44 protein-coding genes are annotated in these 56,127 nt (G+C 45.5%); 29 read left to right on the forward strand and 15 right to left on the reverse strand.

What is annotated here, in order from left to right; all coding sequences use genetic code 11:
• Positions 1-392 precede the first annotated feature (392 nt).
• Together QUA50_RS02990 and QUA50_RS02995 are read right to left on the reverse strand one after the other, a co-directional pair.
• Positions 393-2,261, reverse strand: a complete 1,869-nt coding sequence (locus QUA50_RS02990; protein WP_333259146.1) for a tetratricopeptide repeat protein — start codon at positions 2,259-2,261, stop codon at positions 393-395.
• A 72-nt stretch (positions 2,262-2,333) separates the two neighbouring features.
• Positions 2,334-3,107: a Uma2 family endonuclease gene (locus QUA50_RS02995; RefSeq protein ID WP_333259143.1), complete on the reverse strand. Its 774-nt coding sequence runs from the start codon at positions 3,105-3,107 to the stop codon at positions 2,334-2,336.
• A gap of 202 nt (positions 3,108-3,309) precedes the next feature.
• Between QUA50_RS02995 and QUA50_RS03000 the strand changes: the two genes are divergently transcribed.
• The 13 genes from QUA50_RS03000 (at position 3,310) to QUA50_RS03060 (ending at position 20,975) form a co-directional block, all read left to right on the forward strand.
• Positions 3,310-4,122: an ABC transporter ATP-binding protein gene (locus QUA50_RS03000; protein ID WP_333259140.1), complete on the forward strand. Its 813-nt coding sequence runs from the start codon at positions 3,310-3,312 to the stop codon at positions 4,120-4,122.
• A gap of 211 nt (positions 4,123-4,333) precedes the next feature.
• Positions 4,334-5,071, forward strand: a complete 738-nt coding sequence (locus tag QUA50_RS03005; RefSeq protein ID WP_333259460.1) for an ABC transporter ATP-binding protein — start codon at positions 4,334-4,336, stop codon at positions 5,069-5,071.
• On the forward strand, positions 5,068-5,928 hold the full coding sequence (locus QUA50_RS03010; RefSeq protein ID WP_333259137.1) for an EamA family transporter: 861 nt from the start codon (positions 5,068-5,070) through the stop codon (positions 5,926-5,928). Before QUA50_RS03005 ends, QUA50_RS03010 begins: the two co-directional genes overlap by 4 nt.
• Before the next feature lie 306 nt (positions 5,929-6,234).
• Positions 6,235-10,131: a cobaltochelatase subunit CobN gene (gene cobN / locus QUA50_RS03015; protein ID WP_333259134.1), complete on the forward strand. Its 3,897-nt coding sequence runs from the start codon at positions 6,235-6,237 to the stop codon at positions 10,129-10,131.
• An 85-nt stretch (positions 10,132-10,216) separates the two neighbouring features.
• Positions 10,217-11,953, forward strand: coding sequence for a hypothetical protein (locus QUA50_RS03020; protein WP_333259131.1), 1,737 nt, complete (start codon positions 10,217-10,219; stop codon positions 11,951-11,953).
• A 403-nt stretch (positions 11,954-12,356) separates the two neighbouring features.
• Positions 12,357-13,277: an NAD(+) kinase gene (locus QUA50_RS03025; RefSeq protein ID WP_333259128.1), complete on the forward strand. Its 921-nt coding sequence runs from the start codon at positions 12,357-12,359 to the stop codon at positions 13,275-13,277.
• A gap of 362 nt (positions 13,278-13,639) precedes the next feature.
• Entirely contained in the window at positions 13,640-14,125 is a 486-nt protein-coding gene (locus QUA50_RS03030; protein WP_333259125.1) for a hypothetical protein, read from the forward strand.
• A gap of 169 nt (positions 14,126-14,294) precedes the next feature.
• Positions 14,295-16,271 carry a carbamoyltransferase gene (locus tag QUA50_RS03035; RefSeq protein ID WP_333259122.1) on the forward strand — a complete coding sequence of 659 codons (1,977 nt, stop codon included), beginning with the start codon at positions 14,295-14,297 and terminating at the stop codon, positions 16,269-16,271.
• A 217-nt stretch (positions 16,272-16,488) separates the two neighbouring features.
• Entirely contained in the window at positions 16,489-16,896 is a 408-nt protein-coding gene (locus QUA50_RS03040; RefSeq protein WP_333259119.1) for an SxtJ family membrane protein, read from the forward strand.
• Complete coding sequence (locus QUA50_RS03045) at positions 16,897-17,061, forward strand: DUF5989 family protein (protein WP_190657062.1); 165 nt, start codon at positions 16,897-16,899, stop codon at positions 17,059-17,061.
• A 4-nt stretch (positions 17,062-17,065) separates the two neighbouring features.
• Entirely contained in the window at positions 17,066-18,298 is a 1,233-nt protein-coding gene (locus tag QUA50_RS03050; protein WP_333259116.1) for an SGNH/GDSL hydrolase family protein, read from the forward strand.
• A gap of 13 nt (positions 18,299-18,311) precedes the next feature.
• On the forward strand, positions 18,312-19,637 hold the full coding sequence (locus tag QUA50_RS03055) for a hypothetical protein (RefSeq protein WP_333259113.1): 1,326 nt from the start codon (positions 18,312-18,314) through the stop codon (positions 19,635-19,637).
• A gap of 6 nt (positions 19,638-19,643) precedes the next feature.
• Positions 19,644-20,975 (forward strand): hypothetical protein, encoded by a 1,332-nt coding sequence (locus QUA50_RS03060; RefSeq protein ID WP_333259110.1) that lies wholly within the window; start codon positions 19,644-19,646, stop codon positions 20,973-20,975.
• Between the two features lie 432 nt (positions 20,976-21,407).
• Here the strand turns inward: QUA50_RS03060 and QUA50_RS03065 are convergent, their stop codons facing one another.
• Complete coding sequence (locus tag QUA50_RS03065; RefSeq protein WP_333259107.1) at positions 21,408-22,745, reverse strand: hemolysin family protein; 1,338 nt, start codon at positions 22,743-22,745, stop codon at positions 21,408-21,410.
• Between the two features lie 560 nt (positions 22,746-23,305).
• Here QUA50_RS03065 and mfd point away from each other — a divergent pair.
• Both mfd and QUA50_RS03075 read left to right on the forward strand, forming a co-directional pair.
• The gene (gene mfd / locus QUA50_RS03070; RefSeq protein ID WP_333259104.1) at positions 23,306-26,878 is read left to right on the forward strand and encodes a transcription-repair coupling factor; all 3,573 of its coding nucleotides are present in this window, start codon (positions 23,306-23,308) and stop codon (positions 26,876-26,878) included.
• 120 nt (positions 26,879-26,998) lie between these two features.
• Positions 26,999-27,664 carry an S-layer homology domain-containing protein gene (locus QUA50_RS03075; protein ID WP_333259101.1) on the forward strand — a complete coding sequence of 222 codons (666 nt, stop codon included), beginning with the start codon at positions 26,999-27,001 and terminating at the stop codon, positions 27,662-27,664.
• 17 nt (positions 27,665-27,681) lie between these two features.
• Here QUA50_RS03075 and QUA50_RS03080 read toward each other — a convergent pair whose 3' ends face one another.
• From QUA50_RS03080 to gyrB, 5 genes are all read right to left on the reverse strand, one after another.
• The gene (locus QUA50_RS03080) at positions 27,682-27,942 is read right to left on the reverse strand and encodes a transposase (RefSeq protein WP_445243133.1); all 261 of its coding nucleotides are present in this window, start codon (positions 27,940-27,942) and stop codon (positions 27,682-27,684) included.
• Positions 27,938-28,246: a transposase gene (locus QUA50_RS03085; protein WP_333145493.1), complete on the reverse strand. Its 309-nt coding sequence runs from the start codon at positions 28,244-28,246 to the stop codon at positions 27,938-27,940. The genes QUA50_RS03080 and QUA50_RS03085 overlap by 5 nt, the downstream gene beginning before the upstream one ends.
• The gene (locus QUA50_RS03090; protein ID WP_333259098.1) at positions 28,243-28,629 is read right to left on the reverse strand and encodes an IS630 transposase-related protein; all 387 of its coding nucleotides are present in this window, start codon (positions 28,627-28,629) and stop codon (positions 28,243-28,245) included. Before QUA50_RS03090 ends, QUA50_RS03085 begins: the two co-directional genes overlap by 4 nt.
• A 316-nt stretch (positions 28,630-28,945) precedes the next feature.
• Complete coding sequence (locus QUA50_RS03095) at positions 28,946-29,662, reverse strand: heme oxygenase (biliverdin-producing) (protein WP_333259095.1); 717 nt, start codon at positions 29,660-29,662, stop codon at positions 28,946-28,948.
• 245 nt (positions 29,663-29,907) lie between these two features.
• Entirely contained in the window at positions 29,908-33,153 is a 3,246-nt protein-coding gene (gene gyrB / locus QUA50_RS03100; protein ID WP_333259092.1) for a DNA topoisomerase (ATP-hydrolyzing) subunit B, read from the reverse strand.
• 257 nt (positions 33,154-33,410) lie between these two features.
• Here gyrB and miaA point away from each other — a divergent pair, with 257 nt between their 5' ends.
• Positions 33,411-34,304 (forward strand): tRNA (adenosine(37)-N6)-dimethylallyltransferase MiaA, encoded by an 894-nt coding sequence (miaA, locus tag QUA50_RS03105; protein ID WP_333259089.1) that lies wholly within the window; start codon positions 33,411-33,413, stop codon positions 34,302-34,304.
• A 67-nt stretch (positions 34,305-34,371) separates the two neighbouring features.
• Here the strand turns inward: miaA and QUA50_RS03110 are convergent, their stop codons facing one another.
• Positions 34,372-34,509 (reverse strand): hypothetical protein, encoded by a 138-nt coding sequence (locus QUA50_RS03110; RefSeq protein WP_333298765.1) that lies wholly within the window; start codon positions 34,507-34,509, stop codon positions 34,372-34,374.
• Positions 34,510-34,646: 137 nt separating this feature from the next.
• Positions 34,647-35,630 (reverse strand): protein-methionine-sulfoxide reductase catalytic subunit MsrP, encoded by a 984-nt coding sequence (gene msrP, locus QUA50_RS03115; RefSeq protein ID WP_333259086.1) that lies wholly within the window; start codon positions 35,628-35,630, stop codon positions 34,647-34,649.
• A 500-nt stretch (positions 35,631-36,130) separates the two neighbouring features.
• Between msrP and QUA50_RS03120 the strand changes: the two genes are divergently transcribed.
• The 4 genes from QUA50_RS03120 (at position 36,131) to QUA50_RS03135 (ending at position 40,543) form a co-directional block, all read left to right on the forward strand.
• Positions 36,131-38,176 carry a serine/threonine-protein kinase gene (locus QUA50_RS03120; protein ID WP_333259084.1) on the forward strand — a complete coding sequence of 682 codons (2,046 nt, stop codon included), beginning with the start codon at positions 36,131-36,133 and terminating at the stop codon, positions 38,174-38,176.
• A 388-nt stretch (positions 38,177-38,564) separates the two neighbouring features.
• Positions 38,565-39,134: a tetratricopeptide repeat protein gene (locus tag QUA50_RS03125; protein WP_333259081.1), complete on the forward strand. Its 570-nt coding sequence runs from the start codon at positions 38,565-38,567 to the stop codon at positions 39,132-39,134.
• A gap of 55 nt (positions 39,135-39,189) precedes the next feature.
• Positions 39,190-40,107 (forward strand): hypothetical protein, encoded by a 918-nt coding sequence (locus tag QUA50_RS03130; protein WP_333259079.1) that lies wholly within the window; start codon positions 39,190-39,192, stop codon positions 40,105-40,107.
• Between the two features lie 142 nt (positions 40,108-40,249).
• On the forward strand, positions 40,250-40,543 hold the full coding sequence (locus tag QUA50_RS03135; RefSeq protein ID WP_333259076.1) for a DUF3288 family protein: 294 nt from the start codon (positions 40,250-40,252) through the stop codon (positions 40,541-40,543).
• 86 nt (positions 40,544-40,629) lie between these two features.
• On the opposite strand, the gene secA is transcribed toward QUA50_RS03135, so the two are convergent.
• Together secA and QUA50_RS03145 are read right to left on the reverse strand one after the other, a co-directional pair.
• Positions 40,630-43,446, reverse strand: a complete 2,817-nt coding sequence (gene secA, locus QUA50_RS03140) for a preprotein translocase subunit SecA (protein WP_333259074.1) — start codon at positions 43,444-43,446, stop codon at positions 40,630-40,632.
• Positions 43,447-43,701: 255 nt separating this feature from the next.
• The gene (locus QUA50_RS03145; protein WP_333259070.1) at positions 43,702-44,232 is read right to left on the reverse strand and encodes a LuxR C-terminal-related transcriptional regulator; all 531 of its coding nucleotides are present in this window, start codon (positions 44,230-44,232) and stop codon (positions 43,702-43,704) included.
• Positions 44,233-44,610: 378 nt separating this feature from the next.
• Between QUA50_RS03145 and QUA50_RS03150 the strand changes: the two genes are divergently transcribed.
• The 5 genes from QUA50_RS03150 (at position 44,611) to QUA50_RS03170 (ending at position 49,618) form a co-directional block, all read left to right on the forward strand.
• The gene (locus tag QUA50_RS03150) at positions 44,611-46,542 is read left to right on the forward strand and encodes a dynamin family protein (protein WP_333259067.1); all 1,932 of its coding nucleotides are present in this window, start codon (positions 44,611-44,613) and stop codon (positions 46,540-46,542) included.
• Positions 46,543-46,614: 72 nt separating this feature from the next.
• Positions 46,615-48,603: a dynamin family protein gene (locus tag QUA50_RS03155; protein WP_333259064.1), complete on the forward strand. Its 1,989-nt coding sequence runs from the start codon at positions 46,615-46,617 to the stop codon at positions 48,601-48,603.
• 229 nt (positions 48,604-48,832) lie between these two features.
• Complete coding sequence (locus tag QUA50_RS03160; protein ID WP_333248520.1) at positions 48,833-49,048, forward strand: hypothetical protein; 216 nt, start codon at positions 48,833-48,835, stop codon at positions 49,046-49,048.
• Positions 49,045-49,221, forward strand: coding sequence for a hypothetical protein (locus QUA50_RS03165; RefSeq protein ID WP_333248518.1), 177 nt, complete (start codon positions 49,045-49,047; stop codon positions 49,219-49,221). The genes QUA50_RS03160 and QUA50_RS03165 overlap by 4 nt, the downstream gene beginning before the upstream one ends.
• A gap of 10 nt (positions 49,222-49,231) precedes the next feature.
• Complete coding sequence (locus QUA50_RS03170) at positions 49,232-49,618, forward strand: hypothetical protein (protein WP_333259062.1); 387 nt, start codon at positions 49,232-49,234, stop codon at positions 49,616-49,618.
• A 236-nt stretch (positions 49,619-49,854) separates the two neighbouring features.
• Here QUA50_RS03170 and QUA50_RS03175 read toward each other — a convergent pair whose 3' ends face one another.
• Positions 49,855-50,793, reverse strand: a complete 939-nt coding sequence (locus QUA50_RS03175) for a ribonuclease Z (RefSeq protein WP_333259060.1) — start codon at positions 50,791-50,793, stop codon at positions 49,855-49,857.
• A gap of 270 nt (positions 50,794-51,063) precedes the next feature.
• Here QUA50_RS03175 and QUA50_RS03180 point away from each other — a divergent pair, with 270 nt between their 5' ends.
• Both QUA50_RS03180 and QUA50_RS03185 read left to right on the forward strand, forming a co-directional pair.
• Entirely contained in the window at positions 51,064-52,239 is a 1,176-nt protein-coding gene (locus QUA50_RS03180) for a SpoIID/LytB domain-containing protein (RefSeq protein ID WP_333259056.1), read from the forward strand.
• A 304-nt stretch (positions 52,240-52,543) separates the two neighbouring features.
• The gene (locus QUA50_RS03185; protein WP_333259054.1) at positions 52,544-52,786 is read left to right on the forward strand and encodes a hypothetical protein; all 243 of its coding nucleotides are present in this window, start codon (positions 52,544-52,546) and stop codon (positions 52,784-52,786) included.
• A gap of 193 nt (positions 52,787-52,979) precedes the next feature.
• On the opposite strand, the gene QUA50_RS03190 is transcribed toward QUA50_RS03185, so the two are convergent.
• Together QUA50_RS03190 and QUA50_RS03195 are read right to left on the reverse strand one after the other, a co-directional pair.
• The gene (locus tag QUA50_RS03190) at positions 52,980-54,296 is read right to left on the reverse strand and encodes a hypothetical protein (RefSeq protein WP_333259052.1); all 1,317 of its coding nucleotides are present in this window, start codon (positions 54,294-54,296) and stop codon (positions 52,980-52,982) included.
• A gap of 259 nt (positions 54,297-54,555) precedes the next feature.
• The gene (locus QUA50_RS03195; RefSeq protein ID WP_333298764.1) at positions 54,556-54,744 is read right to left on the reverse strand and encodes a hypothetical protein; all 189 of its coding nucleotides are present in this window, start codon (positions 54,742-54,744) and stop codon (positions 54,556-54,558) included.
• Between the two features lie 189 nt (positions 54,745-54,933).
• On the opposite strand from QUA50_RS03195, the gene QUA50_RS03200 reads away from it, so the two are divergent.
• Positions 54,934-55,455 (forward strand): photosystem I assembly protein Ycf3, encoded by a 522-nt coding sequence (locus QUA50_RS03200; protein ID WP_333039118.1) that lies wholly within the window; start codon positions 54,934-54,936, stop codon positions 55,453-55,455.
• Between the two features lie 159 nt (positions 55,456-55,614).
• On the forward strand, positions 55,615-55,896 hold the full coding sequence (gene gatC, locus QUA50_RS03205) for an Asp-tRNA(Asn)/Glu-tRNA(Gln) amidotransferase subunit GatC (RefSeq protein WP_006635952.1): 282 nt from the start codon (positions 55,615-55,617) through the stop codon (positions 55,894-55,896).
• The last annotated feature ends 231 nt before the right edge of the window (positions 55,897-56,127 follow it).

Consider the following 56,127-nt stretch of genomic DNA (forward strand, 5'->3'; position numbering starts at 1 on the left):
AAAAATTCAATACAGGCAAGATGCCTGTTCCACAAAAATTCAATACAGGCAAGATGCCTGTTCCACAAAAATTCAATACAGGCAAGATGCCTGTTCCACAAAAATTCAATTTTCTTGTGGGGAGCAGGGGTTGGGCAGGAGATCCCGCCCATGAAATACTAATTGATAATGGTGATTTTCGGCGAGTTAGAACTTACACATTAAACCTCTGTCAGCAAGAGGCTTTCCGGCCTGTTCCACAACAAAGAGTTATATCATGTCCGGTCGATTCCCTCCGCTTCGCTTCGCCCGAAATCAGGTAGGGGCGGGTTCAACAACAATATCTGCCAATAATTGACAATCTCAAAAACCCGCCCCGCCGGGATATTATGGTTAATCGATCGGACATAATATTAAATAGATTGCTGGTATTTTTCCAGCAACTCCGGGATGTAATCGTAGCCATCAACACCGATCGCCGGAATGATATTCGCTCGACTTTTCGCCAAAGCTTGTTTAAAAGATTCCGCCCCCATTTGACCCCGCAAAATTGTTAGCAAACCAGCCGATTGACGCCACTCCATAGCACCAATTTGCTCCAAAGTATACATTCCCAAACTGCCTGCAAATATCGCTTTTTCTAGTGAGTTGATTCTGTAATAAGCTTGAGCCAAGTAAGCCAAATTCAGACCTTGCAAATATAAATCCCCTGAAAATTGAGCCGCTTGCCAACCTTTGAGCAAATATTCGATCGCACCTTCAGCATTTTCCAGGGCAATTTTAGCAATACCGAGACTGCTGGAACAAAAAGCTTGACTCTGCCTGTCTCCCAATTTTTCCGATAGCAACAAACCTTGTTCCAAATAACCGATCGCACTCTCGTAAACCTCCGGTTCCACCTCCTCCAACTGCCGCGCTTGAAACACTTCGCTGTAACCCAAATTAGCCAGGGCATTTGCCTCGCCTTGCCTTTCTCCCGTTTGTCTGGCCATAATTAAAGCCCGCTGGCTGTAATTAATCGCTTCCTGATAATTTTTTTGAGCAACATAGTTGCGGCTGATGTGATTGAGATTGGCAACTTCGCAAGCTTTGTCTCCTTCGGTACGGGCAATTTCCAGCGCTTGTTTGTGCAGCAAGATCGATCGCTCGTAGGCCCCAGCCGCCTGCATCGAATAACCCAAAAGCGTCAGAATCCGAGCTTTTGCTTGAGTGCCTTCAACTCGCCGCAGCGGTTCGTCTAAATAATCCAAAGTATGCCGCAGGGCTTTACCATCAAACGAAGCAAAAATTCCTCCGTAAAGCGGAAAGTATTCTCGCTGAGAAAAAGCGCGCAAAATTTGCAAAGTTACTTGAAAACAACCATTTGCCAACTGTTCGCCGCTCTTGGTCGAATTATTAAACCCACTAGCTAGCTGACTCCAAATTACCGCAAAAGTAATGTAAGTAGAAATTGAAGCTTTTGTTGACACTTTGGAATCGTAAACTTGCTTGTCAAACCATGTCGCCAGCGCCCGCTGCAAGCACTGCAAAATAATCGCCACTTCCACCACTGTGCCTAAATCTAAATTCGATTGCTGGGCTGCGAATTGAACTACAGATTCACCTAGCGCAATAGTATTCAAAAGAGCCTGGGTAAAGGGACTGTTAACTTTTTTTGCCCAAAAAGCCCAAGGCCCGTTTTGTTCGGGACTACCGGCAAATCCTAGCTGCTGCGGCTGATAAATCCAGCCCACAAGTTCCGGTTCCAACCGCTGCCAAGATTCTAAACCTTTGGCGATGCCGGCGGTTATTTGCTGCAAATCTTGTTCGGTTTCGGGATTAGAAGTTTGCAGCATTTGTTGGTGCAGAGATTTAGCCAATTGCTGCAATTGAGCGAGAGTCAGCGGATGTTCTTTATTCGGATCGATTACTTGCAATAATGCCAGGAGGCGAGCGTTAGATTCGGCACTAACTATTTGTTGAATAGAGGACGCAATTTCGCGATCGACGCGGTTATCTTTCTGCCAGCGTTCCCATTCTCCTTGGATGGTTTTGAGAGCTCTGAGGCTGCGATTTGCCTTTGCTTGTTTGATTTCGTCTTTTTCATTTCTGAGCTGATTTTCGGTGGCATCGAGGCGTTCGCCGAAACAGCGTTCAAAGATTTCACCGGTACCGGTGCTAATGTCTTGCACCAGCATTTGATAAACTTGTTCTTTGGAGCGAATTTGACCTTTGAGGGTGATTTCGACAATTTTGTCGATTAGTGCTAGGTAGCGATCGCGCAGTGAGGTAGAGTCTGGCATAATTTATTTTTAGTTAATAAGTTTTTATGGACAGCGCTTGCAGCTTGCACCATTTCATGCTGCTATTTAATTTTACAGCTCCTCTGGATTAATGCCCATCGATCTGAGGCGATCGGCTAATCGATTTGCTCGCTGACTTTCTAATTCAGCCCGCTGACTTTCTAATTCAGCTCGCTGCCTTTCAAACTCCTCTGGAGTCAGAACCCAATCGCCACTGGCATCGTACCAACGCAGCCACAATCTCGAACAACCTTGATAACAACCTTCCCACAAACCTATACCTAATTCTAATTCCGGTATCCAGAATCGGGGTTCGGTTAAAACTTGTTCGCGGTAACGATTGCCAACCAAACTAAATACTCTCAGTTGATTGTTGTACCGACTGAAAACAAAGTAGTAAGGAATCTGCAAAATCTGTTGGTAAACTCGCCACTTAGTAGGGGGTTTATTTCGTGCTTCTTCTGTGATTCCTAAATCATCCTCTTCAGTTCCAGGTGACAGCAGTTCTACTACTACCAAAGGACTGACATTTTCTTGCCACATCACGTAGCTGAGGCGCAATTCGTCACCTCGATAAAATCTCGGCACCCCCAATACGAGAAACCAATCAGGTCTTTTGTACCAATTGAGATGGCTAGAATCGTAGTAGAGATTGAGGTCTGTCGCTATAAATATTTGTTCTGGTGGATGGTTGGCGGGGCGGCAGGTTAAACGCAGCAGTTCGGGTTGAAACTCGTGAAATTCGTCAGGCAAACCGGGTTCCTCCGGGTCTTCACTGGGTAGATCGTACATCGTAGGGAGGACTTTTGTTTGCGAAGGCTGCGAATCCGGTACGTACATCGTCATAAGATTACCCAGGCGAGACGGCTTGAGGAGATTGAGGCGGCATGGCAATTGTAATATTATAGCGGTTTTCCGTTGAATCAGCTAGATGCCTAGTAATTAATCATGGATAATTGGTAATCAGTAAATGATTTTCAAACGGGAGGCTATTTATTAAAATACAAATGTGAGGCATAATTAGATTGCAGATTTTATCGAGTTTTTTGTGATTTCAGAAACTGTTACCATCTCAAAAAGCAATTCCATCTTAGAAGCACAAGGATTAACTCGCCGCTTTGGCGGTTTAATTGCTGTAAACGACGTATCTTTCACAGTTCAAAAACACGAGATTTTTGGATTGATCGGCCCTAACGGCGCTGGCAAGACTACTCTATTTAATGTAATGACTGGACTGATACCTGCCTCTAGCGGCACTCTGATTTATCAAAATGAAAATATTTCTAAACTGCGACCTTATCAAATTGCTAATAAAGGTATGGCCAGAACATTTCAAAATATTCGGTTGTTTGGGGAACTTTCTGCTGTGGAAAATGTGGCGATCGCCCGACACATCCACAGTCGATCGGGCAATCCAGTTTTATCGGTGCTGGCGGGGATTTTCGGCTTGCCAGCGTCTAACGCAATGGAACGCAAAACCCAGCGGAAAGCCTTAGAATTGTTGGATTTAGTCGGATTGGGCGATCGCGCGGGCGAACAAGCCAAAAACTTGCCATACGGCGACCAGAGGCGCTTAGAAATTGCCCGCGCTTTAGCCCTAGAACCGCAAATACTCTTGTTAGATGAACCGGCTGCGGGGATGAATCCCAATGAAAAGCATAAATTAAGCGAATTTATCCGAGAAGTGCGCCAACAATTCAATTTAACTGTAATATTGATCGAGCATCACGTACCGCTGGTTATGGGATTGTGCGATCGCATTGCCGTCTTGCATTTCGGTCAGCTTATTGCTTTGGGAGAACCTGCTGTTGTCAGGAATAACCAGGCGGTTATTGAGGCTTATTTGGGAGATGAAAAATAACTAAGGAAACCAGGCGATTGGAAATCGCGTTTACACAAACAATGTCCGCCTACGCGGACTAAGAATAATATTAAAAAATCACATATTGCACCCTTATTACACATTCTGTAGGGGCGGGTTCACCGACAATAATTGCCTAAAATAAACAATCTCATAAACCCGCCCCACCCAACAGTAAATCGCAATGTACCTCAAACTCAAAGTCAAAAAAATGCACGATAGCCAACCCAAAACCTCTCAAAATATCCTCTTAGAACTGAATAATATTTGTGTGAATTACGGCGGAATTAAAGCTTTACAAAATATCAATTTAATTATCAATGCAGGCGAGATTGTCAGTCTCATCGGCGCCAACGGTGCGGGCAAAAGTACCACACTCAGGGCTATTTCCAAAATAGTTAATCTGCGACAAGGACAAATTATTTATAGCGGGCGCGACATTAGCCGTCGCCTCCCTCACGAAGTCGTGAAATTGGGAATCGCCCACAGTCCAGAAGGGCGGCGGGTTTTGGCGCAGCAAACGGTGTTGGCTAACTTAGAATTGGGGGCCTATATTCGATCGGACTCGGCGGCAGTAAAAGCCGATTTAGAGCGCCAATTTGAGATATTTCCGCGCTTAGCAGAAAGACGCCGCCAGCTAGCAGGAACCCTCAGCGGCGGGGAACAGCAAATGCTGGCGATCGCCCGCGCGCTGATGTCGCGCCCGAAACTGCTATTATTAGACGAGCCTAGTTTAGGCTTAGCACCTGCGATCGTCAAAGAGATTTTCGCAATTATTCAAAACCTCCGTTCCACAGGCGTTACAATCCTCTTAGTCGAACAAAACGCCAATTTAGCACTGCAAATTGCCGATCGGGGTTACGTGCTAGAAGCTGGTAATATTACCCTCACAGGTATTGGAACGGATTTGCTAAACGACGAGCGAGTCAGGAGCGCATATTTAGGTTGACTTGGTTAATTTTTGGAATTTTGACCGCTTTCTTTGAAGCCGTCAAAGACGTTTTTGGCAAACAAAACCTCAAAAAAAGTGACGAATATGTTGTAGCTTGGTCTCTCTCATTTTTTTCAGTCATCTGTTTGATTCCCTGGGTATTTTATACAGGAATTCCGCCATTAAATTCTCAATTTTGGCTCGCCCTATTAATCGGAGGTAGCATCAACGCTATCACAGCCCTCCTCTACATCAAAGCCATCAAACTATCAGATTTATCCCTGACACTACCGCTGGTAGCTTTGACACCATTATTCATGTTGGTAACTTCACCGTTAATTGTCGGTGAATATCCAAAACTTTTTGATTATATTGGCATTTTACTAATCGTAGCAGGCTCTTATTTATTAAATATAAAAGAGAAATCTAAAGGATATTTAGCCCCATTCAAAGCACTGCTGGACGAACCAGGGCCAAAATTGATGTTAATCGTCGCATTTCTCTGGAGTATCACCTCAAATTTTGACAAAATAGGAGTGAAAAATTCATACCCTATTTTTTGGATCTTCTCTTTGTTTGGTACAATGAGTGTCTTGCTACTGCCAGTTTTATTGCACAAAACCCCAAATCCATGGCAAAAAATTATCAAACAATTACCAATGCTAGCTGCTATGGGGTTTTTCAATGCTATTGCAGTGCTTTTTCAAATGCAAGCTTTGACATTAACTTTGGTAGTGCAAGTGATTGCGATTAAGCGTACTAGCGTGTTAATGGGTGTATTGTTCGGTCATTTCATTTTTAAGGAAAAAGATATTCAACAAAGATTATTAGGAGCCGGAATCATGATTTTGGGAGTTTTATTTATCAGTTTATAGGTTGAGATTTCCGGGACTTTGACGCTCATTCTCCCCCCGAATGTAGGGGCGGTGCGCCCTCTCTCGGTTGGGCGGGGATGTCTGGGTGGGAAACACCCCCTAGCTTTATTTATGGATCGCGAATTAAATAACTTACAATTTTAATTGTTATTGTGGGATGGGCGTCCCGCCCGTCTTTAAAAGACGGGCGGGACGCCCATCCCACAAACTTGTGGAAGTTATTTAATTCTCATTCCTATGTATAAGTCATGCTATAGTAAAGGCGATCGCACTTTCTCTCACTATTTATTAAAATAAAAAAAATTAATGCACAAAATAGCCGCCACGCCAGGAGGTTGGAACCCTCAAGCAGAAGGAGTAATTTTTATTCAGCAAACCCCCGCACCAATAGTATTTATTAGTGCTGCTGACACCGACATTCAAACACTCGCAGCCGCCGCCTCCAAAATGCCGGCAGAATTCCCCAAAGTACGCGCAGTCAACCTGCTTCAGTTGCAGCAACAGCTAACAATTGATACTTATGCCGAGGAAGTTTTAGAACGCGCAGAGGTCATAATCTTAAGACTGTTAGGAGGGCGTTCTTATTGGTCTTACGGGTTAGAAATTCTGCGAGATACGGTGCAGAAAACTAACGCATCACTGATTGTAATGCCGGGAGAAGACAGTCCAGATCCAGATTTAATCAGCCATTCCAATGTATCGCTATCAGCAGTAAATCAACTGTGGCGCTACTTTACAGAAGGCGGAGTCCAAAACTTTGTTAACGCACTCAAATTTGCCGCCGATACTTGCCTGAAAACTGCTTATAATTCACCGCTACCTCAAACAGTTTCCCGCGTCGGAATTTACGAATGGACAAATCTTGTGGGGCAGGCATCTTGCCTGCCCTTACAAGATAGCAGGCAAGATGCCTGCTCCACAATACAAAATGATGCCTGCTCCACAATACAAAATAAGTTACCAGATAATTTATTAAATTTACCAACTCTAGCTAAAGTCGGAATTTTATTTTATCGCGCTCATTATTTATCAGGAAACTTAGCACCAATTGATGCACTTTGTCAAGCTCTAGCAGAGCGAAACTTAGTACCGATTCCCGTGTTTGTATCTTCTTTACGGGAACCAGATTTGCAAGTAGAATTGCTGGAATATTTCCAACCAAAAGACTCCGAACCAATTCAATTACTCATCAACACCACAAGTTTTGCTGTCTCCGGTTTCAGCAGTCAAGAACCGGAACAAAACAGCTTAAAATCCTTAGACGTTCCCGTATTGCAAGCAATCTTCAGCGGCGGCGGTTTGGAACTGTGGGAAACTGAATTACAGGGACTTTCGCCCCGCGATGTGGCGATGAATGTAGCATTGCCAGAAGTAGACGGAAAAATCATTACTAGGGCTGTTTCTTTTAAAGCGGTACAGACTTGGAACAGCGAATTAGAAACAGATGTAGTAGGCTATGTAGCAGCGGGCGATCGCATTTCATTTGTAGCAGATTTAACCGCAAATTGGGTGCGACTCAAACAAACCCCAGCCGCCAACAGACGCATCGCCATAATTCTCGCAAATTACCCCACCCGCAACGCCCGCTTAGCCAACGGCGTCGGCTTAGATACGCCCGCTAGCTGTGTCGAAATCCTCAAAGCTATGCAGCAAGCTGGCTATCAAATTGAAAACATCCCCGCTAGCGGCAACGAGTTAATTGAACTGTTAACTTCTGGCGTGACAAATGACCCGGAAGGACGCGAATTGCGGCCTGTTCATCAATCATTGGATTTGGCAGAATATGAAGAATATTTTGCTAGTTTGCCACAGCAAGTACAGGATGGGATTTGTAAAAGATGGGGGCTTCCGGGAAGCTGTACACATGATTTTATCAGTAACAAAACGTCTTTTCCGATTCCGGGGATTCAGTTTGGGAATGTATTTGTAGGAATTCAACCATCGCGGGGATATGAAATTGACCCCGCATTAAATTATCACGCACCGGATTTAGAACCTACTCACAATTATCTAGCTTACTATTACTGGCTGCGAGAAAAGTTGGGAATTGACGCTATAATTCATGCCGGAAAACACGGCAATTTAGAATGGCTTCCCGGTAAAAGTGTAGCATTGTCTAACAAATGTTATCCAGAAGTAGCATTAGGCGCGCTGCCGAATTTTTATCCCTTCATTGTCAACGATCCGGGGGAAGGTTCCCAAGCAAAAAGACGATCGCAAGCTGTGATTATCGACCACCTGACACCGCCGATGACTCGCGCCGAACTCTACGGGCCTTTGCAGCAGTTGGAAACCTTAATCGACGAGTATTGCGAAGCCCAAAGCTTAGATCCGTCCAGATTGCCCATGATTCGCGATCGCATTCTCGCCCTCACCAACAAAGAAAACTTAGATAAAGACTTAGGAATCCAACTAAATAAATCGGAATTTACAGAATTTATCACCCGCACAGACGGCTATCTTTGCGAACTCAAAGAATCCCAAATTCGCGACGGATTGCACATTTTCGGTCAGTGTCCCGAAGGCAGACAGTTGAGAGATTTGATAATTGCGATCGCCCGCCATCCCACCAACGCGCGATCGGGCATAACCCGCGCCCTAGCAGAAGACTCAGGCTACGATTTCGACCCCTTAACCTGCGATCCAACCTCGATAATTCAGCACCGCACAGCAGGCGATTTAACAGCAGAACTCGAACAAAAAGCCGCTGAATTAGTAGATAACTTAATCGAAAACATCCGCGTTTCTCCACATTTATCTGCGGTTTCCAATCCAGAAATAGGAGAAGCAACCCAACAAGAATTAAACTGGATAAACAACTATCTTTTACCATCACTCCTCCAAACAAACCAAGAAATTACCAACCTTTTGCGCGGACTAGATGGGCGGCACATACCCAGCGGCGCATCCGGCGCGCCCACTCGCGGCAGACCAGATGTATTGCCCACCGGTCGCAATTTTTACTCAGTAGATATCCGCGCCATTCCCACAGAAACCGCATGGAGAGTTGGCAGAGTTGCTGCTGAAACTTTAATCGAAAGATACACCCAAGAAAACGGCGAATATCCGAAAACTTTGGGTTTGTCAGTGTGGGGAACATCCACCATGCGGACGGGGGGAGACGACATCGCCGAAGCCTTGGCGCTGATAGGAGTTCAACCAGTTTGGGATGGCCCTTCGCGCCGGGTTGTAGATTTTGAAATCTTGCCAGTTTCTGTTTTGGGACGACCGCGCGTTGATGTTACTTTGCGAATTTCTGGCTTTTTCCGCGATGCTTTTTTTAATTTAATTGATTTGTTTGACAGTGCGGTAAAAGCTGTGGCAGATTTAGACGAATCGGCAGAAAATAACCCTTTAGCAGCACAAGTTAAGGAAGAGATTCTGTATTGGGAATCTACAGGTTTGAGTCAGGAAGAGGCGCAAGGGCGATCGCAATTTCGAGTCTTTGGCTCAAAACCAGGTGCTTACGGCGCTGGACTTCAAGGCATAATTGAAGCTCAAAACTGGACAGACGACAGCGATTTAGCAAAAGCTTACATTAATTGGAGCAGTTACGCCTATACCTCCTCTAGTTCCTCAAATTTGCCGGGAGATTTAGCAGGAGTTAAACAGAGTGAATGGGGATGTTCTGCACCCGAAGCATTTGAAAAACGCCTCGGCCAAATGCAAATAGTTCTGCAAAACCAAGACAACCGCGAACACGACATCCTCGACTCGGATGATTATTATCAATTCCAAGGGGGAATGACCGCTGCAATTCGCAATTTGCAAGGCAAAAATCCTGAAACCTATTTCGGAGATAACTCAATTCCAGAAAATCCGAAAGTGCGGCAACTGCGGGAAGAAATTGCGCGGGTTTATCGCAGCAGGGCTGTGAATCCCAAATGGATAGAAGGTGCGATGCGCCACGGTTATAAAGGTGCGTTTGAAATTGCAGCAACTGTTGATTTTTTGTTTGCTTACGATGCTACGGCAAATTGTGTAGAGGATTTTATGTATGAAGGAATCGCAGAGGCTTACATTTTTGATGAGAAAGTGCAGGCATTTATTCAAGAAAACAATCCTTGGGCACTGCGAGATATGGCGGAAAGATTGCTAGAAGCTCGTCAGCGGGGGTTGTGGCAGAGTGCGAACCAGGATACATTGGATAAATTGAGGTCGATCGCCCTGCAAGCCGAAGCAGTCCTCGAATCCCATACATAAATACTCAAAACGTCACCATCGCGGCAGCAGACTAATGGCCGCTTGCGGTAATATCTAGTAATGTTTCGCGATCGCTGAAAGCTTTATGATTCGCCGCTACATTGCTAGCATCAGCACCAGCATCCTCAAACGTACCTGCGCCGCAGCCGCTGTATTAGCCGTAACTTTGGGATGTTCGTCAACGAAGCCGCCCAACACCGCAGCGCCATCGGGTTCGATCGACGAATCCGCCGTCCTAGCGCAGGCACCAACATCTCTGTTAGCTCAAAACCGCAACAAAACCAGAAAATCCCTCAGCCTTCCCTCTTGCGCGCAAAACGACGCCTTCACGGAGTCAATTAACTTTGCCACCCAAGCTTCTAATTTGGCTCAATCAGCCAATTCAAAACAAGACTGGGACGAAGTAGCCGCCCTGTGGGTGCAGGCCGTCGCCTGGATGCAAGCGGTTCCCCCCGGCAGTCCCAGACGGGCATTTGCGGAGAAAAAAGTGGTGGAGTACATGAGAAACCTGGTTTATTCCCAGCAGCAAGCTAGCGCAACCCGATCGCAAGCCAGTAGAGTCAGCTTCAGCAGCGATTTACTCAACGAACAACTCGAACTTTACCTATCCTACGTTGCCACAGTCGGCCCACCAGATGTTTTGATTGTCGGCAGTTCCCGCGCATTGCAGGGTGTCGATCCCAAACAGCTAAAACAATCTTTGGCCCAAAGAGGCCGCCCGGGCTTAAAAGTATTTAACTTTTCAGTCAACGGCGCAACTGCACAAGTAGTTGACTTTCAACTGCGGCGGCTTTTGAAGCCCGGTCATTTGCCTCAAATGATTATCTGGGCAGACGGCGTGCGGGCATTTAACAGCGGCCGGGACGATCGCACTTTTAATTCGATCGTCGATTCTGAAGGCAGCCAACTTTTAGCAGCAGGCATTCGCCCCCAACTGCCATCCGATGAGCCCAACGTGATTCCGGCGTGTTACAGATTCCCGCAGCCTTGCGCTAACAACAATTTCCGCAAAGCATTTACCTCTGTAGATCGACCTTTCAGGGGCGGGCAAGATACCCAACCCCTACTCCCCACAATCAAAACCCTCTCTAGTGGAACCGGCATCTTGCCCGTTGCTGATACCCAACCCCTACTCCCCCCAATCAAAACCCTCTCTAGTGGAACGGGCATCTTGCCCGTTGCTGACACTCAACCCCTACTCCCCACAATCAAAACCCTCTCTAGTGGAACGGGCATCTTGCCCGTTGCTGAGAATGCTGCAAGATATGAGTTAAAACCGATCGCAGCAGATGCAGCAACCCAAAAAGCAGAATTGATTCCAGTCTCGCGACGCACAACAGTAGCCATCAGACAACTCAACCAATTGGCAGATTCGATCGACTCCAACGGATTCATGGCGATGTCGGGCAAGTACAATCCCAACACTTATTATCGACAACGCGCTTACGTTTCAGGCCAATACGATCGCGACTACGAAAACTTCAACCTCGGAGGCAAACAAGCAGCAGCCTTTAATTCAGTTGTAGCATTTACTAAAGCTCGCAAAATTCCTCTAATTTTCGTCAATTTGCCCCTCACCGACGACTACCTAGACGGAACTCGCCTGCGGGCAGAACAGCAGTTTCGGCAGCGAATGCAGCAACTCTCGCGGCAAAAAGGCTTCGCTTTCCGCGACTTTTCGCAGCGGTGGCCTGGTCGCAATGACTATTTTGTTGACCCCAGCCACCTCAACCGCTTTGGGGCCAGCGCAGTTTCTAGCCTACTCGCGGCCGATTCCAGCATTATCTGGCCGCGGCCCAAATCCAGCCGCAGCGACGGGTAATACGATTTTAGATTTTAGATTTTAGATTTTAGATTCAAGAATTGGGAATTAAAGATGAGATAATGGAGGCGAGCTTTCCAAAAATTCGATTACTTTTTGCAACTGCTATAAACCAGAGGGAGAGTCGGCGATTCAGTCTAAAGTCTAATAATCTAACAATCAAAAATCCAAAATCTCAAATCTAAAATCGATGGAGGGGAGATGCCCTGTGGCATCGGAATAATATTTTTCCGACTACAGTGCGATCGTCCCGGTCGCGGCAATTCAGTCTAAAATCTAATCATCTAAAATCCCAAATCGAAAATCTCAAATCGATGTGGACTGCGATCGTCCCGGTCGCGGCAATTCAGTCTAAAATCTAAAAATCTAAAATCTAAAATCTAAAATCTAAAATCGATAGGTTGTGCAACTAAAACAAGTAATTATCGCCCACAAAGCCAGAGATACCCTCAGCCAGAGGTGGGCAGAACAATGTGCCCGCCAATTAGAAAGTCGCGGGTGTCAGGTTTTAATGGGGCCCAGTGGCCCGAAAGATAACCCGTATCCGGTGTTTTTAGCTTCTAGTAATACCCCAATTGATTTAGCGGTAGTTCTGGGCGGCGACGGTACTGCCCTAGCTGCGGCGCGGAATTTGGCGGCTGATGGCATCCCGATTTTGGCAGCGAATGTGGGGGGACATCTGGGTTTTTTAACCGAGTCTTTTGAGGATTTCCAAAAGACTGAGGAGATTTGGGACAGACTTGCGGAAGACAGGTATGCTGTGCAGACGCGGATGATGTTGCAGGCAACAGTTTTTGAGGGAAACAGAACCAATCTCGAACCCCAAAGCGATCGATTTTTGGCACTCAATGAAATGTGTGTCAAACCTGCTTCAGCCGATCGAATGCCGAGCTGTATTCTAGAAATGGAAGTTGACGGCGAAGTAGTCGATCAATATCAAGGCGACGGTTTAATTGTGGCAACTCCCACCGGTTCGACTTGCTACACTGCATCTGCCAACGGGCCGATTATGCACTCGGGAATGGAGGCGATCGCAGTTACTCCGATTTGCCCTTTGAGTTTATCCAGTCGGGCGATCGTCCTCCCGCCCGGTTCAGTCGTCAGCATTTGGCCTTTAGCAGATTACGAACTCAGTACCAAACTCTGGACTGACGGCATTTTAGGTACTGCCATTTGGCCGGGACAGCGCGTAGACGTGCGGAGGGCGGACTGCGAAGCCAAGTTTATCATTTTGCGGGAAAACTATTCTTATTACAACACTTTGAGGGAAAAACTTCACTGGGCAGGAGCCAGAATTCGGTACAGCAACAATCACCGCAATTAATCCGCATCATTCAATAGACATCGCAAGAATTGCCAGTCTTGAACAGGCAGGATGCCTGTTCCACAATAATAATTATTGAAGAGGTCTAATATCAAGCCGCATTAACCTGTAGGGGCGAGCAGGCGTGAAAAAACCTGTTAAATCATGTCCGGTCGATCGACCATAATATTCGGTCGGGGCGGGTTTATTGGATTTGGGATTTGTGTGAATATCACGGTGAACCCGCCCCTACAAGAATCACGATGATTGACCGGACATGATATTAAATCACTAACAATCTAGATACAAAAACCGCCCTCAGCCAACGCACAATTTCTGTACTCTGTTAAGATCGCTCAATATCTTGACAAACAGCCTGATCCATGCAGAGTTTCAAAAAATCAACCCGACCTTTCAACCCTCAAGATACATATCCCTGTCCCGTGTGCCGCACCGGTCAAATTTCTACCATGCCGCTGATGGACGCCCTAGCTTGCAACTTCTGCCAGCACATTTATACCGCAAGCGTTGAAAGACAATCCCTGCAAATGGCCGATCGCCAACCGCCCGTAACTTGGCACTGGAACGGCAAACAGTGGATAGGAGCCCACCTCGAAGGCGTAGAATTCGGATGGCCCTACTGGGCAGCAGCTATTGGTCTAATTTTCCTTCCCACTGCCTTGCTGGGACTTTCAGCTTACTATTTTCCCCCGGTTCCCGGCAGCAGGTTGTCGTGGCTGCCCCTAGCTTGGACGGGCTTAGCTTTTTTGTCCCATTTAGGCATCGTGCTGTGGTTGGTAGGTGAATTTTATCAATTCCCCGTGCTCACTTACTTCAGAGCTTGGGGGCGCAGGATTGGCCGGCGCTAGCTTAAATGCTCTCAAACAGCCGATCGTCCGAGGGCTGCCCACCGACATCGATCGAGGTAAAATTAGAGGAGATCGCAAAATTAAATTCCCAATCAGCACTGAAGCAGCTATAATCGTTAGCTATTCTAAATAGTCAAAAGCAAACGCATTGCGATTTGTGAGGAGAGCGATGAACATACTTGGAATCTCGGCGTACTATCACGACAGCGCCGCAGCCTTAATTCGCGACGGAGAAATTATAGCAGCAGCGCAGGAAGAAAGATTTTCCCGCAAAAAGCATGACGCCAGATTCCCTAAGAATGCGATCGCTTATTGCTTGAAAGAAGCGAACATAGATTTGCGGGAAGTCGATCGAATAGTTTTTTACGACAAACCTTTAGTCAAATTCGAGCGCCTTCTCGAAACCTATTTAGCCTACGCACCCCAAGGTTTTCGCTCTTTCCTAGCAGCCATGCCGATATGGCTCAAAGAAAAGCTTTACCTCAAAACCATGCTCAAAAGAGATTTGGCAGCAATAGCAAACTGCAAAACCAATAAACTGCCACCTCTGCTATTTACCGAACACCACCAATCCCACGCAGCATCGGCATTTTTCCCCAGCCCGTTTCAAAAAGCAGCCGTTTTGTGCCTCGACGGCGTGGGCGAGTGGGCAACAACCTCAGTTTGGTTGGGAGACGGGAACGAACTTACACCTCAGTGGGAAATCGATTTTCCCCACTCTTTGGGTTTGCTTTATTCAGCTTTCACCTATTACACCGGCTTCAAAGTCAACTCTGGCGAATACAAACTCATGGGTTTAGCACCTTACGGCGAACCCAAATATGTAGACAAAATTCTCAACTATTTAATTGACCTCAAAGATGACGGAACTTTCCGTTTGAACATGGATTATTTCAACTATACTGTTGGCTTAACCATGACAAACAAGAAGTTTGACGAACTGTTTGAAGGGCCGCCGCGTCAAGCTGAAGGAAAATTGACTCAGCGGGAAATGGATATTGCCGCTTCCATTCAAGTTGTTACCGAAGAAGTTGTTTTGCGGCTTTGCAGAACAGTTAAAAAAGAATTGGATGTCGATTATCTTTGTATGGCTGGCGGCGTTGCTCTCAACTGCGTTGCTAACGGCAGACTCTTGCGCGAAGGTATTTTCAAAGATATTTGGATTCAGCCGGCGGCTGGAGATGCGGGCGGTGCTTTGGGCGCGGCTTTGGCGATTTGGTATCAGTATTGCGAACAAACTCGCACTGTGAGCGCCAACTCGACAGCAAATAGTATAGAATCCCTCAAAACTGAACTGATCGCTGCAAACTCAGCGGTTGAGGAGAGGACTGAAGTTCTCACTGCAAACCAAGCGGTGGCAACTGTGGCGAAGTCTGTTGCTCATTTAACTTGTCACGACAAAATGAGGGGCTCTTATTTGGGGCCGAGGTTTACTGACGCAGAAATTCTCGAATATTTGGATGCTGTCAAAGCCAGCTATCACCGATTGGACGATGCCGAATTAATGCCGCAGTTGGCGGAAATTTTGGAACAGGGAAATGTGGTGGGATGGTTCCAGGGGCGGATGGAATTTGGGCCGCGGGCTTTGGGCGGTCGATCGATCGTGGGCGATCCCCGCAGTGCTAAAATGCAGTCCGTGATGAACCTGAAAATTAAATATCGGGAATCTTTTCGACCTTTTGCGCCGTCAATCTTAGCCGAGCGAGTTGCGGATTATTTCGAGATTGACCATTCTAGCCCTTATATGCTATTGGTAGCACCTGTCAAAGCCAGTCTCCGCATTCCGATGACTCCCGAACAAGAGCAGTTGTTTGGCATTGAAAAGCTCAACATTCCGCGATCGGAAATTCCGGCTGTCACCCACGTCGATTACTCGGCTCGCATCCAAACTGTTCACAAAGAAACCAATCCTCGCTACTATGACTTAATCAGCCATTTTGAAGAGCGATCGGGCTGTTCTATTGTGGTAAATACTTCTTTCAACGTCCGAGGCGAACCTATTGTTTGCACTCCAGAGGATGCTTACCGCTGTTTCATGCGAACCGAAATGGACTATCTGGTTTTGGAAAATTACTTGCTTCCCAAGTCCGAACAAATTCCTTGGAAACAAGATGATGCTTGGAAAAATGAATTTGAACTAGATTAAACCCGTAGCCCGCCAATCCGGCAGGGGTTTAAACCCCTGCCTCATAGAAGACAGTCGTTAAAACCGACTGTTAATTAGAATCGAAATTACGATAAATTTTAGTCCTCTTTGAGAGGACTTTAGCTATGAGACAGGGGTTAAAAACCCCTGTCGGAATCTCGGAACGATCGAGAAAAGTTCCTTAACCAACTGTCAACTGACAACAGTCAACTAACAAATGAGCGACGAAATTAAAAAACTCGACAAAAAAGGCCTGCGCGATTTCGGGCTGCTAATTGGCGGCTTAATTGGAGTGCTGTTCGGTTTAGCAGTACCTTTACTGCGGCGGCATTCTCTACCTTGGTGGCCTTGGGCAATCTGCGGAGTGATGGTGCTGCTAGCATTGGTGGCGCCGAAATCCCTGAATCCCGTTTATCACGCGTGGATGCGCTTTGGAATTATTCTTAACAAAATCGAAACGCCGATCGTCCTAGGGATAGTTTTTTACTTGATAGTTTGGCCGATGGGAGTTATTAAAAACTTGTTGGGCGAAGATGCCATGCGGCGAAAACTCAATCCGAAAATGGATACTTACCGCGTACCGAGTAAAGCAAGAACAAAAGTTAGTATGGAGCGTCCTTTTTAAGTGTTTGAAGCAACTTTAGACTTTCTCAAAGATTTGTGGGCGTTTATGAAAGAACGCCAAAAGTATTGGCTGTTGCCGCTCATTGTGACTTTAGTCTTTTTGGGAGCTTTGATTGTATTGAGTCAGGGTTCTGTGATTGCTCCATTTATTTACACGCTGTTTTGAAATAATGAGCAAGTTGAAAAATTTGGGTGTCAATTTGGGTTTGACACTCGGCGGTTTATTGATGGGGGTGGTAATTGGTGAAAGTGGATTGCGGGTGGCGAGGATTGAAGGCTATCCAAAAATAGGAGATTTCGTAGACTCGGCGCCAACTCGTTTTCACACTTCCGATCCGAATTTGGGCTGGAAGCTGAAACCTGGTGCGTCGGGGGAGTGGAATGAGGAAGGTGCGAGTTTGGTGCAGGTGAATAGCGAGGGTTTGCGCGATCGCGAACACACAAAAGCCAAACCTCCAAATACTTTGCGCGTTGCGGTTTTAGGCGATTCTTTCACCGAAGCAATTCACGTACCTGTAGAACAAACTTTCTGGTCGAAATTAGAAAGAAAGTTAGGCAACTGCGAAGCTGTTAAGGGACGCAAAAATGTTGAGGTAATGAATTTCGGGGTGCAGGGTTACGGTACTGCTCAAGAATTGATAATGCTGCGAGAAAAAGTGTGGGACTACAATCCTGATATTGTAGTTCTTGCATTTTTTATTGGTAATGATATAATTAACAATTCGCCGCAATTGGAATACGATCGCTACCGACCATTTTTTGCTTACGATGCTAGCGGCAAGTTAGTACCGGATATGTCTTTTCGCAATCTGGCGCCGATCGACCGCAACGAAAGAGCAGTTTCCTTTGTAGACCGAATGCCCAGTTTTATCGTCAACAATTCGCGCATTTTGCAAGTCATTAAAAAGGTAGACTTAGATCGGAAAAAGCGGGAGTTATCAGGGCATTTTACCACTTTAAGTACCCTAAACCTCAAGGAACCTCAGAATGCAGCTTGGGAAGAGGCTTGGAGGGTGACAGAGGGTTTGATTGTAACGATGCGGAATGAAGTTGTGCAGAAAAATGCTGATTTCTTAGTTGTGACGATCGGCGATCCGATGCAAGTTCGACCGGAGGCCGAGAGGCGAAAAAATTTTATGAGAAAGAACAGCATTCAGGATTTGTTTTATCCCGATAGGCGGCTGGAAAAATTGGGCGCGCGCGAGGGTTTTCGGGTACTGAATTTATCCGAACAGTTTCAAGGTTATACTGAAAAATATCAAGTCTGCGCCCACGGTTTTGATAATTCTGTACCCTGTGGAGGTCACTGGAATGAACTAGGACACCGGCTGGCTAGTATCCTGATTAACCGAAATTTGTGCGAAACATTGAAGCAGTCTCAAGTCCCCAACAAACAACCGTAATCAGTCAAATTTCATGAAAGATTCAACGGCGCTGAAAAAAGGCAAAAATATATTAACTATAATCGCGGCTAATTTGGCGATCGCCTTGATTTGTCTGGAAGCTTTATCGCTAGCTTTTTATTTTATAAACCAAAAGCAGTTTTTTTATACCCGAACTAAAACCAAAGAAAAAGTAGTAGAAGATATTGAAAGGGTCGGCATTAGACTTGATGAATCTATCGTAGAAAGACTGCACCCACTTTTTGGCTACGTACTCAAACAAGGTGCTTTCACTAATGAAAAATTAAAGTTAAAAGTCAACAAACACGGCTTTTTTTCACTTTACGAATATCCCTTTGTTAAAACGAATAAAAATCAAGTTATTGTGGGAGTTGTTGGCGGTTCAGTTGCGAATAATTTTGCAGTTTCTGAATACGTAAATCGCCGATTTTCCAACAAATTGAAGGCTTATCCAGAATTTGCAAACAAGGAAATTATTGTTTTAAATTTTGGCAACGGCGGCTACAAACAGCCCCAACAATTATTAATTTTAAATTACTTTCTGGCTTTGGGTCAAGAATTAGATTTAGTCATCAATATAGACGGTTTTAACGAAGTAGCACTGTCAAATTTAAACAACAAAGCCCAAGTAGAAATAGGAATGCCCAGCGTTCAGCACATACAGCCTCTGACTGGTTTAGCCAACAACAACTTGTCACCGGAAGCGATGAGTTCGATCGTGCAAATTAACGAAAACAAAAAACAGTTGAAAGCAGGTATCGACAAATTGCAAACTTGTCAACTTGCTTTGTGTCACGCTGTCACCTCGCTACAGGTGAAACAATTAGTCAACAATTACCAGCAAGCAGTTGTCAAGTACGATTCGCAAGTCAAACAATCGAACTCAGACACGGCAAATAGCGGTATAGTATACATTCCCAAAGCTGACTCTGTTTTGCGGGATGCCGCTGCTTTTGATAAAATGGCATCGGTGTGGTACGAATCGTCGATCGGGATGAATCAAATTTTATCAAGTAGAAAAATTAAGTATTTTCACTTTATCCAGCCCAACCAGTATTATCCCACTAAGCGAGCATTTACCGCCAAGGAAAACGAAATCGCGATCGACAACAAGAGTCCTTACATTGAAGGAGTGAAAAAAGGTTATCCAGTATTGTTGTCCAAAGTCGATGATTTGCAAAAAGCTGGGGTTAATGTTTTTAACGCAGTGAATATTTTAGACAATACAAAAGAGACGGTTTACAAAGATGCCTGCTGCCATTATAATTCAGTCGGAGAAGAAGTATTGGCAAACTATGTTTCTAGTTCCATTATTAAAGTAGTAAGAGAGTCGAAATAGAGGTTTATGAAAGATTTAAAATCACTCAAAAAATGGCAAGAATTCCTCAAGATAACTTTGATTAATTTAGCGCTTTTACTGGTTTTCCTGGAACTCGGTTCCTTGGGATGGTATTTTGTCAAGCACAAGCAATTTTTCTATACTAGAGAAAAGACGCAAAATAAGTCAGCTTTAGGAATTAATTTAGAAGGAGTGCGGTTGAATCAGTCTATTGTTGAAAGGTTTCATCCTTTTTTGGGATTTATCCAACAACCCGGTCCCGATTTTCGCCCTGGTTTTAAGGTTAACAACTACGGATTTATCTCTCCTTACGATTACCCTTTGAAAAAAACCAAGAAAAATCAATTTATTATCGGAGTTTTTGGCGGTTCTGTGGCTTCTAATTATGCAGTATTTGAAGTTCAAAACAAAATTTTGCCTCAATACCTCAAGCAGCTTCCGGGTTTGAAAGATAAAGAATTTGTAATTTTGTCTTTTGCTACCGGAGGCTACAAACAACCCCAGCAATTATTAATTCTAAACTATTTTTTGGCTTTAGGGCAAGAACTGGATCTGGTCGTCAATATAGATGGTTTTAATGAAGTAGCACTTTCTAACTTAAATAATAAAAATCAAGTCGATTTGGCGATGCCAAGCATTCAGCATATTTTGCCGCTGACTAGCTTGGCGAATAATAGCCTTTCTACCAAAGCGATGAAAGCAACTATCAGAATCCAAGAAAATAAAGCTAGGATTAGTCAGGGTTTGGAACGTTTGCAAAACTGCTCTTTAGCTGCCTGCGATGCTTTGACTTCTGTTTACGTTCAAAATTTAGTTAATAACTATAAAACCGATGTCATTAAGTTTGAAAAAGAACGGACTAAACAAAAAAAAGATGACAGTGGCAGCGTTATTTATATCAATACTAATAAGTCAGTTTTACAGGATTCAGTCGCTTTTCAAGAAATGGCGTTGAATTGGGCAAAAAGTTCAATTTTTATGAACAAAGTTCTGTCTGCTAGTAATGTGCCTTATTTTCACGTTCTTCAGCCCAATCAATATTATGAGACGAAAAGGGTGTTTGGTGAAGCAGAAAAGCAGATTGCTTTTAACAAGGATACTCCTTATGCTAAAGCTGTGCAAATTGGATATCCGGCTCTTTTCAAAAAAATTCCTAATTTGGAAAAAAATAATATCAATTTAGTGAATGCTGTTAATGTTTTTGACAAGACTAAAGATGCTGTTTATGTAGATAGCTGCTGCCACTACAATCAAGCTGGAGAGGTGGTTTTTAGCAATTATGTGGGCCGTTCTATTCTGGAATCTTTGCGGAAAGATGAAAGAAAAAACAAGAAGTGATATTATGTCTGGTTGATTCGTTATTGTACAATTTGCGAACTCGTAGGGGCGGGTTCACCAACAATATATAGCGATAACCAACAATATATAAAAACCCGCCCCACTCATCAATAATTCACATCAATCTGATGTTTATATTTAATTCCTAAATGTAGGTGATGATTGATGGTTGGGTGGGGGCGGGTTTTTGAGATTGTTTGTTTCCGGCGATGATGGTTGGTGAACCCGCCCCTACGGGTATTATGTCGCTCGATTAAAATTACATGGTTTTTAGTTTTGGGTTTTTGGCTGGCTGGGGGAGCGATCGCCGGCTGAGTCGAGATGATTTATGGTTGGGTGGGGGCGGGTTTTTGAGATTGTTTGTTTCCGGCGATGATGGTTGGTGAACCCGCCCCTACGGTATTATGTCGCTCGATTAAAATTACATGGTTTTTAGTTTTGGGTTTTTGGCTGGCTGGGGGAGCGATCGCCCGCTGAGTCGATCGGCATTACCAAGATTTTATCAACTCGGTTCCCGTCCATATCCACTACTTCCACGCGCAAACCGTTCCACTCAAAATGCTCGGCTGCTGTGGGAATTTTGCCCAAATGTGTAATCACAAAACCTCCCATTGTGTGGTAACTTCCTTTGTGTTCTGCTGACAATTCTTCGATTCCAAATAGCTCAAAAAAATCTTCGACTGCTAGCATTCCGTCTAACAGCCAAGAACCGTCTTCACGCTGCACGGTTTGAGGTTCGTCTGCATCTTCAATCGAGGGAAAGTCGCCAACAAGTTCGACTAAAATGTCGTTGACTGTAACCAATCCTTGAATGACGCCGTATTCGTCTACTACCAAGGCAATTTGATTGCTAGATTGTTTGAAAAGTTCTAATACTTTTAAACCCCGCGTGCTTTCCGGTACAAATAACGGTCGCCGTAAAGAAGCGCTTAAATCTAGGGGTTGACCCGTTAAAGTCCGAGACAGCATATCAGTAACGTGTACTAAACCGACAACGTTGTCGAGCCCTCCCTGACACACTGGAAACCGAGAATGACCGCTGCCGAGCATTTTTTGGCGGTTTTCTTCTACTGAATCGTCGAGATCGAGCCAGGTAAGATCGGGACGCGGGGTCATCAAGGCGCTGACTCGCCGATCGCCCAAACGAAAGACTCTTTCTACCATGTCTTGTTCGGCTTCTTCAAAGGTTCCGGCTTCGGTTCCTTGCTCGATTAAAACTTTAATTTCCTCTTCTGTAACTTGCGGTTCTGTCGAGGGCGATATCCTCATGAGTCGCATCACTAAGTCAGTGGAATAACTTAACAGATAAACCGCAGGAGCGCCAATTTTAGAGAGCATTCGCATGGGAATTGCTACGCTTGAGGCGATCGGCTCTGGGTTGTTGAGGGCCAGTCGCTTTGGCACCAGTTCGCCGATAATGAGAGTGAGATAAGTGATGGTTAAAACTGCTACTACCGAGGCGATCGTCTGAGAGTAGGGCGCGAGACCAGGAATCAGGCGCAACAAAGGCTCTACCCTTTTAGCAACCGTCGTTTCTCCGAAAGCGCCCGACAGAATGGCCAGCATCGTAATCCCGATTTGAACTGTCGGTAAGAACTGATTGGGGGCATTAGCCAGATCCAAGGCTACGCGGGCATTGGTTGAACCTTGGTTGGCCATCTGTTGCAGTCTCACCTTCCGTACAGAGATGATGGCCATCTCTGACATCACAAACAAGCCATTGAGGAAAACCAGCAGGAGAACAATCAGAAGGTCTATATTTGAGGACATTTCTAAAATTTTCGGTAGTAACGGCGAAGCGCTCTGCCCGGTTAGTCGATTTGAGATTTGAGATTTTAGATTTTAGATTGACGACGCCGCCAGTATCTGGGGGATTTCCCTAATGTCTAAAATTCTTCTATCTTCACAACTTGAGTACGTGGCAGGGTATCCGTCTTTGGGTGCAGTCACAGGAGAGGTCTGGAAGCTGCGAATCTCGATCGCAAAATCGAAATTGTTGTCAACCTGGCCCTATATTAACGGAACTGGCTCGCTCGCGATCGCCGGATCGAGATATTAAAGCACAAATCTATCTCCAGTTAAGTTCCCAGGCGTCAATCGATTTTAGATTTTAGATTTTAGATTCAAGCATTGATCCCACAGATAAATACGTTCGGTAAGTTTCTCGGATACAGGTTTTTTCTTTCTGGACGGATCGATCGCGTGGCGGGTATCCTGGATGCGGGAATTGTCAACAGCAGAGCGGCACAATCATGGATGTTTGTCGTACAATCTCCTTAACAGGCAAAGGGAAAGAGCCTTCGCCGATCGGGGATTAAAATTAAAAGCGCATGACTTTCTCTTCAATAATTCGTACCCTAGGGCGATCGCCCCTAGCAACAGAACTTCTCAACAAGCTCAAACGCCACCGCTGCTTGCAACTGTCCGGCATCGCCCGTTTGCCTAAAAGTTTGGTAGCTTCCGCCCTCGCACAGCAAGAAGGGCGGAATTTATTGGCCGTGACGGCTACTTTAGAAGAAGCCGGCCGTTGGGTGGCAGGGCTGGAGGCTATGGGCTGGCAGACTGTGCATTTTTACCCAACTTCGGAGGCTTCGCCCTACGAGCTATCTTACTCCGACGAGAACGAAATGACGTGGGGACAAATGCAGGTGCTGGCGGATTTGGTGGATAAGGAAGAAAAAACCGCCAATCAGTCGAAGCCGATCGCGATTGTAGCTACCGAAAGAGCTCTCCAGTGTCACTTGCCGCCGCCTGCTACTTTTGAACCCTACTGTCTGACACTGAAGCGAGGTGCGGTTGAAGACTCGAAGATACTTGACCGCCAATTGGTGTCGATGGGGTACGATCGCGTGACTCTGGTGGAAATGGAGGGCCAGTGGAGTCGCCGGGGCGATATTGTCGATGTATTTCCGGTAGCGGCGGAGTTGCCAGTGCGGCTGGAATGGTTCGGAGATGATTTGGAGCAAATTCGGGAGTTCGATCCGTCTTCGCAGCGATCGCTCGATAAGGTCGATCGATTAGTTTTAACTCCTACTAATTTTAACACAATTATTAAAGCAGTTTTATCTGAAAAAAAGCTTGACGAAATCAACAACCTAGGCTCTTTAGACCCCGAAAATGAAGCGGAAAATGAAGGCGAAAAATTTGTCCGCAGGCTGTTGGGTTTAGCGTTCGATCAACCTGCATCTTTGTTGGATTATTTGACTGAAAATACTTTAGTTGTTATTGACGAACCCCAAGGGTGCGAAGGTCACAGCGACCGCTGGTTTGAGAATGCACAGGAACAGTGGAATAATTGCAATCGGGAATCGGCAGTTGCTGGTGAGGAAACAGAAAAATTGCCAATTGCTAATTTGAAAGTTCCGAAAATTCACCGCACTTTTGCTGAATCTATGGCAGATGTGGCAGCTTTCGAGCGGCTAGAACTTTCGGAATTGGCCGAAGATTTTACGGCTAAAAAACTTCAAAGCCCTGCGGAGGGAGACCAGCTACCGTCTGCGATTAATTTGGCTTCTCGGCCTGTGCCGGTGATGCCTCACCAATTTGCGAAGCTGTCTCAAATGCTCAGAGAAGAGCGCGATCGGGGTTTTACCATTTTTCTGGTTTCTGCTCAACCGAGCCGATCGGTTTCTTTGCTCTCGGAACACGACTGTCCGGCTCAGTTTGTGGTGAATCCGCGCGATTATTTGGCGATCGACAAGTTGCAATTGCAGCACGTTCCGGTGGCTTTGAAGTACAGCGGGCTGGCAGAATTGGAAGGTTTTATTCTGCCGACTTTTCGGATTGTGTTAATTACCGATCGGGAATTTTACGGTCAGCATTCTCTCGCTACTTTTAGCTACGTCCGCAAGCGCCGCCGCGCTGCTTCTAAGCAAGTAGACCCGAATAAATTAAGCCCTGGCGATTATGTGGTTCACCGCCAGCACGGAGTGGGTAAATTTATCAAGTTGGAACGCTTGACTATCGATCGGGAAACTCGCGAATATTTGGTGCTGCAATACGCTGACGGTACTCTGAGGGTGGCGGCCGATCAATTGGGCGCTTTGTCGAGATTTCGGACGGTTGGCGATAAAGTACCGGATTTAAACAAGCTGACAGGTCAAACTTGGGAAAAAACTAAAACTAAGGTTCGCAAAGCTGTTAAAAAATTGGCAGTGGATTTGTTGAATCTTTATGCTAAAAGAGCTAAACAAACAGGTTATGCTTTTCCTCCCGATATGCCTTGGCAACAAGAATTAGAGGATTCTTTTCCTTACCAGCCAACCCCCGATCAGTTGAAGGCAACTCAGGATGTGAAACGCGACATGGAGGGCGATCGACCGATGGATCGCTTGGTCTGCGGCGATGTGGGTTTTGGTAAGACAGAAGTGGCTCTGAGAGCGATTTTTAAGGCGGTTACGGCGGGCAAGCAGGTGGCTTTGCTCGCACCGACGACGATTTTGACCCAACAGCACTATCACACGCTCTCGGAGCGTTTTTCCCCTTATCCGATCGAAGTTGGTTTGCTCAATCGCTTTCGCACTGAAACCGAGCGCCGGGAGATTCACAAGCGTTTGGCGACTGGGGAATTAGATGTGATTGTCGGTACTCAAGCTGTTTTGAGCAAGGCGATTAAATTTCGGGATTTGGGCTTGTTGGTGGTGGATGAAGAACAGCGGTTTGGGGTTAAGCAAAAGGAAGCAATTAAATCTCTCAAAACAGAGGTAGATGTTCTGACTTTGACAGCAACGCCGATTCCCCGGACTTTGTATATGTCGCTGTCGGGGATTCGCGAGATGAGTTTGATTTCGACTCCGCCTCCTTCCAGGCGCCCGATTCAGACGCATTTGGCTCCCTATAACCCGGAAACGGTGCGATCGGCAATTCGTCAAGAATTGGACAGGGGCGGTCAAGTTTTTTACGTGGTGCCGCGGATTGAGGGGATTGATGAGTTGGCCGTTCAGTTGCAGGAGATGGTACCGTCTGCCAGAATTGCGATCGCCCACGGTCAAATGGAGGCTTCGGAATTAGAATCTATCATGCTGACTTTCAGTGCGGCGGAGTTCGATATTTTGGTGTGTACGACGATTATTGAGTCGGGTTTGGATATTCCGCGAGTCAATACCATTTTAATTGAAGACGCGCAGAAGTTTGGTTTGGGTCAGCTTTACCAGTTGCGGGGACGGGTGGGACGCGCGGGGATTCAAGCTCATGCTTGGCTGTTTTATCCCAAGCAGAACCAACTGTCTGATGCTGCAAGGCAGCGGCTGCGGGCAATTCAAGAGTTTGCCCAGTTGGGTTCGGGCTATCAGTTGGCTGTCCGAGATATGGAAATTCGCGGTTCGGGTGATGTTTTGGGTACTGAACAATCTGGTCAAATGGAGGCGATCGGTTTTGATTTGTATGCTGAAATGTTAGAGGAAGCTATTCGGGAAATTAAGGGTCAGGAAATTCCGAAAGTGGAGGACGCGCAAATCGACCTCACTTTGACGGCGTTTATTCCTGCCGATTACATCGCAGATTTGGATCAAAAGATGAGCGCTTATCGGTCTGTGGCTTCTGCTAATACCCCTGAAGAATTACAGCAGATTCAGGCTGATTGGTGCGATCGCTATGGGCCAATTCCTCTGCCAGCCCAGCAACTTATCCGTGTTGTCGAACTCAAACAAATCGCTAAAAAAATCGGTTTTTCTCGGATCAAACCGGAGAATAAGCAGAACATAGTTTTGGAAACTGCGATGGAAGAGCCTGCTTGGAATTTGCTCAAGGCTAATTTGCCGGAACATTTGCGCTCTCGTTTTGTCTACAGCAAGGGGAAGGTTACTATCCGAGGTATGGCGGTTTTGACGGCCCAAAAGCAATTAGATAATTTGATTGATTGGCTGGGTAAAATGCAGGGCGCTTTGCCGGAAGCAAATCTTTAATTTAAATATACAATCCCCAAATCTCGCGCACCGCCGAAACCACAGAATAATACCGATGGAACCATAAAAAATCTTACTGCTGTTTTCATGATGGTTTTAGCGACAGAAAGGATTAAAATCGTGAAAAAGTTAGCGAGTATTTTTTTGGCGATCGGGCTAGTGCAAGCAGTCCCAATGGCGGTTCAATCTCAACAAATAATTGACCCGATCGATCGGGTTGTGAGTGCTGGATTGATGAATAAAGATTCCAGTGGCAATTTTAATGCTGATGGCCTTGTCAGTCGCGCCGACTTGGCGGTGATTTTAGTGAAAACTTTTGGTTTGGAACGGCGGAAAACAGCTCAGAAACCGGATAGGCAAGTGCCGGACGTACCGAAGAGTTACTGGGCTTACAGTGCGATTCAAACTGCTTTGAAAACGGGAACGATGAGTGGATATCGCGACGGAATGTTTTTCCCAAATCAAAGGGTGACTCGCGCTGAAGCTTTGGCAATTTTTGCTCAAGCTTACGGGGTTTTTCAGTTTCCCGATGCCAGCATTTCCGAGATTTTAGCTAAGTATCCCGATGCAGGCGAAATTCCTAATTGGGCTAGAAAGTCTATAGCTACTGCACTTTATGAAGGGTTTGTTAATGTTGATCTCGCAACTAATAAGATTAATCCTTTGAAGCCGATGACTCGTGGAGATATCGCTTACGCTTTGAGCAAGTATTTGGAGCCGCAAGTAAGGCCGACTTCTTTGCCTGTCCCCGACGAGGAGCCTCCCGATCGCGGCATGGGAAGGTGATACTGCACTTCCGGATGTTATGAGGTACAGTAGCAGCAATTAGTAAACCAGTTTTTGAGATGTTTCGGATTAATTAAGTCAAGAGCCACAGCAATTATCGTATCAACCATTTGAGTGGTGGTTGGCGAAAACTGGATCGACAAAGATTTGAGTTGCGACCACCATAATTCAATTGGATTAAAATCAGGAGAGTATGGGGACAAACACAAGATAGAAGCACCCACCGCTTCAATCATGGGCTTAATTGAATCTACTTTATGCGCTGGTAAGTTATCAATTCACGTCTACTGCTCCCGACCACAATTGTGGCACTAAGCATTTGTCGATAAACACCTCAAATGCTTGGCTATCCATCGAGTTGTCTAGGGTCATTAATGCTACTACTTGCGTGAGACTAATTGCACCAATTACTGTGACTTTCTTACCTCGATAAAAAGGTTTGACCGCATAGGCTCTCGTCCCTCGTTGGGAACGTGCATGAGTTCTGGTTAAACCTAGCAATACTCCAGTTTCATCTAAAAAGACTAGATTTTTCGGGTCGATATGCTTGACTTTTTCCCAATACTCTAACCTTAATTTCATGACTCTTTCAGTGCCTGCTTGGCTACTCCTAACTGTTTTTTTTTACGATTTAATCCCAACTTTTGTAAGGCGTTACACATGGCTGTTCTACCCACCCAATTTCCCGTCTTCTGAGCAAATAACTCACACAATTCTAGTAAGGTTGCATCGGGATGTGCTGCCACTATTTCTCTCAAAGAAGCTGTGGAATTATTCAAATGACTATATCTCGGTTTACCCCTGGGTTTCGGCTGTAAATTCCCCTCTATTTTTTGTTGCTTGACCAGTTTTTGAACTAAACTTTTACTGACGGAAAATATCGCTGCTGTTTTTCGGATCGACAGCTTCTGATCTTGATAGGCTGCTACTATTTTTGTCCGCAAATCTACTGAATATGCTTTCATTGGTGTATTTTTTTAATCTATTCTTATTGTACCTCATAACACCCGGAAGTGCTGTAGTGTTTAGTTGTGATATCAAATCCGGTAGCATCCGAATTATTCCTCTCTGTATTCTCTCCCTCTGCGTTCTGGAGCGCCCTCTGCGGTTAAATCATTCCGATACAACCGGAAACGATATTAGTTAAAAAGTCGATCGCCCGCAATTCAAACACCATGCAAAATCCCGGAGATTTGGTGACTGTAAAAGCAGCCATCAAACCCCCAGGATTTAAGTTTTTCCTCTTAAACGAGGCTCAAATTATCCCTAGTGAGCTTTAACTCAATCAGCAGTAGCCAATTCGGTACTGGCACCACCGCGCTTCCGAGTCAGGGTATTGAAAAGCATCTGACCGACTGCTTTTATCAAATTGCCCTCTAACTCCATGAACATCTTCATGTTCATGCCAAAAGCTGCATTAGCTTCGTCAACAATTCGCTCTGCTGTTGCTTCGTCAATCGGCAGTTCGTTCATTGCCTGACGGTAGTTAGCTTTGAACTCTTTTTCATCAGGAATATCCTGGAATTCATAGAAAGCAGTGCCTTCTCCCTCGGTAAGATTCATCCCGCGCTGGGCAATTCCCTTCAGGATTTGTCCGCCGGATAAATCGCCGAGGTAGCGAGTGTAAGAGTGAGCTACTAACAGTTCTGGTTCGGTCGCCGAAATCTCGCGAATTCGCTCAACATAAGCTTTAGCTGCCGCTGACGGAGCTACTTGTTCGCGCCAATTCGCACCGTAGTAGTAAAATAAATCTTGCTCTAAGCTTTGTTTGCGATTCAACTCAGAAAAGTAAATTTTTGAAACAACCGGATGCTGCTTTTGGCGTTCCATTTCCTCTTCCATTGCCGAGTAGACAAAGTAGAGGTTTCCTACTAACTTCCGGTAAGAAGTTTTTTCTACAACGCCTTTTAAAAAACACTTGACAAAACCGACGTTTTCTGCCATTGTGTGGGACTTTTTGGTTCCCTCACGCAATTTGGTCGCTAAATTGATGCTCATGCTATATTGTCCAACCTTCTATTTTTGTGGTAGTTGATGGATGCGCCAAAAATCTAAAATTTACCTAAGCATTTACCTTAGATCGATTTGATGAGAGATTGTATTAATTTTTATAACAAAACCTAGACTCAGCAAAAGGCATCCGAAGGTAGAAGGCACAAACAGTTTAGTCATTAGTCAGTAGTCATTGGCTGTTAGCGAATGACTACTGACTAATGACTAATGACTACTGACTACTGGCTAACTTAGATGTCCAAGTCGAGGAGGTTGAGTTTGGGGCCGTAGGTTTCGATGAATTCGCGGCGGGGGGCGACACGATCGCCCATTAAGATCGTAAAGATGCGATCGGCCTCAGCAGCGTCTTCAATCTCCACTCGTTTCAGCGTCCGAGTTTCTGGGTTCATCGTCGTATCCCACAACTGTGTCGGCATCATTTCACCCAAACCCTTGAACCGCTGAATGGTGTAGTTAGCATTCGCCGGAAATTCATTGCGGATGAGATTGTTCATTTCGCGATCGCTGTAACAGTAGTAATGATTGCGTCCCCGTTCCACTTTATAGAGAGGAGGACAAGCAATATAGATGTAACCTTGTTCTACAAGTGCCCGCTGATAGCGGTAGAAGAAAGTCAGCAACAGCGTGCGGATGTGAGCACCATCTACGTCAGCGTCAGTCATAATTACGATGTGGTGATACCGCAATTGACCCGGATCGAATTCTTCGCCTTTGATGCCCAAACCGAGGGCTGTAATTAACGACTGAATTTCGTTATTTTTGTAGATTTTGGCGTCGTCTGTTTTCTCAATGTTGAGAATTTTACCGCGCAAAGGCAGGATTGCTTGGAATTGGCGATCGCGCCCTTGTTTTGCACTGTTGTGGACAAAAATTCCCGCAGCTAATGCAAAGTTGTGACTGTTGGGCACTTCGATGTCGTAAACATCGTAGCGTTCCTCTACAGCTTCGATCTTGACAACGCGGTGGTTGTAATTCCGAACCGCTTGGCGAGCATATACTTCATCACCATTAAAGTAGCGATCGCAAAAACTCTCATACTTCAACAAACACTTATCTTTTTTCGTGCGGCGGTAGATATTGTAATAATCAACATCAATCCAGCCCATTTTCATCTCTACAGCCTTCAAAGCTTCAAGAGTTTTGCGGTAATAAGTTTCGTTCAAAGCTTCTTTACGTTTCTGGCGAAACTCCGGCGTCCACTGTTCCTTAGTTTTTTCGCGCCGCCACTCCAACAAATTCTCATCTTGCCACTGCTGTTTCGCAAATTGCGAATTAGTCTCCCGCGCTTCAGGATTGTTAGCAAAATGATTGCGAACCCGTTCCGACTGAGCCAAACGGTTTTCTTCGGAACTCCAATACTCTTGCTGCGCTTGGTTCAGCAGTTCATTATTTTGCTGGCGATAAGTTTCATCACTATCGTAAAACTCCCGCCACTTGCTCATCATGTAAGCTTTATACTCTTCATCTTCCCACTGAGCTTTCGCCTGTTCCGAAAGAATTTGTCGCGTTTCAGGCTGCCGCATCCGCTCTTTCATCATCGCCCGAAATTCATCGGTCATGTGAGCTTGACGGCTCTTTTCAATGACATCGGGCCTGTGCAAGGTTTTCTCAAGGTTCGCGCGGTGTAAAGCCAAGTGATCCTCAGCCGGCAATCGCTGAATATTTGTCGGATTGTTGTTGAGTTTATTGAAATCAACGTGGTGGCGGTGATTGCCCTCAGATGCTTGATAGACACCGTGTTTTAGGTTGTAAAAATCCGATAAAAGATGAGTGTAAATCCACTTATCACTGTTGGGATTCCAAACCATTTCGTAACCGTTAAGTCCCTGACCCTGTTTGTTTTTTTCCGACAACTTGCTGTGGAACGGCATTAATGAATCGAACGGTGTCAGCATGGCGGCTGCTTTGTAAGTGCCATCCCGCAACATAAATGGATGGTCGGGAGTGCAAATCAAAATTTCTCCGTTGTCCAATGTCAGCTTAATCACTTCAGCATTAGCTTTGGTCATCCGAGCGTTAGTAATACGCTCAAGTCCGATGTTTCCACTCTCTCTGACGGTGTAGCAAAAGTGTTCTTTGCCTTCAGCTTGTTCGTCAACTATCTGTTTGATAGTTTTTACTGAACCATCTGCTAATAATATATAAGTTTTTCCAATCCAACAGCCGCCCGCGGAATCGCCCTCGACCAGGTATATCTCAGACAGGGCGGGGTCTCTGGAGCTACAGTCCGCTAATTTTCCAGGCAAAGGAGACGATTCTAAGACGGATTTTCGGCGCACTAAATCGCGGGCGCGGCGGGCGGCTTCAGCGGCCTTAAATGCCTGAATTGCTTTTTCCAAAATAGCGTCAGCTACTTGGGGGCGAAACTCCAAATATTCTGTCAATACTTCGCCTACCAAGGAATCGACAATTCCCCGGACTTCGGTATTGCCCAGTTTAGTTTTAGTTTGGCCTTCAAATTCCGGGTCTGGGACTTTGACAGAAATCACTGCTGTCAAACCTTCGCGAACGTTTTCGCCCGCGAGGTTGGGTTCGTTTTCTTTGATTTTGTTGCGCTTGCGGGCGATCGAATTCATCGTCCGCGTCAAAACTGCCTTCAAACCTTCTAAGTGCGTGCCACCGTCGATCGTCCTAATGTTGTTAGCAAAACCGAGAACGTTGTCGCTAAAAGCATCGACGCACCACTGCAAAGCCACTTCTATCTGCACGTTGTTGCGTTCTCCTTGCACGTAAATCACTTCTTCGTGCAGAGGCTGCTTTTCGCGGTTCATGTAGGCGATATATTCCTTGATTCCCCCCTCGTAACAATAAGTTTCGACGCGAGGTTCGCTACTTTTGAGCAGTTCCAAACGGTGGTCGCTAAACGTAATTCTAACGCCCGCATTCAAGTAACCCAATTCTCGCAAGCGCGCGGCGAGTGTAGTGTAATCAAATTCAATGCCAGTGCTAAATATTTGAGTATCTGGCAAGAAAGAAACTGAAGTGCCGGTGCGATTGCCTTTGTTGGGCTTGACATTAAGTTCGGTAACTGGATTGCCTCTTTCGTAGCGCTGTAAATGTTCTTTTTGGTCGCGCCAAACTGTCACTTCTACCCACTCGGACAGCGCGTTAACAACAGAAATACCTACACCGTGCAATCCTCCAGAAACCTTGTAGCCACCACCGCCAAATTTACCGCCGGCGTGGAGTACAGTCATTACTGTTTCTATTCCCGATTTGCCAGTCTTGGCAACGATGCCGGTCGGAATACCCCGGCCGTCGTCTGTCACGGTAACGGAACCGTCGGCGTTGATGTCAATCTCGATGTGAGTGCAGTGGCCAGCCAGCGCCTCATCTATGGAATTGTCCACAACCTCGTAAACTAGATGGTGGAGTCCTCGCGGACCGGTGGTACCGATGTACATCCCCGGTCGTTTGCGGACTGCTTCGAGACCTTCGAGAACTTGAATCTGGTCGGCGCTGTAGCTGCTGGTCATACAAAAATAGCTCCAATAATGAGGTCTAAAGCCCCAAAAGCTTCTAAAATGGGAAAACTCCTAAAATTATAGCACAAAACCGTTAAAGGCGATGCTAGGGCTTTCTGAAGGGAAATTTATCGGGGGGAGGGAGGGGAATAGTTTTGAGATTGCTTGAGGACTGCCCAGCCAGATCGCGGTGAATCAGTGAAGGGAGAGAGGGGAAAGCATTGATATGAGAGGATTTGAGAGTTTTTATAGGAAATGTGCGACAGCTTATGCCTAGATTAATTACGATTTGCGGGGCGACGGCGACTGGGAAGTCTGGACTGGCTGTGGCTTTGGCTTCGCGACTGCAATCTTCGATTCTGAGTGCGGACTCTCGTCAAGTGTACCGCGAATTTGACATCGGAACCGCAAAACCGACGGCGGTCGATCGCACTTGTGTACCGCATCACTTAATTGACATCTGCGATCCGACAGAAACTCTGACATTAGCAGATTACCAACAGCAAGCTCAAAATTTAATAGCTGCTGTTGATTCTCCTCTGTTGTTGGTTGGTGGGACGGGCTTATATATTAAGTCGATCGTGCGCGGTTTGAAAATTCCGAGGGTAGCGCCGATGCCCGAATTGCGATCGCAACTTGCAGAACTCGGACAATCTCAATGTTACGCGATGTTGCAGCAAGTCGATCGGTCTGCCGCTGAGAAAATTCACCTCAATGACCCAGTAAGAACTTTAAGAGCACTGGAAGTATTTTATGTCACTGGTCGCCCTATTTCCGAACAGCAGGGCGAAAATCCTCCCAATTATCCTATTTTACAAATTGGGTTGGATTGTGAAATCGATGTTTTGGTCGATCGTATCAAACAGCGCACCGAACAAATGCTAGAACGCGGTTGGATGGCTGAAGTAGAATATTTGTGTAAAAAATACGGCTGCGACTTGCCACTGTTGAACACCCTGGGCTATCAGGAAATGAAACAATATTTGGCTGGCGACATTAAGCTTGAAGAAGCCAAAGAATTAACTATTTTGCACACGCGGCAATTTGCGAAGCGTCAGCGGACATGGTTTCGAGCCTATCCTGACATTGAATGGTTTGATGTTAGCATACCCGATTTGTGCGATCGAGTTTGGCGGAGGGTTGCAGAGTTTTGCGAACAATAAAGAGTTTTTTACCGCAGAGGGCGCAGAGGGCACAGAGAAAGAGTAAGGAGAGATGTAAGTGTTATTTTTAATTTGGCAAAATTTCTCTAATTCTTTGCCGAAACAAACGCACAGCAGCACGCTGTCCGATTGTTCGGCTTTGTTCTATGAAACCGGGAATTTCAGCAACGGGTAAAAAGGGAAATGCTAAACTGCGATCGCACATTTCATATTTCCCTTTCTCGTTCCCAGGATCTGCCTGGGAATGCCTGAATCCGAGGCTCAGCCTCGCACAAATAGGGATGCTGAGCCTCCGGATCTGCGTTCCTAGGCTGAGCCTGGGAACGAGGGGAAATCCGTCAATTAACTGTACAAACTCGCCACATATTCGCCGTAACCGTTATAGGGCAAAGTTGGGCGAGTTTCCCACGACCAACTGTTACCGGGGCCGACTATCCGTTCGCTGGCTTGCGACCATCTGGGGTGCGGCTTGTCGGGTTCGACATTTGCTTCAAAGGCGTATTCGTTGGGGCCGATTGTATTCCAAAAAGTTGCGGGCTGTTGTTCGACAAATTCAATTTTGACGATCGACTTTGCGCCCTTGAAACCGTATTTCCAAGGAATCACTTGCCGCAGGGGCGCACCATTTTGCTTTGGTAGCCTTCGGCCATACAAGCCTGTGGCAAAAAATGCTAAATCGTTGGCCATTTCTTCAATTCGCAGACCTTCAGTATAAGGCCAAGGATAAAATTGCGACATCAAACCGGGGCCGGGGGTAATTTTGGGGTCGTAAAATGAGGTGAAGCGAACGAATTTAGCGTTCGATTGCGGTTCGACATCGGCCATCAGTAATTTCATGGGAAATCCGACCCAAGGAACTACCATCGCCCAGGCTTCTACGCAGCGAAATCGATAAACTCGTTCTTCGATAGGAAATTTTTTGTAGAGGTCGTCAATATCATAAGTGCGGGGATTTTTTACTAAACCGCCTACTTCTACTTTCCAGTTTTCTGTTGGCAAAGCTTGAGCGGCTTGCCAAATAGATTTTGTGCCGCCGTATTCGTAAAAATTGTTGTATTTTGTCGCTAAGGCTTCGTCGGTAATTGCTCGATCGACTTTTGCAAAGTCGGGATTCCGGCTCAATTCCGAATATGCTTGGGTTGAGCTTTGATCCAGAGCAGTTTTTGAGCTAGCATTGCTTTGGCAGCCTGTCAGTGGCAGCAGGGCAGCAGTCACGCCTGCGCCGATTAAATTTGTCATGAAGCGGCGGCGGTTGAGAAAGGCTGTTTCTGGGGTAATTTGGGATTCGAGAATTTCCCAAGTTTTGGGTACGCGAATTAACGCCATAAGTAATAGTTAAAAGTTAGTAGTTAGTTGGGAAAAAATTGCCTAATTTTTAATCTTTTAGTCGATTTGACATGGGAAATTTGAAGTTTTAGATTCCCTCCATAGAACAAAGAATTGCGGATATTTTGCCAGCTCTCGCGATTGATTTGGTGCGATCGCACTGAAAATATTCGCAATCACAGTATAGCTTAATACGGTAACAACTGAGATATTGCACCATTCTAAAGAACAGGCTGGACGGCCTGTTCTTTAGAATGATTTTCTTGTGGGGTGGGCATCCTGCCCGCCCGTACGATCGACATATTAAACCTCGCTCGCAGGAAAGTCAGCAATTATTTACGCGCGATCGACGGCAGCAATTGTGGCGAAAATCTGGGAAACAATTATGATCGAGCAAAGATTCCAATTATTTAATTTGTCCACAGGAAGCGGCACGCACCGCCCCGCTTTCCTCCCCCACCAGCAATAATGTCGGACGGGGGTCTCCAGCGGAAAGACAAATGAGTTACTGCATAAATCCCCATTGCCAGAAGCCCCAAAATCTCGATCGCGCGACAGTATGCAAAAGTTGCGAGTCGAACTTGCTGCTAAAAGGCCGCTACCGAGTCTTTCACACCCTCGGTCAAAGTCTCAGTTGCCGCACCTTCTTAGCAGTCGATGAAGACCAACCTTCCCAACCCCGCTGCGTCATTCAACAGTTCTGCGCGCCTGCTGCAGGTTCCACACAGGAAAACTGGGCATTTCGCCGCTCGGCCTCAGTTATCGACAAGTTGGGCCAACATCCCCAAATACCGAAACTGCTGGCATCTTTTGAACTCGAAGACTGCCAGTATTTAGTGCAAGAATACATCGAAGGCCGCAATTTAGCCGATCGGCTTTCAGAAAAAGGTGTTGTTAAAGAAATTCAAATTTGGTATCTGCTGAGCGAATTGTTGCCAGTCCTCCAATTTGTTCATGAAAATCAACTGATTCACGGAGATATCAAACCGTCGAATATTATTCACCGCAAAAATCCCCAAGCATCCCCAGCTTGGGCAGGAAAAGAGGATTTACATTCCGTGTCTCAGGAAAGTTCCTCTGGGCTAGTTTTAGTCGATTTCGGCGCGGCAATTCGGGCTAATAGTGGCCCGCTCAAAACAGAAACGGTGACAGGTTCTGCAGAATACGCGGCCCCGGAACAAATTAAAGGCCAAGCGATTGAGAGCAGCGATATCTACAGTTTGGGTGTCACTTGCATTCACTTGTTAACGGGAATGTCGCCCTTTGATTTGTTTGACATCAAGTCCGAAAGTTGGGCCTGGAGACATTATTTGAAAGTACCAGTTTCGGCGCGACTCGGCCGCATTCTGGATAAAATGGTGCAGCGAGAACCATCAAAACGCTATCGATCGACCGAGGCAATTCTCACAGATATGAATTACGGCCCGGCACCGGCACAAGTGATTCTCAGCAAACCCAAGTGGAGTTTGGCCATGTGGGGAGCAAGTACGGTTGCCCTGCTGTCCGTAGTGCTGGGTTCTCGCTTGCCATCTCCTGCACCGCAGGCTTTCACTTCTAGTAAGCCTGTTTCTAGCATTCCCGAAATTCGGTTCAATCCGCCCCCGATGCAGAATTTCAGGGGTGAGGCATCGCCGTCAGCGCCGGCAGTGCGGACTCTGGCGGATCTAGACAAAAATCCGGTTTGGACGGTCGCAGTTGCTCCCCAGGGCCGCGCGATCGTCAGCGGGAATAACGACGGTACAATTCACTTGCGGCACAAGCGTCACGGCAAGCTGCTCAAGGTTTTAGCCGGACATTTGGGGCCTGTGTGGTCGGTGGCTGTCAGTCCCGACGGCAGGACGATCGCCAGCGGCGGCGTTGACGGTACGATTAAATTGTGGAATTTCTATTCTGGCAAGTTAATTCGGACTTTGGACGGACACACAGACGGCGTGTTCTCGGTGGTTTTCAGTCCTGATAGCCGGACTGTGGCCAGTGTCGGTAAGGACAAAACTTTGAAGTTGTGGCAAGTCGAAGGCGGGGCCGAGTTGGAAACTCTCAACCGGGTTTTTGACGAGGTGCAGGCGGTGGCTTTCAGTCCCGATCGAGAAACTTTGGCGATCGGCAGCAGCGACGGTAAGATCAACCTGTGGAACTGGCAGACTGGGGAATTCAAAGAAACTCTTTGGGGTCATTCTGAGGCGGTTTGGTCTCTGGCCATCAGCCCGGACGGTCAAACTCTCGCCAGCGGCAGTTGGGACAAGACGGTGAAGCTGTGGGATATCAGCGCAAATAATCAGTTCGGACAGCCCAACGGTTCTCTGCTACGGACTTTGAGCGGCCATTCCGACAAGGTTAAGTCCTTGGCTTTCACTCCCGACGGAGACCAACTCGCCAGCGCCGATTTGAGCGGCACTATCAAGCTGTGGCGCATGAGTTCCGGCGAAATGGCGGGGACGCTGAAGGGTCATTCTACCTGGGTGGATTTAGCTTTTAATCCTCAAGACAAAACTCTGATCAGTGGCAGTTTTGACGACACGATTAAGGTGTGGCGACTGTCTCCTTAATTTTTTCGATCGCCCGTTCGATCGATTTTTGAACAGCTAGGGCGATCGAACATTCAGTTAATTGATATATCAACACTTCGGACAGTTTCAAGGCTGACGCATGGGGTGGCGAGAAACCCGGTTTCTATGAGTTTTGCTAACAGGAACAAGAAATATAGTCAGCAACCGGGTTTCAGATAATCAAGAGTGCGTCCAGAAATTTGCTGACTTTTATCTTGCTTTAATCGGGGTTCGCTGAAACCTCTATGCTACGGTTGGGAATCAAAAACTGTCCGAACTGTTGGTACAAAAACCAATTTAAAATATCAAATAGTCAGAATATTGCTAGAAATCGCGGTTGCTAACTAACATTTGTGGTAAAGTAGTTTCGGCTGTTAAACTAAAATCTATGACCGCAAATTCCGAGTTAGCAGAGCAGTATTTGTCAGGGGGCGATAGCCTTCAGAAATCAGGAAAGCTTGAGGAGGCGATCGCTCAATATCAAAAAATACTAGCCCTCAAAACGGATGAGGCTGTTGCACTCAACAAGATAGCAGAAATTTATTATACGCAACAGAAATATGTAGAGGCGATCGCCTCCTGTTACCAAGCACTTCGCCAGCAACCCAATTTCGCCGCCGCCTACAAAACTCTAGGCAATATCCTGCAAGCCCAAGGCAAAATAGAGGCGGCGATTCGCGCCTACTCCAAGGCGATCGAATTCGATCCTAATTTTGTCGAAGCCTATGTTAACTTGGGCAGTATGTTTTACAAACAAGGCCGGCTTGATGACGCCATAACTTACTATCAAAAATCTATCGTTATTCAACCAGATTTAGCCGTCGCTTATTGGAATTTAGGCAAAAGTTTGGAAGAGCAAGGTCGAATCAATGAAGGTTTATTTTATCAAAAAAAAGCTCTAAATTTACAGCCGGAGTTAGAAGCGAGAAGCAATTTAGTAAAAAGTAACACTTACTGAAGAGGAATGTTATAGTCAAAATAATTCAATCATTAACCATGCAAGCTGGCTCGACATGGAAATTAACCCGAATCCGCTGGAATTGCTAACGGCTAAAGTACGAGAAACTGTTGCCGATACCCAAAACTTAGCCAACGAAATCGCTGCAAAATTTGAGGAAAGTGCAACTGTATTAACGGCGTGGGTACAATCAGCGCCAAGTTCAATGGTTAGTGCCGGGGCGATCGCCACTCAAGAAGCTTTTAAAATAGCACATAACATCCGTTTTGAGAACCTGCCAAGAAATCTGCAAATCAAATTTGCTAGGGCTGGGATGCGTGACGGAATGCGAAATGTGCAAGAAGCAGCAAAAGTATTTGAATCCATACCAGCCCAAATTCGCGCCCAAGGCCCGGAAGCAATTCGCAACTTCTGTCAAGATAAAGATTGGAGTCACATCCAAGCGCACGTCAATGGAGGCCCAAGCGAAGCTGCTAACGGGATTTTTGAATATTTTTGGGTGAATCGTGCTCGCGGTGGTGCAGACATGACTGCTGCTGAATTAGCAGTCGCTAAGCAAGTTTTAGCGGATGCAGCGTTTAAAGCAGCAGTTGCCGAAATCGTGGGGGCTGCAATGAAAGGGGCGATCGCCGCTGCAGTAATTGAGTTAATATTTTCTATCTTAGAAAATTCGCTATTGTGCGTGGAAGGGAAAATTACCCAGTCAGAGTTAGTCGAAAAAGTCGCCACTGCCACCGCCAAAGCTGGGATTGCTGGCGGTGTTGTTACTGGCATTCTGTTAACACTGTGCATGATATTTCCCCCTATTGCCGCGCTTTTAGGTGCCGCAGCGATGCCCTTGGCGGTTGCAGGTATTGGTTTTATGGGAATTCGCGCCTGGGAAATCTTTTGTCACGGCGATCGACTATTTGGTATTACTCAACAAACACAAAAATTTCTGGGGATGACTGAACAGTTGATAGTTGACAGTTGACAGTTGACAGTTATGATACCCGAATCAAACTGTTTGTGAAGCGCGGATTTAAGACTCTATTCATGATAGTTATTTATGTCCGCACTTTTGGGTGGCGGTTGCTTGTAGCAACATTTTTATAGGATTGGGAAATATAAATAGTATGGATTCAGTAGCAAAAAGTCAAGATCAGCAGCATCCGCAATACAAGCGCGATCGAGCCAGTGTCAATACTTTATTAGCAGGAGAAGCAACCGAATACAATTTATCGGAATTAGCAAGATTAATAATTCGCTACCGAGGATTTCCCGGCGCTAGAGATATCCAATCAGACTTAAAAAAAGTCCTGCAAAAATGGAATCATACCGAAGAAACTCTTTATGAACAAACCCGTAAAATTCACGCTAAAGGTGAAGTTTATAGAAAGCAAAAAAGCGATCAAGAAGATTGGCTTTAATCTCAAATCTGCAACTTCCAGGAAGAGCCTGGAAGCAACAGTTAACAGTCAACTGTCAACAGTCAACTGTCAACAGTTAACTATTTTCAAACCATCTCTGGCGAAACTTGCATTGCCGGCTGCGGCTGGAACTGGAACAGCGAATAAACCACATTGCGGCGGATATCCGTCATCATGTCCAAAAACAGCTCGTAACCTTCAGTTTTGTACTCGATGAGCGGATCTTTCTGCCCGTAACCGCGCAGCCCTACAGACTCGCGCAAAGCATCCATTTGTTGCAAGTGTTCCCGCCACAAAGTATCAATTTGCTGCAAAATAAAGAACCGTTCCGCATCTCGCATCAATTCAGCTCGGATTGCATTAACTTCCGCTTCTTTCATGTCGTAAGCATTGCGGACTTGTTCGTGCAGGAATGTTTTAATTTCCTCAACTGACAAATCTTCTAGCTGATTAGGTGTCATGTCAGCGAGCAGATAAACAAATTCCTTCACCTTGCTGACAAGTTTGTCGAGTTCCCATTCTTCCGAAGGTAAATCGGGATTGATGTATGCTCCCACGATGTCATCCATCGTCTGTTCGGCATATCTAATTACCTGTTCCTTCGAGTCCAAACCTTCCAATACTCGGCGGCGTTCCGCATAGATTGCTCGACGCTGATTGTTCATCACTTCGTCGTATTCAAATACCTGCTTGCGGATATCGTAATAGTAGGTTTCGACTTTTTTCTGAGCGCCTTCGAGGGAACGAGTCAGCATTCCAGATTCGATCGGCATATCTTCCTCCACACCGAAAGCCTTCATCAAACCGGCCACCCGTTCGCCGCCGAAAATCCTGAGCAAATTGTCTTCCAAACTCAAGAAAAATCGCGTAGAACCAGGGTCTCCTTGGCGTCCCGCCCGGCCGCGCAACTGATTGTCGATCCGGCGCGATTCGTGGCGTTCTGTACCGATGACGTGCAAGCCTCCCAACTGCACGACTTCATCGTGTTCGGTGCTGGTAAAAGCATCGTACTCTTTGCGAGTTAAATTGTAAGCTTCCCGCAATTTTTGAATTACCGGGTCTTTGGTCGGCGCTTTTTCCGAAGCTATAGCCACGATATCATCGGCTTGCAATTCCGAGAGCGATCGCTCCCCGTACTCCTTCACCGCCAATTCCACTGCCGCTTTGAGCATTTGCTCGGCATCTTTCGATAGCTGCGTCGGGAAAATCTGCGCCGAAGCTTTCCAAGACTTTACCTTTTTCGCAGTTTGACCAAAACCTTGAGGTGCGGGGCGGCCGCCAATACCGGGTACTTGCACCAGCGAAAACCCGTCCTCATCTTCGGGTTGCACAATCCGGGGCATAAAATACTCCCGCAACTTGAGGCGCGCCATGTACTCAGAATTACCGCCCAAAATAATATCAGTACCGCGTCCCGCCATGTTGGTCGCGATCGTCACAGCGCCTTTTCGTCCGGCTTGAGCGATAATTTCCGACTCCCGCTCCACATTTTCCGGTTTAGCATTAAGCAAATTGTGAGGAATTTTCCTCTCCTGCAGCAACCGCGACAGCAACTCCGACTTTTCCACACTCGTAGTGCCCACCAGCACCGGCCTACCGATCTCGTGCATTTCCCCGCATTCTTGGGCGATGGCATTCCACTTCCCAGCCTCCGCCTTGTAAACCATATCCGAAAGGTCTGTGCGGCTGGTAATCCGGTTAGTGGGAATCAGCGTCACTTCCAGTTTGTAAATCTTCTCAAACTCGGTCTCTTCAGTCTTTGCCGTCCCAGTCATCCCCGACAGCTTCGGATAAAGCAAAAAGAAATTCTGATAAGTAATTGTCGCCAGCGTCTGAGTTTCCGGCTGAATTTCTGCCCGTTCCTTCGCTTCGATCGCCTGGTGCAAACCGTCACTCCAGCGCCGTCCCGGCATCACCCGCCCGGTAAACTCATCCACAATCACCACTTCGCGATCGGCATTGACGATGTAGTTAATATCCTTAATAAACAATTCCTTCGCCTTAATCGCATTAAAAATGTAATGCGCCCAAGGGTCAGCCGGGTCGTACAAATCCGTAACGCCCAACAACCGCTCAGCTTCACCAAAGCCTTCATCGGTCAATAGCACATTCCGAGCCTTTTCGTCAACCTCGTAATGTTCTTCATTTTCCTTTCTCAGAGCAGCCGCCACATCAGCCGCCCGGATGTACTTCTCGCTGGGGCGTTCCACCTGGCCGGAAATAATCAGAGGTGTCCGCGCCTCATCAATCAGCACCGAGTCAACCTCGTCAATCACGCAGAAATTAAAAGGACGCTGCACTACATCTTCCATGACAGTAGCCATGTTGTCGCGCAAATAGTCAAAGCCGACTTCGCTGTTAGTGGCGTAGGTAATATCGCAGTTATAATTTTTCTTGCGTTCCACCTGATCCATGCCCTGCTGAATCAATCCCACAGTCAATCCCAGGAAGCGGTGTACCTGTCCCATCCATTCCGCGTCCCGCCTTGCGAGATAATCGTTGACGGTGATGATGTGTACGCCTTTACCGTTGAGGGCGTTGAGGTAAGCCGGCAGCGTCGCCACCAAAGTTTTGCCCTCACCGGTTTTCATTTCGGCGATTTGACCTTTGTGCAGGATAATGCCTCCGAGGAGTTGGACATCAAAGTGGCGCATTCCTAAAACCCGTTGTCCTGCTTCCCGCACCACTGCAAAAGCCTCCGGCAAGATTTCGTCTAGGATCTCTTTCTCTTCGTTGAGAGATCTAGCTTTTGCCAGACGTTCTTGAAACTCCGCTGTTTTGCCTCTGAGGCCGTCGTCTGAGAGTGCGCGGATGTCTTCTTCCAAAATATTGATATCAGCTACCCAAGGCTGAAATTTTCTCAGTTTGCGCGCGTTGGGATCGCCTAGCAGATTTTTAAACATGGCAGGAGAGGCAGATTTTTAATAATTTAGCTATTAGCTTCGGGGGTTAGGGGCTGTAGTGTGACCCACAACATATCCCTACCCGATTGTAGCAAGCATTGGCTCTGCTCAGAGGTCGTTGGGGGCGATCGCTCGATTTTGGGTTTGCCGCTGGTGAGGAAAGCGCTGCACTCCTAGCTTCGACTTCAGGTGGCAAAACTATATTGCATGGCGTTTGAGAATATGATTGTTGATTCTATTATGGGCGATCGGTCTTTAGTTAGATTGGTTAGTATAGGGGCGATCTTTTCCATCCATGTCTTCTGTGATGGTTGGAGCTGAAAGCGAAGGTAATGTTAGTTGGAGGTGAATGTCAATTGTTATGGTATGAGTTTGATTATTCAAACCTATGTTAACTATGTTTACTAACGGAACTTGGGGTGAATAATTGCTTGAGTGAGATTTAACAGAGGGCGTAGTTTTATATCCAGCTTCCTCTAGGCAGTTGTGAATATTTCTCCAGTTGCTTACCTTTTCGTTAGGTACATCTGTAATTCTTTTAAAGTATTGATATAAAGTTTTAGATATATAAACCTCAACACCTTTACGACTTTGATGGAGTTGGCTAGCTATTTCAGCAGGACTGTGGCCGCAGAGCAAACCTCGGAGAAACAGCTTTTCCCGTTCTGTAAGTCCCTTTCTGGCACGAGGAGATACTTGCCACTTGGCTTCTGCCATAGCTTTGTAGAGCCTTTTCAAGTCCCAGTTATTCGCAGCCTCAGCAAACATCTCGTCGCTAGATGTCATTGCAATATGTCTCGCTTAGTTGATAGCTAGAGCCTAACTAAAGTTATAGCTTTGGCTAGTTGCTATCTGAGTATACTTAGTTTATCATTCCAGAAAGCAATGCGGCGATCGCTCTGCTTTCAAAAAATAGAGCTGTTTGTCAAGAGCTTAGGGTGCAGATACAGCAGCGGTTAATCGGCTAGTGTAAAGATTTGTAACAATACGCCAAGTTTTGCGTAAAAATTCGGGATAGAAGCCGAATACATAGATATAGGAGCAAGATGTTGCTTGGTGCGGGACTGAGTTGGTACTGGATGCTTAGGCATTGCGGTATCTGTTTGCGGTGCGTGCGATCGGGCAACTCCGCTTTTTTGTACCAAAAATTTAACGGATAGTAATATGAATAATTATGATGACCATATACAATTTGCCGAGAATGTAATTGAGAGATCGCAACTGCCGGAATCCCAAAAAGGTGAGTTACATCAGCTAATACAACGAATTCAGCAAAGACAAAACGACCCCAATCTTTACTTAGCAGTGATTGGAGAATTTTCCAGTGGTAAAAGTACATTTATTAATGCTTTAATTCGTGATAATTTGCTGAAAACATCAGCCTTAGTAACAACTGCTGCTGCTACTAGACTACGCTATAGTGAAGAAATTAACATAGAGATAAATTTTAGGGAATTACCAGAAATAATTAGAACGCAATCAAATTGTGGAACAACTATTATATCATGTCTTGTTGGATTTCTTCAAAAATTAGGTTTTAACTTAAATACAATAACGGCAGTTGAAAATCTTTTGGATCGTTACATGACTCCTATATTCAATTCCCTTGATGGTTCAAATAATCTTACAAAGATAATTACCTCTGAAGATATTAGGGCTAAGGGTATAGATATTAGGGAGTTTATTAACAAAGTTACATCTGAGGAGGCAATTGCTAAAGAAGTTGAAAAAATCGATATTACTCATCCAGCCACTTTTTTGCAAAATAACATTGTGATTATTGACTTACCAGGTACTAATGCTCCCAATACCAGACACGCACAAGTTACGCGAGAAGTTGTGGAAAAAGAAGCTGATGTTGCTATTATCATAATTCCTGCCACACAGCCTTTAACTGATAGTTTAGCAGAATTCCTCACAGCTACCATACGTCCTTATCTACACCGCTGCATATTTGTTGTCAGTCGCATGGATCAAATTCGCCAGAAAGAACATAATAGAATGTTGGCTAATGTACGAGACAGATTGGTGGATCAACTAGAAATTAATCCTTCTAGGTTGTATTCATGTTCTGCTCAAGTTGTTATGGATGATGTCGAAGTGGAGCAGCATCGAGTAAATAACCCGGATTTTTGGATCGAGCAATTCACGCAAGTGCAAGTTGAAATCATAGAGCGTTTACACTCTGAACGAAGGGCGATTATTAGTGAAAGTATCCAAGGTTTATTTGGTCAGCTATTTGAACATATTAAAAATCATTTACAAGCTCAATGGAATCAATATAGACAAAAAGAAGCACAAATTCAAAGTGAAACAATACAAGACTTGGAATCCTTTAAAAATCAACAATATAGAGAGTGTATCAGCATGATCGATAGAGCTAATACTAGAACAGAAAATACAATTAATGATTGTATTGAAAGCTATAGAGATCGAACTCTCTCTATAGTACGAGATGCTATTTTTAGTGCAAGTGATTGGGACGAACTAAAATATGTTGTTAATACTAAAGTTGAAACAATTTTACAAGAACAACAAAACTTACTGAGTAGCAGTATTCAAAGCGAATGCCGTAACCTTTCTCAATCTGCACAAGAAGCAGGGCAATATTTTGATAAAAAATTTACGGAAGTGTATCGGAGCTTGCAAGCACTGGGTGGGCGTGTTGAAACTAATTCGGTATTCTCAAGTAGTAGTATTTCTATCAATACTTATTCAGTTATTGCTTCTGCCCAAGAACTCAACAGTTCAAATTTTGGTAATGCGATGTCAGGCTTTTTTTCTCGTGCATTTCGTGGCTTGCTTGACGGTCGTAAGGAAAAGATTTTAAATGAAATTCGCCCTAAGTTATATAGTTGTTTTACTGAAATTAAAACACAGGTACAACCAACAGTCAAAAAAGATGCAGATCATATCAAAACAGCTATCAATCAGCGGATTAATGCTTACATTACTCACTACAAATCCGTTGTTGATAGTATGTTAAACGAACAAAAAATGGAATTGCAGCGATTAACACAATTGCAAGCAACCATTCAATCTGACTTAGCCGATATCGAACGAAGGCGACTGCAAATAAGAGTCAACTCAAATTAAACTCTTAAATCAGTTACTTGACTCTCCGATCTCGCTAATTCAACCTTATCTAATAGTCAAAAGGAGACTACCATGAACTCTAACGATCGACAATATCAGTTATTTCAACAAAGACGTAACGCCCTAGCTGTTTTGGTGAAGCAGCAAATAGATGTGTTACATTCTCTTAATATGACGGAAACAGAAGCAACTATCCGTCAATTAGAAGAGCGCATTTTAACCGATAGTTTCAAAGTGCTTGTGGTGGGCGAGTTCAATCGAGGAAAAAGCACTTTTATTAATGCTTTATTGCGACAAGAAGTCCTCCCTGCGTATTCAACGCCAACTACCGCAATCATTAATGAAGTTAAATGGGGGGATAAACAGAAAGCGATGCTATATTACAAAAAGCCTGCTTCTGGTTCACCACGATCGCCCCAGGAAATACCTGTGGAAAAAATTGAAGAATGTGTTGTGATTAATAACTCTGACAGAAAAGAAGCTAAAGAAAGTCCCTATGAAAAGGTGGAATTATTCTGGCCTTTAGAACTTTGTCGCAATGGTGTAGAAATTATTGATTCTCCTGGATTAAATGAGAACGAAGTCCGCCAGCAAGTCACGGTTGAGTATTTATCAAGAGTGGATGCCGTGCTTTTTATTCTATCTTGCGAACAACTCGGTCCTTCAATTTCTGAACAGAAGATGATCGAATTGTTGAGTAATTGCGGTCATGAGGATATCTTTTTTATCTGCAATCGCTTCAATGATATTCGCAAAAAAGAAGAGCAAGAGCGAGTCAGACAACATGGCTTATCTCAGTTTGGAAATCTAACCAAACAAGGAACCAGTGGTATCTTTTTCATCACGGCTGTGGATGCTTTGGAAGGTTATTTAGAAAAGGATGTGAATCGGATTAAGGACTCTGGTATAGAACTTGTAGAGCAAGCACTAGCAACATTTTTAGCTAAGGAAAGAGGGCGGGTGAAAATTGTCCGTTCAGAAAAAGTCTTCCGAATGTCTATTGAGGAGTCCCGAAAAATCATTCCTCAGCGAGAAGCTATGCTGAGAACAGATTTGCAAACTTTGGAAAAACGCTATGCTGATGCTCAGGAGTCATTGCGATCCCTAGAAAAGGAGCGTGAAAGCATAGTTAAACGGATATCGAACTTCCGCGAAGATATAAAAGAGTTAGTTAGAGGAAAAGCTCGGGATCTTCTCAATGAAGTTGGTGACAAAGTTGATGTCTGGGTGAGTCAATATACCATCCAAGAAAGTGTAAAACTATTGTCGAAAGATATCTTCAATATGGAATCCGCGGCTAAAAGAGTTGTCGAAGAGGTGACTCACTCTCTTTCTGGAAAAGTAGAGAAGGAGTTTACTGAGTGGCAACGTCAGAAATTACAGCCGTTTTTAGGAAGTCGCTTGGACGATCTATTCCATGAATTAGAAGACAAGGCCGGCAAGTTTTTCTCGGATTTAGAGCGAGTGCGTGTTGAGGTTTCTGGAACTAAGATATCCCAACTAGATGTAGAGGTAGAAGATACTAAAATTTCTCCTATTAATCGCATTCTCTCTGGTATTGCTGGTTTTGTATTTATGGACTATGGTTCAGCCGCCATAGGAGGGTTATTTGGCTACAAGGAAATGCTCAAAAGTCTGATTCCTCAAATTGCTACTGTTGGCGTGACTTACTTGATTGTTGGACTCAATCCTTGGGTGTTAATTCCAGCAATATTTGCTAGTAGTTCACTACAAGCCTTAATTAAGGTTAACGGGATTAACGATAAGGTCAAACAACAAGTAGGTAAAGAATACAAAGCTACATTGCTAGCATCAAACCAGTCCAATGAAGTAGCTAATGCTGTTGCGGCTAAGATTAAAGAAATTGAGAACGGTGTAGATGGAGGGCTGGGTAACGAAATTCAAAGTGTTCGGACTCAAGTTAACTCTATTCTGGCTGAAAAGCAAAAAGGTCAAGCTAATGTTGACCAAAAACTTCGAGAGTTAAAGTTGCTCTCGGATCAATTAAATGCTATTGATGGGGAACTGAATGAGTTAATGAGACAAGTTGCTCAGATGTAGCAGTTTTTTGTTTTTCCCAGAGCGATCGCCCTTTTCCCCTAATAACCATGCATTGCGATCGCCTTTCCCATGCCGAATCCCAAAGGGTGATCGCTCCTTCTCATCCCGCATCTCAAAAGCGATCGCCCTTATTTTATTGACTCGCGCACATATTCAACTTGTTAACATGATAACATATCAGCAGAACAGGTGTACGATCGTGAGAATATAAAAATTGGAGGAAACCTAAATGGGAAAAAGTACAGAAGTTCCAGCCAAGCGACACGACCCAAATTACATACAGCTATCGGGAGATGTCCGAAAAGAACTAGGACTTCAGTTTAAAGCTGCGTGTACTCTCAAGCAGCTAAATATAGGAGAAGGGTTGGAAGAGGCGATCGAGATATGGTTTCAGGCTCAGCAAGCCCCCTCATCCAGCAACAGCAGCAAACAGGGGGACGAGTGAGAGATCCAGATCGGGAAAAAGAAGAGCTTGGCAATCCCATCAACGAACCCGTACAAGCGTATAACCTAAAAGAAGCGAAAAAGAAATGCCAACAGCTAGCAACTGAATATGAACGGTCTCTTGCAGATGTTCGCCCTGAAGGCAAAGCCTGGTTTCGCTGCTACTTTCAGTGAGGGAAAAGACATGAAAATTCGAGAATCAGTTGGTCAAAGTGTATGGAACAATTCTGAGGGTTGGTGCTGCGAGCCTCTTGACCCCATACCGCCCGGTCATATTGCCCTAGCAGTTGAAGCGATCGATCTTAATCTTGTAGACTGGGATATCGAAGAAATTGGCGAAAAAGCAGGTTTTGATATTCAGTACAAATACACGGGAGTGAATGACCCGAAAGATGAATCTTTAGCTTGCGTTAGTCAGTTTGTTGGCATCTATGAAGACTGGTCAAAGCTCGATCGCGATTTATCAGCTTTGATTGCAGCCGGCATCCCGCGTCATTTATTCAAAATACTGACTGATAACGATGATATAGATTTGAAGCCTGTAACGCAATACCTCAAAGCAGTTTCATAATGTTTTGGGTGTAGCAATTGTTTCTTTTTCCGAAAGTACGATCGCCCTTATTCTCCGAAAGTGCGATCGCTCTTTCATCAATCAATAAAAACTTCTGAGTTTGAACTACAAGTCTAAACGTGATAAGCAGTAAGACTGTGAATTGTTCCCGGATAACTTTCTTCTGGCAAGATGCCTGTTACACAAGAAATCAATGTTTTTGTGGGCCGTAACATCTCAGACCAGATTAAATAACCCTAGTTTGAAACAGGCCTGGGCACTTCGTAAGTCAAAAAGTCATAGGCCATTTTCGTATTCGGAAAAATTGCCTGCGCCTCCTTGAGCAAATCATCCAGGACGATCGCATTTCCCGGAGCGTAACGCGGGCTAAAATGCGTCATAATTAACTGTTTCGCCCCAGCGATCGCAGCCACTTGAGCCGCCATTGTCGAAGTTGAATGCAGGCGATCGAACGCCATTTGAGCATCTTGATGAGCAAAAGTAGCTTCATGAACCAACAAATCAGCGTCCTTCGCTAATTCCACCGCCCCGTCACAAAAAACCGTGTCGGTACAGTAAACAAACTTCCGCCCGACTCGATCCGGGCCACAAAAATCAGTACCTTTAAACTGTCGCCCGTCCGATAACTTTACCGTCTTTCCTTGTTTTAATTGACCGTAAAGCGGCCCCCAAGGAATACCCGCAGCCTTCGCTTTTTCTACATCAAAATGTCCCGCACGGTCTTTCTCAGTTACTCGATAACCAAAAGCAGTAACTCGGTGCTTCAAAGGGCCGCAGCTAACAATATATTCGTCATCTTCATAGATGACTCCCTCGTGAATTTTGTGTACCTTCACCGGGTAAGAAAAATGAGTTTGAGAATAACGAACGCCAGCTTGCAAATATTCTTCAAGTCCCGGAGGCCCGTAAAGATCGATGCGCTTGACATTCCCGGCCAAACCGCAGCTAGCCAGCAAACCCATTAAGCCGAAAATATGGTCGCCGTGCAGGTGAGTGATGAAAATGCGGCTTAGTTGGCTGACTTTGAGGTCGCTGCGGAGAAACTGGTGCTGAGTTCCTTCGCCGCAGTCAAACAGCCAGAGTTCCGCTCGCTGGGGCAAGCGGAGGGCGATGCTGGAAACGTTGCGCGATCGCGTGGGTACGCCGGAGCTAGTTCCGAGAAATGTAATCTGCAAGAGTCAAATCACCTCAATTAAGTCTTAAAAAATATGTTACATATATCCAGAGTGCGGCTGATCCGACATACAGGAAATAGTCGCAGGCAGGAACCGGGATAAATCGCTGTTCCTGGGAACATCTACTTGCTAAAATCATTTTCGACAAGCGCACAGAGTGCCAAACCCAATTCTAACGTTTTCTTTCTTTCGTTCCTCTTCCTTTTTCCCGACCCCCAGCTTCCCCTTAAAACTTGTCAAACATATACAGCATAAAAGGAAAATTTTCAAATGCAGTCAGGAGTATTTTTTGGTTCCGTTTTTTCGACATTAAAAAAACGCTACTTTTGGATTTCGCTGTTGTTTTGGCTGGTAATGGTAGCCCCAGCCCAGGCCGCGCTGATCTTGCGAGTGGCGGTACAAGACGGGGCAAGTCAGGTAAAAGTCGGCAGTTCTACTAAGGCTGCAATCCGCGACGGTAGCGGGCGCAATTTGGGCGAACTGGCGGCAAACAGTTCTCAGTCGGCTCAATTTCGATCGGGAACAGTGGCAATTGGTCGCTGGGCCGCCAACCAAGTTTGGATCGAGCCGACGGGAAATGGTTATGTTTGGATTGGCGATCGTTGGTATCGGGGACGCACCCTTCTAGTTCCCCAAAAAGGAGGCTTGACTGCCATCAACTACGTCAATATCGAACAATATCTCTACAGCGTTCTCGGCGCCGAGATGAGTGGCAATTGGCCTCAAGAGGCTTTGAAAGCCCAAGCAGTCGCCGCCCGTTCCTACGCTATCCACCAGCGCCTGAAAAGCGAAACCGACCTTTACGACGTGGACAGCACTCAGTATTCGCAGGTTTACAAAGGATTGCAAACAGAATCTTCTGGCACTTATTCCGCAGTCGATGCAACCGCCGGTCAAGTTCTGGCCTACAACGGTCAAATTATTTTAGCCGCTTTCCACTCTGCGTCTGGGGGACATACTGAAAATGTCGAGGATGTTTGGACGGAACCCCTGCCTTACCTGCGTGCTGTTCCTGACTTCGACCAAGGGGCGCCGGTTTATCAATGGAAAGAAAATTTTTCTCGCGCTCAAATCAGCAGTAAGATTTCTGGCGTGGGCAATGTGATCTCGATGAAGCCAGAACGCACTACCGCTCACGGCAGCGTTTTGAGGATGAAAGTAGTCGGAGATGGCGGTTCTAGGGTCATGACAGGCGCAGATTTACGCCGGGTTTTAAATTTGAGGAGTACGCGGTTTACCGTGATCCCTCAGTATGCGGGCGGTGGGAACCCAAGGAACAGTGGCCAAGCTCCTACCGGTTTTCAAGTTGCTGGCAAAGGTTTCGGCCATGCTGTAGGAATGAGTCAGTGGGGAGCCTACAATTTGGCCAGGCAAGGATACGGCTACCAGCAGATTTTGTTGCACTATTACCGGGGTGCTACTTTGGCTAGAATTGCAGTCCAGTAACTGCTGGGAATGGGGAAGAAAGAAGTTCGGCAACGAGCAATGTACGGGATGTAACGGATATAACGGATGTCAGGAAGAAGGAATAAGGAATAAGGAAGAAGGGAAAAACAGCTATTCCTGTATTCGTAACTTCCGTGTTCTGAATACAGGGAATTGGGAATTGGGAATTGGGAACTTGTACAGCCCTTCGACTACGCTCGGGAACCGCGTAGTTGCACACCAGGAACCGCGTGGCCGAAGTATTGGAAATTGGGAATTGGGAATGACTAATGACTGATGACTGATGACTGATGACTGATGACTAATGACATTAAGGATTGCTATGCAAAAGTGGGAGTATTTATTTGTGGATGCGAATATGTATCCTTTTGGAAACAAGCTGATTAGTTTATATGTAAACGGTGAAGAACAGCGAGATTGGAAACAAGGCTCGCTGCATCTATTTGTCAACCATTTGGGGGAGGAGGGATGGGAACTTGTGGCTCTGGATCACGACTCGAAGTATGACCAAAATTGTTTGATTTTTAAACGCCCTAAGCTTATTTAATAAAACTCGGATCGGAAAAACTTTTGACATCCATAAAGATGGATATTTTCCAAAATTCTTAGCAACGAGCTAACAGCCCGTTCCCCAACAAAGATATTTTATTGTGGAACAGGCATCCTGCCTATTCTTGAAAAGAGTTCAAGATTTTACCGCAACCTAACTTAACAACAAAAAACTGTTTTTTTCATTAGTATTACAAGTTGTTCGAGCGATCGATCCGGCGCTGCCATTCGGCATCTATTTTGGCTGACTGTTCTAGTTCTTGTTGGGTTAATTCTGTTTCTGTGGTATAAGCTAAGTCTTCTCCAGTCAGAAGGTTTTCTGCTGCAAATTCCCGGGCGTAGGCTAGTTTTTTGAGCAAGTTGGCGTCGGGTTCGTTTAATAACATTGCTCGCTGCTGACGCTCTTGATTGCGGGATTCTATCCGGCTATTTTTCCACTGAATCCAGAAGTAGCGAATTAAAGGAATTGCGAGAAATCCGACGCCGTAAATCAGGATGGCGGGATAAACAGCGCTGACGAAACCGATAAATCCACCTGCGATTAAATTATTAGTTAATAGATTCCCCAAAACTAACGCACCGACAAGATTGACGGCCCCTAACCCGGCTGCCAGCATGATTTGACCGGAACTGGCGTTGCTGAAACGCCACAGCATTTCTCGCAAATAAGCTGCTACTGGTTGAGGATTTTTCTGAACGGCTGTGGTTTGCAATTGCGGAAAATGGTAAATTATTTGCCCTTCGGGACTGACTTCGGGGCGGCCGTCAAAACGGGCGAGAGCCGGTAACATATATTCTTCGTATTCTCGGCTGTATCCTTGTCCGAGATTGTCTAGATATGGGGCAATTTGTTCGGCGGCGACGGCACCTCGGTTGTTGCGAATTGCGGTGGCAATATCGCTCCATTTGCGCTCTTCTAAATTGTTATTGGGGTTGCCGTCTCCAAAGATAAAGGAGAAAACTGCTTCCAGAAAACTCATCTGGGGTTTTTGGCCAGTTAAGCGCGATCGCGGATGGTAGTATGGTTGGTCATGGTTCCAGTAAAATATCCAGATTAAGTCGTTCCAGAAGTAGGGAAAAAAGGAAAAGCCGCCGCCTCTGCTGCCCCCGCCACCACCGTCTCCTCCTCCGCTGCCGCTGTTATTGCTATCGCCGCTGGAGAGTAAAATCGTGATAGCAACAAAAATTAAGAGGATAGAAGCTACCAGCACTATGCCGAAAGATATCCGAATCAGGTAAAATAGAACGCGCCAGATTTTTTGCCACCATTCCTGCAACTGCAAGCGCAAGAATTTGTTTCGCAAAATATCTCTAAAGTTCTTGGGAAATAGGTAGGCGATGTCGCCGGATTCTGCTACTTGCAGGTTGCCGCCTGCTTCGGAGGCGAGGGTTAACAGTTCTCGCTGGGCAAAATTGACATCTAATCCAGCTTTTGCCGCCACGTCTCCAACCGTAACGCGGTAGCCAAGTTGTTCGACGGCTTGCATAATGGTGGGATTCGGAGCCATAGGTTTCTCTCTGTGAAAATTACCCGGTTATTTTTATTATATATTGCGGGAATTCGAGCTGGTTTTGGCGATCGAGTTTATGATTTTTTTGGAGGATGCCCTTGACTTTGGGGCAAAATATTGCTAGTGTTTTGCCGAATAACTTTTAAGTATGGGCTAAACTTGGATAGCTTAATAAAACTTTGTGATTAAATTTCTCCTCGGCATTTGCTTTTGCTTGTTTGCTCTGAGGGTCAAGGAGGGGGGATTATGGGTACAGTTAGTAAGGTACGGTGTGCGATCGCCCGTTGGCATTAGTTTTCGCGATCCGAAGGAAAGCCATCGAAGAAGAGAGGATGGCCCCTGCACCCTCCAGCAAAACTTTTCCCTTCGGGGCGGGTTTTTGTAAGTTTTGTGTAGAGTGCGAGAGATATGTTAAAGAAATATAGTTTTTTTGCCAGTCTTGCAAGACTTATATAAAATAGATAGAGCTTGCGCGGGTGTTAAACCCAAGGGCGTGTTTTAAGGTTCGCACTTGCGATCGACTAAACTTTTTAGCGCCCTCAACACAACGGCCCACTACAACAGTGGCGCAATTATTAATAGCAAAACTTTACAGGCTAATTTTTCTGATTAGCCACTAACCAAAGAATCGCATATGCCAAGAACTCAACGCAACGATAACTTTATTGACAAAAGTTTCACGGTAATGGCTGATATCATCCTGAAGATTATGCCGGCCAAAAAGCAGGCGAAGGAAGCTTTTGCTTATTACCGGGATGGTATGTCAGCTCAAGCAGATGGCGAATATGCTGAAGCGCTGGACAATTATCATGAAGCGCTGAAGCTGGAGGAAGATCCTTACGATCGCAGTTATGTCTTGTACAATATGGGACTGATCCATACTAGCAACGGCGAACACGATAAAGCTTTGGAATATTACAGCGAGGCTTTGGATCTCAATCCGAGAATGCCACAAGCGCTGAATAATATTGCTGTAATTTACCACTATCAAGGGGAAAAGGAAAAGGAAGCTGGCAATATTGAAGGGGCGGAAGGGCTGTTTGATAAAGCTGCGGATTATTGGAAAGAGGCTATTCGCTTGGCCCCAAACAATTACATTGAAGTGCAAAATTGGCTGAAGACGACAGGCAGATCACAAATTGATGTGTATTTTTAACTAGGATGGGTATGGGCATGGGGAATGGCATAGTTAGTAGTTAATAGTTGGTAGTTAGTCGTTTCTCTAATAACAAATAACCAATTTCCAATTGCCAATTCCCAATGCCCAATTCCCAATGCCAAATGCCCAATTCCCAATTCCCAACTACAGATTTTTATGATTGACAGAGAAGAAGTTCGGAAAGTAGCGAATTTAGCGAGATTGGAATTAACGCCAGAAGAAGAAGAGCAGTTTACTGGTCAACTTAACGGTATTTTGGATTATTTCGAGCAGTTGAGTGAACTAGATACGAGTAAGGTGCAGCCGACTACGCGGGCCATCGATGTTAGTAACGTAATGCGATCGGACGATTTGCAACCTTTTGCTAAGGGAGAGAGTATTTTGGAGGGAGCTCCCGATCGCGATGGGGAGTTTTTTAAAGTGCCTAAGATTATGTAGGGTTCCCGCTACGCACCTATAGCCTTTCGATCTCTCATATGAGGTACGAGTGGGCATCGGGCATCGGGCATACCTCACCACGATTGAGAACGGCTATAACTGAGGAAAATCTATGCAGGGGCGGGCTAGCAATGCCTACCCCAAAAGCAGATTAAATTAACTGTCGAACAGGTAATAAGGAATGAGAATTAAATAAAATCCACTTTTCATGTTTGTTGTGGGATGGGCGTC

Origin of the sequence: Microcoleus sp. M2_D5 (assembly GCF_036701935.1) — a bacterium.
Taxonomy (GTDB): Bacteria; Cyanobacteriota; Cyanobacteriia; order Cyanobacteriales; family Microcoleaceae; genus Microcoleus.

Bases quoted from the DNA above. Each gene is read 5' to 3' on its own strand.
- QUA50_RS02990 (WP_333259146.1), bottom strand. From the start codon at position 2,261: ATGCCAGACTCTACCTCACTGCGCGATCGCTACCTAGCACTAATCGAC.
- QUA50_RS02995 (WP_333259143.1), bottom strand. From the start codon at position 3,107: ATGACGATGTACGTACCGGATTCGCAGCCTTCGCAAACAAAAGTCCTC.
- QUA50_RS03005 (WP_333259460.1), top strand. From the start codon at position 4,334: ATGCACGATAGCCAACCCAAAACCTCTCAAAATATCCTCTTAGAACTG.
- cobN (WP_333259134.1), top strand. From the start codon at position 6,235: ATGCACAAAATAGCCGCCACGCCAGGAGGTTGGAACCCTCAAGCAGAA.
- QUA50_RS03020 (WP_333259131.1), top strand. From the start codon at position 10,217: ATGATTCGCCGCTACATTGCTAGCATCAGCACCAGCATCCTCAAACGT.
- QUA50_RS03030 (WP_333259125.1), top strand. From the start codon at position 13,640: ATGCAGAGTTTCAAAAAATCAACCCGACCTTTCAACCCTCAAGATACA.
- QUA50_RS03035 (WP_333259122.1), top strand. From the start codon at position 14,295: ATGAACATACTTGGAATCTCGGCGTACTATCACGACAGCGCCGCAGCC.
- QUA50_RS03040 (WP_333259119.1), top strand. From the start codon at position 16,489: ATGAGCGACGAAATTAAAAAACTCGACAAAAAAGGCCTGCGCGATTTC.
- QUA50_RS03050 (WP_333259116.1), top strand. From the start codon at position 17,066: ATGAGCAAGTTGAAAAATTTGGGTGTCAATTTGGGTTTGACACTCGGC.
- QUA50_RS03055 (WP_333259113.1), top strand. From the start codon at position 18,312: ATGAAAGATTCAACGGCGCTGAAAAAAGGCAAAAATATATTAACTATA.
- QUA50_RS03060 (WP_333259110.1), top strand. From the start codon at position 19,644: ATGAAAGATTTAAAATCACTCAAAAAATGGCAAGAATTCCTCAAGATA.
- QUA50_RS03065 (WP_333259107.1), bottom strand. From the start codon at position 22,745: ATGTCCTCAAATATAGACCTTCTGATTGTTCTCCTGCTGGTTTTCCTC.
- mfd (WP_333259104.1), top strand. From the start codon at position 23,306: ATGACTTTCTCTTCAATAATTCGTACCCTAGGGCGATCGCCCCTAGCA.
- QUA50_RS03085 (WP_333145493.1), bottom strand. From the start codon at position 28,246: ATGAAATTAAGGTTAGAGTATTGGGAAAAAGTCAAGCATATCGACCCG.
- QUA50_RS03090 (WP_333259098.1), bottom strand. From the start codon at position 28,629: ATGAAAGCATATTCAGTAGATTTGCGGACAAAAATAGTAGCAGCCTAT.
- QUA50_RS03095 (WP_333259095.1), bottom strand. From the start codon at position 29,662: ATGAGCATCAATTTAGCGACCAAATTGCGTGAGGGAACCAAAAAGTCC.
- gyrB (WP_333259092.1), bottom strand. From the start codon at position 33,153: ATGACCAGCAGCTACAGCGCCGACCAGATTCAAGTTCTCGAAGGTCTC.
- miaA (WP_333259089.1), top strand. From the start codon at position 33,411: ATGCCTAGATTAATTACGATTTGCGGGGCGACGGCGACTGGGAAGTCT.
- QUA50_RS03110 (WP_333298765.1), bottom strand. From the start codon at position 34,509: ATGTGCGATCGCAGTTTAGCATTTCCCTTTTTACCCGTTGCTGAAATT.
- msrP (WP_333259086.1), bottom strand. From the start codon at position 35,630: ATGGCGTTAATTCGCGTACCCAAAACTTGGGAAATTCTCGAATCCCAA.
- QUA50_RS03120 (WP_333259084.1), top strand. From the start codon at position 36,131: ATGAGTTACTGCATAAATCCCCATTGCCAGAAGCCCCAAAATCTCGAT.
- QUA50_RS03125 (WP_333259081.1), top strand. From the start codon at position 38,565: ATGACCGCAAATTCCGAGTTAGCAGAGCAGTATTTGTCAGGGGGCGAT.
- QUA50_RS03130 (WP_333259079.1), top strand. From the start codon at position 39,190: ATGGAAATTAACCCGAATCCGCTGGAATTGCTAACGGCTAAAGTACGA.
- QUA50_RS03135 (WP_333259076.1), top strand. From the start codon at position 40,250: ATGGATTCAGTAGCAAAAAGTCAAGATCAGCAGCATCCGCAATACAAG.
- secA (WP_333259074.1), bottom strand. From the start codon at position 43,446: ATGTTTAAAAATCTGCTAGGCGATCCCAACGCGCGCAAACTGAGAAAA.
- QUA50_RS03145 (WP_333259070.1), bottom strand. From the start codon at position 44,232: ATGACATCTAGCGACGAGATGTTTGCTGAGGCTGCGAATAACTGGGAC.
- QUA50_RS03150 (WP_333259067.1), top strand. From the start codon at position 44,611: ATGAATAATTATGATGACCATATACAATTTGCCGAGAATGTAATTGAG.
- QUA50_RS03155 (WP_333259064.1), top strand. From the start codon at position 46,615: ATGAACTCTAACGATCGACAATATCAGTTATTTCAACAAAGACGTAAC.
- QUA50_RS03160 (WP_333248520.1), top strand. From the start codon at position 48,833: ATGGGAAAAAGTACAGAAGTTCCAGCCAAGCGACACGACCCAAATTAC.
- QUA50_RS03170 (WP_333259062.1), top strand. From the start codon at position 49,232: ATGAAAATTCGAGAATCAGTTGGTCAAAGTGTATGGAACAATTCTGAG.
- QUA50_RS03180 (WP_333259056.1), top strand. From the start codon at position 51,064: ATGCAGTCAGGAGTATTTTTTGGTTCCGTTTTTTCGACATTAAAAAAA.
- QUA50_RS03185 (WP_333259054.1), top strand. From the start codon at position 52,544: ATGACATTAAGGATTGCTATGCAAAAGTGGGAGTATTTATTTGTGGAT.
- QUA50_RS03190 (WP_333259052.1), bottom strand. From the start codon at position 54,296: ATGGCTCCGAATCCCACCATTATGCAAGCCGTCGAACAACTTGGCTAC.
- QUA50_RS03200 (WP_333039118.1), top strand. From the start codon at position 54,934: ATGCCAAGAACTCAACGCAACGATAACTTTATTGACAAAAGTTTCACG.
- gatC (WP_006635952.1), top strand. From the start codon at position 55,615: ATGATTGACAGAGAAGAAGTTCGGAAAGTAGCGAATTTAGCGAGATTG.